This window comes from Micromonospora sp. NPDC049359, from assembly GCF_044466585.1.
GTDB lineage: Bacteria > Actinomycetota > Actinomycetes > Mycobacteriales > Micromonosporaceae > Micromonospora.
This window is the reverse complement of record NZ_JBITMW010000007.1, coordinates 1-55,884: the sequence shown is the minus strand read 5'-3', so window position 1 is coordinate 55,884 and position 55,884 is coordinate 1. Positions and strand designations below refer to the sequence as shown.

Annotated in this window: 54 protein-coding genes, 1 pseudogene and 1 riboswitch (1 of these 56 only partly in view); of the genes and pseudogenes, 23 read left to right on the top strand and 32 right to left on the bottom strand. The window is 73.6% G+C overall.

Features of this window, described 5'->3' with window-relative positions; translation table 11 throughout:
- On the bottom strand, positions 1-461 hold the start of the coding sequence (locus ACIBTX_RS17530; RefSeq protein WP_357121578.1) for a histidine kinase. It extends 688 nt beyond the left edge of the window; only the first 461 of its 1,149 coding nucleotides appear in the window; it begins with the start codon at positions 459-461; its stop codon lies beyond the left edge, outside the window.
- 109 nt (positions 462-570) lie between these two features.
- On the opposite strand from ACIBTX_RS17530, the gene ACIBTX_RS17525 reads away from it, so the two are divergent.
- Positions 571-2,007 (top strand): nitrilase-related carbon-nitrogen hydrolase, encoded by a 1,437-nt coding sequence (locus ACIBTX_RS17525; RefSeq protein WP_357172186.1) that lies wholly within the window; start codon positions 571-573, stop codon positions 2,005-2,007.
- Here the strand turns inward: ACIBTX_RS17525 and ACIBTX_RS17520 are convergent.
- Positions 1,985-4,801 (bottom strand): AfsR/SARP family transcriptional regulator, encoded by a 2,817-nt coding sequence (locus ACIBTX_RS17520; protein WP_396832727.1) that lies wholly within the window; start codon positions 4,799-4,801, stop codon positions 1,985-1,987. The two genes, ACIBTX_RS17525 and ACIBTX_RS17520, sit on opposite strands and share 23 nt — an antisense overlap.
- 185 nt (positions 4,802-4,986) lie before the next feature.
- Between ACIBTX_RS17520 and ACIBTX_RS17515 the strand changes: the two genes are divergently transcribed.
- Entirely contained in the window at positions 4,987-5,394 is a 408-nt protein-coding gene (locus ACIBTX_RS17515) for a peptidase inhibitor family I36 protein (protein ID WP_396832726.1), read from the top strand.
- Between the two features lie 102 nt (positions 5,395-5,496).
- On the opposite strand, the gene ACIBTX_RS17510 is transcribed toward ACIBTX_RS17515, so the two are convergent.
- Complete coding sequence (locus ACIBTX_RS17510; RefSeq protein WP_357121590.1) at positions 5,497-5,985, bottom strand: peptidoglycan-binding domain-containing protein; 489 nt, start codon at positions 5,983-5,985, stop codon at positions 5,497-5,499.
- A gap of 268 nt (positions 5,986-6,253) precedes the next feature.
- Positions 6,254-6,424, top strand: a riboswitch (cyclic di-AMP (ydaO/yuaA leader).
- Between ACIBTX_RS17510 and ACIBTX_RS17505 the strand changes: the two genes are divergently transcribed.
- The gene (locus ACIBTX_RS17505; protein ID WP_357172188.1) at positions 6,424-7,092 is read left to right on the top strand and encodes a transglycosylase family protein; all 669 of its coding nucleotides are present in this window, start codon (positions 6,424-6,426) and stop codon (positions 7,090-7,092) included. (Overlaps the previous riboswitch by 1 nt.)
- A gap of 75 nt (positions 7,093-7,167) precedes the next feature.
- Here the strand turns inward: ACIBTX_RS17505 and ACIBTX_RS17500 are convergent, their stop codons facing one another.
- The 6 genes from ACIBTX_RS17500 to ACIBTX_RS17475 all read right to left on the bottom strand — a co-directional run bounded on the left by ACIBTX_RS17500 (position 7,168) and on the right by ACIBTX_RS17475 (position 13,495).
- Positions 7,168-7,524, bottom strand: coding sequence for a hypothetical protein (locus tag ACIBTX_RS17500; RefSeq protein WP_357121596.1), 357 nt, complete (start codon positions 7,522-7,524; stop codon positions 7,168-7,170).
- A 103-nt stretch (positions 7,525-7,627) separates the two neighbouring features.
- On the bottom strand, positions 7,628-8,815 hold the full coding sequence (dinB, locus tag ACIBTX_RS17495) for a DNA polymerase IV (protein ID WP_357172189.1): 1,188 nt from the start codon (positions 8,813-8,815) through the stop codon (positions 7,628-7,630).
- A gap of 57 nt (positions 8,816-8,872) precedes the next feature.
- A complete protein-coding gene (locus ACIBTX_RS17490) occupies positions 8,873-9,310 on the bottom strand; it encodes a VOC family protein (protein ID WP_357172190.1) in 438 nt (145 codons plus the stop codon).
- A gap of 90 nt (positions 9,311-9,400) precedes the next feature.
- The gene (locus tag ACIBTX_RS17485) at positions 9,401-10,114 is read right to left on the bottom strand and encodes a GNAT family N-acetyltransferase (RefSeq protein WP_357172191.1); all 714 of its coding nucleotides are present in this window, start codon (positions 10,112-10,114) and stop codon (positions 9,401-9,403) included.
- Positions 10,115-10,541: 427 nt separating this feature from the next.
- Complete coding sequence (locus ACIBTX_RS17480) at positions 10,542-12,116, bottom strand: FMN-binding glutamate synthase family protein (protein WP_357172192.1); 1,575 nt, start codon at positions 12,114-12,116, stop codon at positions 10,542-10,544.
- A 248-nt stretch (positions 12,117-12,364) separates the two neighbouring features.
- Positions 12,365-13,495, bottom strand: a complete 1,131-nt coding sequence (locus tag ACIBTX_RS17475; protein ID WP_357172193.1) for an N-acetylmuramoyl-L-alanine amidase — start codon at positions 13,493-13,495, stop codon at positions 12,365-12,367.
- 173 nt (positions 13,496-13,668) lie between these two features.
- On the opposite strand from ACIBTX_RS17475, the pseudogene ACIBTX_RS17470 reads away from it, so the two are divergent.
- A pseudogene (locus tag ACIBTX_RS17470) lies at positions 13,669-14,314 on the top strand (hypothetical protein); the annotation flags it as partial.
- A 904-nt stretch (positions 14,315-15,218) separates the two neighbouring features.
- Positions 15,219-16,589 (top strand): MFS transporter, encoded by a 1,371-nt coding sequence (locus ACIBTX_RS17465; RefSeq protein ID WP_396832725.1) that lies wholly within the window; start codon positions 15,219-15,221, stop codon positions 16,587-16,589.
- 56 nt (positions 16,590-16,645) lie between these two features.
- Here ACIBTX_RS17465 and ACIBTX_RS17460 read toward each other — a convergent pair whose 3' ends face one another.
- Entirely contained in the window at positions 16,646-17,065 is a 420-nt protein-coding gene (locus tag ACIBTX_RS17460) for a YchJ family protein (protein WP_396832724.1), read from the bottom strand.
- Positions 17,066-17,162: 97 nt separating this feature from the next.
- On the opposite strand from ACIBTX_RS17460, the gene ACIBTX_RS17455 reads away from it, so the two are divergent.
- Positions 17,163-17,876 (top strand): MBL fold metallo-hydrolase, encoded by a 714-nt coding sequence (locus tag ACIBTX_RS17455; protein WP_357121618.1) that lies wholly within the window; start codon positions 17,163-17,165, stop codon positions 17,874-17,876.
- A gap of 89 nt (positions 17,877-17,965) precedes the next feature.
- Here ACIBTX_RS17455 and ACIBTX_RS17450 read toward each other — a convergent pair whose 3' ends face one another.
- The 4 genes from ACIBTX_RS17450 to ACIBTX_RS17435 all read right to left on the bottom strand — a co-directional run bounded on the left by ACIBTX_RS17450 (position 17,966) and on the right by ACIBTX_RS17435 (position 21,534).
- A complete protein-coding gene (locus tag ACIBTX_RS17450) occupies positions 17,966-19,072 on the bottom strand; it encodes a magnesium and cobalt transport protein CorA (protein WP_363660717.1) in 1,107 nt (368 codons plus the stop codon).
- 105 nt (positions 19,073-19,177) lie between these two features.
- Entirely contained in the window at positions 19,178-19,789 is a 612-nt protein-coding gene (locus ACIBTX_RS17445; RefSeq protein ID WP_396832723.1) for a class F sortase, read from the bottom strand.
- Positions 19,790-19,877: 88 nt separating this feature from the next.
- On the bottom strand, positions 19,878-20,372 hold the full coding sequence (locus ACIBTX_RS17440; RefSeq protein WP_357172197.1) for a hypothetical protein: 495 nt from the start codon (positions 20,370-20,372) through the stop codon (positions 19,878-19,880).
- Between the two features lie 334 nt (positions 20,373-20,706).
- A complete protein-coding gene (locus ACIBTX_RS17435) occupies positions 20,707-21,534 on the bottom strand; it encodes a metalloregulator ArsR/SmtB family transcription factor (protein ID WP_357121630.1) in 828 nt (275 codons plus the stop codon).
- A 72-nt stretch (positions 21,535-21,606) separates the two neighbouring features.
- Here ACIBTX_RS17435 and ACIBTX_RS17430 point away from each other — a divergent pair, with 72 nt between their 5' ends.
- Positions 21,607-22,905 (top strand): lycopene cyclase family protein, encoded by a 1,299-nt coding sequence (locus ACIBTX_RS17430; protein ID WP_357392710.1) that lies wholly within the window; start codon positions 21,607-21,609, stop codon positions 22,903-22,905.
- Positions 22,906-22,915: 10 nt separating this feature from the next.
- On the opposite strand, the gene ACIBTX_RS17425 is transcribed toward ACIBTX_RS17430, so the two are convergent.
- Together ACIBTX_RS17425 and ACIBTX_RS17420 are read right to left on the bottom strand one after the other, a co-directional pair.
- A complete protein-coding gene (locus ACIBTX_RS17425; protein WP_357392692.1) occupies positions 22,916-24,025 on the bottom strand; it encodes a serine hydrolase domain-containing protein in 1,110 nt (369 codons plus the stop codon).
- Between the two features lie 56 nt (positions 24,026-24,081).
- Entirely contained in the window at positions 24,082-24,810 is a 729-nt protein-coding gene (locus tag ACIBTX_RS17420; RefSeq protein ID WP_357392693.1) for a tyrosine-protein phosphatase, read from the bottom strand.
- A gap of 83 nt (positions 24,811-24,893) precedes the next feature.
- Between ACIBTX_RS17420 and rnhA the strand changes: the two genes are divergently transcribed.
- Positions 24,894-25,367, top strand: coding sequence for a ribonuclease HI (rnhA, locus tag ACIBTX_RS17415; RefSeq protein WP_357172202.1), 474 nt, complete (start codon positions 24,894-24,896; stop codon positions 25,365-25,367).
- On the opposite strand, the gene ACIBTX_RS17410 is transcribed toward rnhA, so the two are convergent.
- The 3 genes from ACIBTX_RS17410 to ACIBTX_RS17400 all read right to left on the bottom strand — a co-directional run bounded on the left by ACIBTX_RS17410 (position 25,364) and on the right by ACIBTX_RS17400 (position 27,802).
- Positions 25,364-25,606, bottom strand: a complete 243-nt coding sequence (locus ACIBTX_RS17410; RefSeq protein WP_357121644.1) for a preprotein translocase YidC — start codon at positions 25,604-25,606, stop codon at positions 25,364-25,366. The genes rnhA and ACIBTX_RS17410 overlap by 4 nt on opposite strands.
- Positions 25,607-25,770: 164 nt before the next feature.
- Positions 25,771-26,634, bottom strand: a complete 864-nt coding sequence (locus ACIBTX_RS17405; protein WP_396832722.1) for a pentapeptide repeat-containing protein — start codon at positions 26,632-26,634, stop codon at positions 25,771-25,773.
- A 76-nt stretch (positions 26,635-26,710) separates the two neighbouring features.
- A complete protein-coding gene (locus ACIBTX_RS17400; protein ID WP_357121650.1) occupies positions 26,711-27,802 on the bottom strand; it encodes a hypothetical protein in 1,092 nt (363 codons plus the stop codon).
- Positions 27,803-27,965: 163 nt separating this feature from the next.
- Between ACIBTX_RS17400 and ACIBTX_RS17395 the strand changes: the two genes are divergently transcribed.
- Both ACIBTX_RS17395 and ACIBTX_RS17390 read left to right on the top strand, forming a co-directional pair.
- On the top strand, positions 27,966-28,574 hold the full coding sequence (locus ACIBTX_RS17395; protein ID WP_396832721.1) for a hypothetical protein: 609 nt from the start codon (positions 27,966-27,968) through the stop codon (positions 28,572-28,574).
- Between the two features lie 54 nt (positions 28,575-28,628).
- The gene (locus ACIBTX_RS17390) at positions 28,629-29,231 is read left to right on the top strand and encodes an MBL fold metallo-hydrolase (protein ID WP_396832720.1); all 603 of its coding nucleotides are present in this window, start codon (positions 28,629-28,631) and stop codon (positions 29,229-29,231) included.
- A gap of 29 nt (positions 29,232-29,260) precedes the next feature.
- Here the strand turns inward: ACIBTX_RS17390 and ACIBTX_RS17385 are convergent, their stop codons facing one another.
- Positions 29,261-30,076, bottom strand: a complete 816-nt coding sequence (locus ACIBTX_RS17385; RefSeq protein WP_396832719.1) for a helix-turn-helix transcriptional regulator — start codon at positions 30,074-30,076, stop codon at positions 29,261-29,263.
- Positions 30,077-30,146: 70 nt separating this feature from the next.
- Here ACIBTX_RS17385 and ACIBTX_RS17380 point away from each other — a divergent pair, with 70 nt between their 5' ends.
- Positions 30,147-30,863, top strand: coding sequence for an SDR family oxidoreductase (locus ACIBTX_RS17380; RefSeq protein WP_363660724.1), 717 nt, complete (start codon positions 30,147-30,149; stop codon positions 30,861-30,863).
- A 245-nt stretch (positions 30,864-31,108) separates the two neighbouring features.
- Positions 31,109-32,140 (top strand): PHB depolymerase family esterase, encoded by a 1,032-nt coding sequence (locus ACIBTX_RS17375; protein ID WP_357121665.1) that lies wholly within the window; start codon positions 31,109-31,111, stop codon positions 32,138-32,140.
- Between the two features lie 11 nt (positions 32,141-32,151).
- Here ACIBTX_RS17375 and ACIBTX_RS17370 read toward each other — a convergent pair whose 3' ends face one another.
- The 7 genes from ACIBTX_RS17370 to ACIBTX_RS17340 all read right to left on the bottom strand — a co-directional run bounded on the left by ACIBTX_RS17370 (position 32,152) and on the right by ACIBTX_RS17340 (position 41,406).
- Positions 32,152-33,582, bottom strand: a complete 1,431-nt coding sequence (locus ACIBTX_RS17370) for a DUF6297 family protein (protein ID WP_357172207.1) — start codon at positions 33,580-33,582, stop codon at positions 32,152-32,154.
- Positions 33,579-34,202, bottom strand: a complete 624-nt coding sequence (locus ACIBTX_RS17365) for an ABC transporter ATP-binding protein (protein WP_355049939.1) — start codon at positions 34,200-34,202, stop codon at positions 33,579-33,581. Before ACIBTX_RS17365 ends, ACIBTX_RS17370 begins: the two co-directional genes overlap by 4 nt.
- A gap of 73 nt (positions 34,203-34,275) precedes the next feature.
- Positions 34,276-36,675, bottom strand: a complete 2,400-nt coding sequence (locus tag ACIBTX_RS17360; protein ID WP_396832718.1) for a hypothetical protein — start codon at positions 36,673-36,675, stop codon at positions 34,276-34,278.
- Positions 36,672-38,438: an ABC transporter permease subunit gene (locus tag ACIBTX_RS17355; RefSeq protein WP_357121674.1), complete on the bottom strand. Its 1,767-nt coding sequence runs from the start codon at positions 38,436-38,438 to the stop codon at positions 36,672-36,674. Before ACIBTX_RS17355 ends, ACIBTX_RS17360 begins: the two co-directional genes overlap by 4 nt.
- Complete coding sequence (locus ACIBTX_RS17350) at positions 38,435-39,709, bottom strand: extracellular solute-binding protein (RefSeq protein ID WP_357121677.1); 1,275 nt, start codon at positions 39,707-39,709, stop codon at positions 38,435-38,437. The genes ACIBTX_RS17355 and ACIBTX_RS17350 overlap by 4 nt, the downstream gene beginning before the upstream one ends.
- Complete coding sequence (locus ACIBTX_RS17345; protein WP_357121680.1) at positions 39,706-40,338, bottom strand: ATP-binding cassette domain-containing protein; 633 nt, start codon at positions 40,336-40,338, stop codon at positions 39,706-39,708. Before ACIBTX_RS17345 ends, ACIBTX_RS17350 begins: the two co-directional genes overlap by 4 nt.
- Before the next feature lie 90 nt (positions 40,339-40,428).
- Positions 40,429-41,406 (bottom strand): WYL domain-containing protein, encoded by a 978-nt coding sequence (locus ACIBTX_RS17340; protein WP_357121683.1) that lies wholly within the window; start codon positions 41,404-41,406, stop codon positions 40,429-40,431.
- A 44-nt stretch (positions 41,407-41,450) separates the two neighbouring features.
- On the opposite strand from ACIBTX_RS17340, the gene ACIBTX_RS17335 reads away from it, so the two are divergent.
- Genes ACIBTX_RS17335 through ACIBTX_RS17315 form a run of 5 tightly spaced genes read left to right on the top strand, consistent with a single transcriptional unit; the run spans position 41,451 to position 45,337 of the window.
- The gene (locus tag ACIBTX_RS17335) at positions 41,451-41,930 is read left to right on the top strand and encodes a hypothetical protein (protein ID WP_357121686.1); all 480 of its coding nucleotides are present in this window, start codon (positions 41,451-41,453) and stop codon (positions 41,928-41,930) included.
- Entirely contained in the window at positions 41,930-42,391 is a 462-nt protein-coding gene (locus ACIBTX_RS17330) for a hypothetical protein (RefSeq protein ID WP_357121689.1), read from the top strand. Before ACIBTX_RS17335 ends, ACIBTX_RS17330 begins: the two co-directional genes overlap by 1 nt.
- A 10-nt stretch (positions 42,392-42,401) precedes the next feature.
- Complete coding sequence (locus ACIBTX_RS17325; protein ID WP_357121692.1) at positions 42,402-42,929, top strand: PH domain-containing protein; 528 nt, start codon at positions 42,402-42,404, stop codon at positions 42,927-42,929.
- A gap of 58 nt (positions 42,930-42,987) precedes the next feature.
- A complete protein-coding gene (locus ACIBTX_RS17320) occupies positions 42,988-44,478 on the top strand; it encodes an NAD(P)/FAD-dependent oxidoreductase (protein ID WP_357121695.1) in 1,491 nt (496 codons plus the stop codon).
- A complete protein-coding gene (locus tag ACIBTX_RS17315; protein ID WP_396832717.1) occupies positions 44,465-45,337 on the top strand; it encodes an SDR family NAD(P)-dependent oxidoreductase in 873 nt (290 codons plus the stop codon). Before ACIBTX_RS17320 ends, ACIBTX_RS17315 begins: the two co-directional genes overlap by 14 nt.
- On the opposite strand, the gene ACIBTX_RS17310 is transcribed toward ACIBTX_RS17315, so the two are convergent.
- The 3 genes from ACIBTX_RS17310 to ACIBTX_RS17300 form a co-directional block, all read right to left on the bottom strand.
- Entirely contained in the window at positions 45,338-46,807 is a 1,470-nt protein-coding gene (locus tag ACIBTX_RS17310) for a cryptochrome/photolyase family protein (protein ID WP_363660727.1), read from the bottom strand.
- A 75-nt stretch (positions 46,808-46,882) separates the two neighbouring features.
- Positions 46,883-48,058 (bottom strand): low temperature requirement protein A, encoded by a 1,176-nt coding sequence (locus ACIBTX_RS17305; protein WP_357392705.1) that lies wholly within the window; start codon positions 48,056-48,058, stop codon positions 46,883-46,885.
- A 70-nt stretch (positions 48,059-48,128) separates the two neighbouring features.
- Positions 48,129-48,548 (bottom strand): hypothetical protein, encoded by a 420-nt coding sequence (locus ACIBTX_RS17300; RefSeq protein ID WP_363660728.1) that lies wholly within the window; start codon positions 48,546-48,548, stop codon positions 48,129-48,131.
- 182 nt (positions 48,549-48,730) lie between these two features.
- On the opposite strand from ACIBTX_RS17300, the gene ACIBTX_RS17295 reads away from it, so the two are divergent.
- The gene (locus ACIBTX_RS17295; RefSeq protein ID WP_357121710.1) at positions 48,731-49,816 is read left to right on the top strand and encodes an S-(hydroxymethyl)mycothiol dehydrogenase; all 1,086 of its coding nucleotides are present in this window, start codon (positions 48,731-48,733) and stop codon (positions 49,814-49,816) included.
- Positions 49,816-50,427 carry an MBL fold metallo-hydrolase gene (locus tag ACIBTX_RS17290; protein ID WP_357172219.1) on the top strand — a complete coding sequence of 204 codons (612 nt, stop codon included), beginning with the start codon at positions 49,816-49,818 and terminating at the stop codon, positions 50,425-50,427. The genes ACIBTX_RS17295 and ACIBTX_RS17290 overlap by 1 nt, the downstream gene beginning before the upstream one ends.
- Positions 50,428-50,466: 39 nt before the next feature.
- On the opposite strand, the gene tsaA is transcribed toward ACIBTX_RS17290, so the two are convergent.
- Positions 50,467-50,880, bottom strand: a complete 414-nt coding sequence (gene tsaA / locus ACIBTX_RS17285; protein ID WP_357121716.1) for a tRNA (N6-threonylcarbamoyladenosine(37)-N6)-methyltransferase TrmO — start codon at positions 50,878-50,880, stop codon at positions 50,467-50,469.
- Between the two features lie 54 nt (positions 50,881-50,934).
- Here tsaA and ACIBTX_RS17280 point away from each other — a divergent pair, with 54 nt between their 5' ends.
- The 3 genes from ACIBTX_RS17280 to ACIBTX_RS17270 all read left to right on the top strand — a co-directional run bounded on the left by ACIBTX_RS17280 (position 50,935) and on the right by ACIBTX_RS17270 (position 53,433).
- Positions 50,935-51,378, top strand: coding sequence for a VOC family protein (locus ACIBTX_RS17280; RefSeq protein ID WP_357392706.1), 444 nt, complete (start codon positions 50,935-50,937; stop codon positions 51,376-51,378).
- The gene (locus ACIBTX_RS17275) at positions 51,375-52,487 is read left to right on the top strand and encodes a DUF3626 domain-containing protein (RefSeq protein ID WP_363660729.1); all 1,113 of its coding nucleotides are present in this window, start codon (positions 51,375-51,377) and stop codon (positions 52,485-52,487) included. Before ACIBTX_RS17280 ends, ACIBTX_RS17275 begins: the two co-directional genes overlap by 4 nt.
- A 232-nt stretch (positions 52,488-52,719) precedes the next feature.
- Positions 52,720-53,433, top strand: coding sequence for a hypothetical protein (locus ACIBTX_RS17270; RefSeq protein ID WP_357121725.1), 714 nt, complete (start codon positions 52,720-52,722; stop codon positions 53,431-53,433).
- 59 nt (positions 53,434-53,492) lie between these two features.
- Here the strand turns inward: ACIBTX_RS17270 and ACIBTX_RS17265 are convergent, their stop codons facing one another.
- The gene (locus ACIBTX_RS17265) at positions 53,493-54,875 is read right to left on the bottom strand and encodes a hypothetical protein (protein ID WP_396832716.1); all 1,383 of its coding nucleotides are present in this window, start codon (positions 54,873-54,875) and stop codon (positions 53,493-53,495) included.
- A gap of 216 nt (positions 54,876-55,091) precedes the next feature.
- Here ACIBTX_RS17265 and ACIBTX_RS17260 point away from each other — a divergent pair, with 216 nt between their 5' ends.
- Complete coding sequence (locus tag ACIBTX_RS17260) at positions 55,092-55,403, top strand: MazG-like family protein (protein ID WP_357121731.1); 312 nt, start codon at positions 55,092-55,094, stop codon at positions 55,401-55,403.
- Positions 55,404-55,884 lie beyond the last annotated feature (481 nt).

Genomic DNA, 55,884 nt, shown 5'->3' with positions numbered 1-55,884 from the left:
TCACCGGCGACGCGACGATCGCGTTCGGCGTGGGCCATGGCCTGGGTACGGCGGGCGCGGGCGCTCGTGCCCAGGGCGTACGCGAAGCTGTAGGCGACCACCAGGTACCGCAGCACCTCCACGTCCGGGTGTGGATAGAGCAGCGAGACCAGCAGGCCGCCGGCGGTGACCAGGATGCCGAGCAGGCGGATCGGCAGGGCGGCCCGCGCCGCGAACGTGTAGAGGCAGACGAGCGGACCGACCGGCAGCAGCGGGGGTGCGCCGAGCGAGGCGGAGACGGTCGTGGCGAGGCCCACGACGACGGCGACCTGGACCAGCGCGCGGTCACGCCACAGCACCGGGACCGAGGACGCGACCGCGAGCGGCAGCACCCACCAGGCACGGGGACCGCCGGCCAGGGCGGGTAGCACGGTCGCGGCCACGGCGGCCACGGTGACGGCGAGATTGACGTACCGCTTCACGCCGGCAGTATGGTCTCGCCGGGCGCTGCCGCGCCTCCCTCCACAGGACCAGATCACCTCCAGTTCGTACGGCGATCCGCCCCGGCCGCTCCCGCCGCACGATCGACGCATGACGACGATCATCGCCGCGCTCCTCAGTGGACTGCTCTGGCTCGGTGGTTCCGGGCTGCACCCGGTTGCCGCGCTGACCTGGCTCGCCCCGATCCCGCTGATCCTCGCCTCGGTGCGGGTACGCCCGAGGACCGCGCTCGGTGCGACGGTTCTCGCCTGGTCGATCGGCCAACTCGGCATTGTCGGGTACTACCGCGGCACGCTGCGACTACCGGTCTTCGTGGTCGGCGGCGTGTTCGTGCTCGGCCTCGGCCTGGCAGCCGGCACGGTCCTGCTCGCCCGGACGCTCCTGCGGCACGGGCGAGTCGGGACCGCTGTTCTCACCGTGCCGTCACTGTGGGTGCTGGGCGAGTACGCCGCGTCCCGCCTGTTGCCGCACGGCGCGTGGTGGAGCCTCGCCTACACGCAGGCGGACGTCCGCCCGGTCATCCAGCTGACCGCGCTCACCGGCGTGTGGGGCGTCACCTACCTGCTGCTCGCCGTCCCGATCGCCCTCGCCGCCCTGCTCGCAGGCCTGCGACCCACCCGCACCGCTCGGCTCGACGGCCCACGCCCGGCCCTCACCTGCCTGCTCGCCCTCCTGCTCGGCGTCGGCGGATGGTCGGCCTGGTCACTGAGTCGCTCCCCGCAGCCGGCCGAGCCGCTGACCGTGGGCCTCGTCGCGCTGCGACAGTCCGAGGACGGGCTCCCGATCGACGAACCGTCCGGGCGGGACCTGCTCACCCGGTACGTTCCGCGGGTCTCGGACCTGGCCGCGCGCGGGGCGCGGATCGTCGTGCTGCCGGAGAAGGTGTTCGCCGTGACAGACGCCACCCTGCCCCTGCTCGTCGAGGCGCTCCAGCAGACCGCGGCCCGGGTCGTCGTCGGCGTGGTGCTGCGGCGGGCCGGGACCGCGAGCAACGTGGCGCTGGTGCTGGACCCGAGCGGAACGATCAGGACGTACGAGAAGCAACATCTGATCCCGGGCCTGGAGGACTGGCTGACGCCGGGCGGCGACGAGGTGATCGTGGACGGGCGGTTCGGCGTGGCGATCTGCAAGGACCTTGACTATCCCGGTCTGGTCCGGCGGTATCGGGCGCAGGGCGTCTCGGTGCTGCTCGTCCCCGGCCTGGATTTCACCTCCGACGGCTGGCTGCACAGCCGGATGGCCCTCGTCCGTGGGGTGGAGAACGGGATCACCGTGGTCCGCGCCGCCGCGTTCGGCCGGCTGACCGTCACCGACCCGGGCGGCAGGGTCGTGGGCGAGGCGACCGCCGGTGACGCGGAGCTGCTGGTCACGGCCGCTCCGACGCGAGGGTCAGGCACTGTCTATTCGCGTACGGGAGACTGGTTTCCGATCGTGTCCCTGGTCTTGTTCGTGATCTCCGTGGGAGCGGCGGTGGGCCGGCCGAGCGGCGGACCCCGCCGACGGGTCACGACCCCCCGGCGGCCGTGAGCCGTTGACGGATCCGCTGCGCGTCCGGGTGGCCCAGCTCGTCGAGGATGCCCAGCGCCGCCCGCCAGCTCCGCGCCGCTTCCGCCGGGTCGCCGGCGTCGACCAACGCCTCCGCCAGGTGCGTCAGCGTGTCCGCCTCGTAGTACCGGTCCCGGAACTCCCGGTACAGCGCCAGCGCGTGCCGGTAGGCGACCACCGCCTCCGCTGGTCGTCCGGCGCGGTGCTGCGCGTAGCCGAGGGTGTCCCACGTGGGCGCCTGGCCCTGCCGGTCGTCGAACTCGCGCAGCAGCTCCAGCGCCTGCTGGCACGCCTCAACGGCGGCGTCGTGCTCGCCGAGCTGGGCCCGGTACCAGCCGACCGCGTTGAGGGCCATCGCCTGCCCGTAGCGATGGCCCGCCTCGCGGTACAGCGCCAACGCCGCCTCGGCATGCCGGACCACCTCGGCTCGCCGGCCCTCCCGGTCGGCCACCTCGGCGAGATCGAGGTAGGTGTGCGCCTGGTTGGCGGGGTCGCCCAGCTCGCGGAACAGCTCCAGCGCCCGCCGGAGCTGACCGGGCGCCTCGTCGAGCCGGCCCAGCCGGGCCTGCGCCCGCGCCAGGCTGCGGTGCGCGTACGCCTGCCCGACCGCCGCGCCGCCGCGCCGCGCCGCCGCCAGCGCCGTCCGCTGCACCGCCAACTGGTCGTGCCAGCCGCCCTGGCGGTCCAGGAAACTGGTCAAGCTCCACGCCAGCTGCCAGGCGTGCCGGTCGGCGCCGCTGGCGGCGCACCGTTCCACGAGCGCGATCAGCACGTCGCGCTCGCGCGTGAACCACGCCATGGCCTCGTCGTGGTCGCCGAACTTCTCCGGCCGCACGCCGGCGACGGCCGGGGCGAGGGTGATCGGATCCCAGTGCGGATGCAGCAGCACGGCCGCGGCGTGCGCGCTGTGCAGGTAGTGGTCGAAGAGTCGGCCGCGCGCCTCGGCCCGGTCGCCGGCCGGGTCGTGCTCGGCGGACAGTTCGGCCGCGAACGCCCGCAGCAGGTCGTGCATGGCGTACCGGTCCGGGGCACGTTCCAGCATCAGGTGCGCATCCGCCAGCTCGGCGAACGCCGCCTGGACGGCCCGCCGGCCGGCACCGACGAGACTGACCCCGGCCGCCGTACTCACCGTCACGTCCGTGCTGCCGCCGACCAGCCGGAACAGCCGCGCGGTCGGCACCGACAGCAGCCGGTACGACCAGGACAGCGCCGCCCGCACGCTGCTGTCGTGGTCGCCCGTGTCGAGCCCGTCCAGCCGGCCGCCGGCCCGGAGCTGCGCGCCCAACTCGGCCAGCGGCAGGTGGGGCCGGACCACCGCCCGCGCCGCCACCACGACCAGGGCCAGCGGTAGCCGGTCACAGAGTCGGACCAGATCGTCGACCGCGGCCCGCTCCGCCTCCGCCCGCGCCCCGATCCGCGCGTACAGCAGGGCCTGCGCGTCGTCGGCGCTGAGCAGATCCAGCACGACCGCCTCGGCGCCCTCGGTGGCCACCAGACCGGTGAGCCGATCCCGGCTGGTCACCAGCACCAGGCAGCCGGCCGCGCCCGGCAGCAGCGGCCGTACCTGCGCGGCGTCCCGGGCGTTGTCGAGCAGCACCAGCACCCGCCGACCGGCGAGCAGGCTGCGGTACAACGCGGTCTGCGCCTGCTCGTCCGCCGGCACCTCGCGCGGCGGCACCCCGAGCGCGGCCAGGAAGCCCCGGACCACCTGCTCCGCGCTTCGGACGACGCCGCTGTGGCTGTAGCCCTCCAGATTGGCGTAGAGCTGCCCGTCCGGGAACTGCCCGGCGACCCGGTGCGCCCAGTGCACGGCGAGGGCCGTCTTGCCGACCCCGCCCGCTCCGGAGAGCACGGCCAGCGGGACGGCCCCGGGTCGCTCCTCGGCGGACGCCCGCAGCGCGTCCAGACGGTCCAGCTCCGAACGCCGCCCGGCGAAGCCCCGGACATCCGACGGCAACTGCGCGGGGACCGGGCGGTCCGGCCGCGACGGGGCGACGATGACCGCGGCGGCCGGCACGGGGGACACCTCCGGGGTCGGCGAGGTGACCTCGCCGCGCAGGATGGCCTGGTGTAGCTGGCGAAGCTCGATGCCCGGGTCCACACCGAGCGCGTCGGCGAGCCGGTCCCGCAGTCGGGCGTAGTACGTCAGTGCCTGCGCCCCGCGACCAGCCGCGGCCAACGCGTGCAGCAGCACGGCGGCGACCGGTTCGTCGAGCGGGTGCTCGTCGGCGAGCCGGGTCAGCGGATCGATCACCGCATCCGGCTCGCCCCGTCGCAACAGCCCACGGGCCCACTGCACGACGGTGTCGGTGTGCCGGCGGTGCCAGTCCTGCCGGACCCGGGCCGCCCACTCGCCCGGCAGCCCCGCCAGCGGCTCGCCACGCCACAGCTCAAGCGCCCTGCGCAGCAGTTCCACCCGTTCGGGGTCCCCGTCGGGCAGCCCGTCGGCACGCTGCCGCAGCGCGTCGAAGTGCGGGCCGTCCACTGTCTCCGGTGGCAGGTCCAGCAGGTAACCACCCGACCGTCGCGCCAACACGTCCGGCGCGCCCGCGTCGGCCAGCACCCGGCGGAGCCGGGCGAGGTAGACGTGCAGGTTGTGGCGAACCCGGGGCGGCGACGCGTCGCCCCAGACCCGGTCCACCAGAGCGTCCAGGTTCACCGGTCGGCCCACGTCGACCGCCAGTGCGGCCAGGACGGCGCGCTGGCGGGCCGCTCCGGCATCGACCGGACGGCCGTTCGCCCAGACCTCGACCGGCCCGAGGACCCGAATCTCCATGAACCGCCGCTCGCTGCACCGCCGGTCGCCCCACCGGCACCCCCGGGACAGCCGGATTGAGGTTCCGGCAGGAATTCGTCGACCTTCCGCGCAGATCATCGTTGCTACAAGGACATCGATCAACGTGATGTCGGCAACTCGACTCGCGGCCGGTTCCGGTCGTGACGACACCGGAGGTCACCATCGTGCGAAGTGCTCTGCGAAGGCTCACGTCCGCGCTGCTCGGTACGATCGCCGTGGGCGCCACGCTCGGCGTCGCCCCGAGTCCGGCCCAGGCCAACTACGCCTGCCCGTCGGGTCTGCTCTGCCTGTACGCCGGGGCCAACTTCAGCGGCGACATCTTCCTGCTCGACGGTCCGTACAACGGATGCAACGACGTCCCGCTGCCCTCGTACTTCCGCAACCGGGCCCAATCGATCATCAACAACCGGCCGTCCGGCACCGTCTCCACCTTCTGGGACAACGCCAACGCCACCGGCCTGCTCGGCTACCAGCACGCCTATGCTACCGGGCGAACCTGGCGTACGACTCGGCCGCGATCGGGGGGAACTGGAATCAGCGGATCGAGGCGGTCCGGGTCTGCTGATCCATGAGCGTCGCCGCGCAGGGGGGGAGCCGGCGACGCCGCACCGGGGGAGGGGCCGCCACGGCGCCGGCCGGAGTCCGCGAGGGCTCCGGCCGGCGCTGTACGGCGGTCAGCCCGGGTAGTAGCAGACGTTGGGAATGACCGGGCCGCCGTTGACCCCGAAGATCGCGAAGCCCATGTAGGCACGTGTCTGCGGGCCGTACTCGCCGTCCTCGGCGATGTTCGCGTACACGATGTCCTCATTGATCTTGTGCTGGGCGTACCGGACGGCGTCCCGGGTCTTCGGACCGTAGTTCCCGTCCAGGCTGAGCGACCGCGCGTAGCAGTTGTTCAGCGCCTCCTGGAGCACCAGCACCGCGGAGCCCGAGTGGCCGTAGGTGAGGTAGCAGCTTTTGTTTCCGGTCTGCCAGCCGACGGTGGGCACGTGCATGTCCGCGCCGCCCGGGTAGCCGCCGACCCGGTAGAAGGTCAGGCTGGTGCACGGGCTGGACGCCTGTGCGGCGGTCGGCGCGGACAGCGTCAGGCCAGCGCCGGCCAGTAGGGCTACGAGGACGGCTGCGGCGCGGCGACGGCCGTTGCGACTCTGCTGGAGCGGCATGATCTCCTCCTGGGGTGTCGTTTCCGGGATGGACCCGGTGTGCTCCAGAGCATCGCTACCGCCCGTCTACGGTTTCCTGTCCGAACGTCAATTCACCGGGACGGCAGGCCCTGATCGGAAACGGTCCATGATGGCCGCTGCACAGGTGGACGTCGTCCGCAACCGCTGGCCGCAGCGCCCCGCGTGAGCCGGTGAACAACTTCACAAGCGGTGGGCGACCGTCACCCACCGTGCCTACCGTCGGTCGGGTCCACCACCGTGGACGCCGCGACCGGCAACGCCAAATCCTGCCCCCGGTCGTCGGAAACAGAACCCGGGCAGGAGCGGGGGACCCAACGTTCCTCGGTGCATGTCACCTCGGGGTGAAGCCGCCAGCGCGCGGCCGGGCTCCTCGGCCCGAACCCGACAGCTCACCTCGCCGGCGTGGAGGAATGATCCATGACGTCTGCGTACACCCCCCGTCATCGACGGGTCACCACCCGCCGCGTCGCCGTCGGTACCCTGGCGGTCGGCGCGGTCACCGGCGCCGTCGCCCTCTTCGGCCCGGCGGCCCCGGCCCAGGCCGGTGTCAACTGGGACGCGATCGCCCAGTGCGAGTCCGGCGGCAACTGGAAGATCAATACCGGGAACGGCTACTACGGCGGGCTGCAGTTCTCCCAGGGCACCTGGGCCGGCTACGGCGGCACGAAGTACGCCGCCCGCGCCGATCTGGCCAGCCGTGGCGAGCAGATCGCGATCGCCGAGAAGGTGCTCGACGGGCAGGGCATCGGCGCGTGGCCGACCTGCGGCCGCAAGGGCGGCTCGTCGGGCGGTACCTCGACGAAGTCCACCGCGAAGTCCCCGACGAAGTCGACCTCCAAGTCGTCGACGTCCACCTCCGGCAAGGAGCGGCCGGCACGCGGCGACCAGCCGGCTACCCGTGGTCACGAGCGGACCGCCCCGGCGGCCGGCGGCGACACGTACGTGGTCGCGCCGGGGGACACCCTGTCGGAGATCGCCGAGCGGCACCCCCGCAGCGGCGGCTGGCAGGCCCTGTACGAGCGCAACCGTCAGCTGATCGGCGCGGACCCGGGCCTGATCTTCCCGGGGCAGCGGCTCGCTCTCTGACGTACGTACCGACGAACGCTCGGCCGGGTCACCGGCCGAGCGTTCGTTCGTCTGGCGCTGTCCTCGCGGGACGGGTCACGCCGCCGAGGCGGCCGACCTCGCCTCGCGGCGGGCCATCACGTCGCCGTTCCAGCCCCAGCGCTGCGCCGGCGCGGCGGCCTCGGCCGTCCAGCCGGTGCCGCCCCCGCCACCGTCGATGGCCGTCTCGACCGAGTCGGGGGTGCTGCGGGCCAGTCGCAACGACTGCTCGGCGGTCGTACGCGCCGCACACGGCCAGGACTGGCCGGCGCACTGGAGGTTGCGGCAGCGACCCTCGTCGTCGGCCTCGTGGGCCTCGAGCACGTCGACCGCGAGCTGCCAGAGCAGCGGGTCGGTCACGTCGCCCGGACGTTCGGCACGACGGCTCGGTCGGTTGCTGGTCTCGTCGGACATGGGCCCCCCTCGTCAGGCTTTCCCCTCAAGACTTCACCTGTGTGCGGCCGGCTAAACCGCCGACCTGCTGTGATGTGTCTCCGGTCGCAGCAACCGGGGCGCTCTAGTCCGGCAATAGCGGCATCTCGACACCGGGAGCGCGGCCGAGCAGCGCCGCCCGGGTGAGCGCCGTCGAGCCGAAGCGGTCGCGGACCGCGTCCACGGCGGCGTCCAGGTCGGCCCCGGTGTTGGCTTGGAACGGCAGCTCCGGCTGCACCGGGTTGTCGTCCAGGTTGCCGACCGAGACGCCGAGCAGGGTGACCCCGCGCCGGTCGATCTCCGGTAGGGCGGCCCGCAGCAGTGTCCGGGCGGCGGCGAGCAGTGCGGTGGTGTCGGCGGTCGCCTTGGCCACGGTGTGCGAGCGGGTGGCGCGGGTGTAGTCGCCGAAGCGGAGTCGCAACACCATGGTGCGTCCGGACCGTCCGGCCGCCCGCATCCGTCGGGTGACCCGGTCGACCAGACCGGCGAGGATGGCGTCCAGTTCCTCCGGCGCAGGTGGGGTACGCCCCAACGCGTGCTGCGCGCCCATCGAGCCCCGCCGCCGGCCCACCTGCACCGCCCGGGGGTCGCGGTTGTGGGCGAGAGCGTGCAGGTGCAGGCCGGCGCCGGCCCCGAGCAGGGACACCAGCGCGGCCTCGCCGAGCCGGGCCACGTCCGCGACGGTACGGATCCGGCGTTCCCGCAGCTTCGCGGCGGTGACCGGACCGACGCCCCAGAGCCGTTCCACCGGCAGTGGATGCAGGAACGCAGTCTCGGCGTCGGGGGCGACAACCAGCAGCCCGTCCGGCTTCGCCACTGCGCTGGCCACCTTCGCCAGGAACTTCGTCCGGGCCACACCCACCGTGATCGGCAGGCCGACCCGGTCGCGGACCTCCCGGCGCAGCCGCTGGGCGATGTCGGCCGGTGTGCCGACCAGCCGGCGCAGCCCGCCCACGTCGAGGAACGCCTCGTCGATGGAGAGCCCTTCGACCAGCGGCGTGGTCTGTCGGAAAATCTCGAACACCGTCCGGCTGGCCTGCGTGTACGCCGACATCCGGGGCGGCACCACGATCGCGTCCGGGCAGAGCCGTCGTGCCTGCTGACCCCCCATCGCGCTGCGCACACCCCGCGCCTTCGCCTCGTAGCTGGCGGCCAGCACCACGCCGCCGCCGACGATCACCGGCCGTCCGCGCAGGCGCGGGTCGTCACGCTGCTCGACCGACGCGTAGAAGGCGTCCAGGTCGGCGTGCAGGATGTGGGCGTCGTGCGACACGTACACATGTTCGCATGACGGCCGGTCGTCGCGGCAGTGAGCTGGGAGAACGCCCGCTCAGTCGAGGCAGAACTCGTTGCCCTCCGGGTCTGCCATGACGATGTGACCGGCGCCGAGCGGGGGAGCGGGCTCGTGTCGGGCGAGCCGTGTGGCACCCCGAGCGGTGAGCCGGTCGGCCTCCGCCTCCAGGGCCGCCATCCGGTCGTCACCCGTCAGCCCCGGCGCGGCCCGCACATCGAGGTGGACGCGATTCTTGGCCTGCTTGCCCTCCGGCACCCGCTGGAAGAACAGCCGTGGCCCCGCCCCCGTGGGGTCGACCACCGCCGACGCGTCGTTGCGTCGCTCCGGCGGCACGCCCATCGCGTCCAACGCGGCCTCCCACGAGTCGAAGCCCCCGGGCGGGCCCTGCAACTCGTAGCCGAGGGTGTCGGCCCAGAACGCCGACAGGGCGGCAGGATCGGCAGCGTCGAACGTTATCTGCACTTCACGGGCCATAGCAGCATCCTCGTTCCCGGTCCGGTCGGTCATGTCGCCATCCTCTCGCGACGGACCGACAGGATCGTTGCGACAGCGGGTGCGGTCCGGTCACAGGTCGTCGAAGGGGCGGGCGTAGCGGAATTCGCCCCGGATCGATCCGTGCCAGGCGGTCAGCGGTCGGGCCATGAAGTACTGCGGGCCCCACGGCTGCGGCGGGGTGACGCCCAGCTCGACGGCCGGCCGGAACCCGAAACGCGGGTAGTACTCGGGGTGCCCGAGGAGCACCACGAGCGCCTCGTCTCGGGCGTCGGCGGCGCCCAGGACCGCGTGCATCAGGGCGCTGCCGACCCCGCGTCGCTGCCAGCCGGGCAGCACGCCGAGCGGCCCGAGACCCAACGCCACCGGCGCACCGGCCACGCGGGCCCGCGTGGCCACCACGTGACCCACCACCAGGCCGTCCGTATCGACCGCCACCAGGGAGTACGCGGGCAGCCACCCGTCGTCGACGCGCAACGCGTCCACGAGCGTCGCCTCGACCGGCAGGCGACCGTCGCCACCGCCGTCGGTGCTCCTGGTGGCGGTGTCCGTGCTGGGCCCGTGCTCCGGATCGTGGTCCGGATCGTGGTCCGGCCCGTGGCCCGGATCGTGGTCCGGATCGTGGTCCGGCCCGTGGCCCGGATCGTGGTCCGGCCGGTGGCCCGGATCGTGCTGCGGCCCGTGCTCCGGATTGTCGGCAGGGCCGTGGTCGGCGGCGGCGAAGGCCGCGGCGTGCACGGCCCGGATGGCGTCGATATCGGCGGGGGTCTCACGTCGGATCAGCACCGCGCCACCATAGGTCGGCCGGGAACACGACTCCACGAGTTATTCGCGCGGCGCCGGATGACGCCGAAGGAGACTCTGGCGGACCCGCTTCTTGGGGGGTGTCGGATGGCACCGCAGAGGCCTCGGGGCGGAAGCACCACAAGAAGCGTGATGCCTGTGAGTCATCAAGATGACTCACAGGCATCACGCTCTTCGGGCGGCGGGCCGGTGGGGCGCGGGCCGGTGGGGCGGTAGGCCCGGCGGCGGTTGGCGGCGGCCCGGTGGCCCGGTGGCCCGGTGGGCCGGTTGGGGCGGTAGGCAGGTTGGCGGCGGGCCGGCGGGCCGGTAGGCGGCGGGCCGGTGGGGCGGTAGGCAGATTGGCGGTGGGCCGGTGGGGCGGTAGGCAGATTGGCGGTGGGCCCCGTGGGCGGCGGGGCGGTGGGCGGGATCAGCCGACGGCGGTGGGTGACGGCGGGGCGCTGCCGCCCTGGGGCGCCTCCGGGATCATCAGCCGGATGATCTCTTTCTGGTCGGCAGGGGAGGGCAGGCCCCAGTGCGGGCGGTACCCGTACACCTCGTGCAGTGGGGTGGAGCCGGTGCGGCCGTCCAGGATCTCCACGGCGTCCGTGCCGATCAGGCCGGGGTGTTCCACGCCGCAGGCCTCGGCGACCTTGGTCAGGTCCCGGCGCAACGTCGCCAGGTAGTTGGCCGCCCGGACGGACTTGAGCGTCGGGTCGAGGCCCCGGGCCAGCCACGCGTTCTGTGTCGCCACCCCGGTGGGGCAGGTGTCGGTGTGGCACTTCTGCGCCTGGATGCAGCCGATCGACAGCATCGCCTCGCGGCCCACGTTGACCATGTCGCAGCCGAGTGCGAACGCCACCACGGCGTTGTCCGGCAGGCCGAGCTTGCCGCTGCCGATGAACACCACCCGCTCGTGCAGGTCGTGTTCCGCGAAGACCTTGTAGACCCGGGAGAAGCCCTGTTGGAACGGGAGCGACACCGAATCGGTGAAGATCAGCGGCGCGGCGCCGGTGCCGCCCTCGCCGCCGTCGACCGTCACGAAGTCGACGCCCCGGCCCGTGTCGCGCATCAGGCCGGCCAGCTCCTGCCAGAAGCTCAGGTCGCCGACCGCCGACTTGATGCCCACCGGCAGGCCCGTCTCGGCGGCCAGCAGCTCCACCCAGTCCAGCAGGCTGTCGCAGTCGGAGAACTCGGCGTGCCGCGACGGGCTCACGCAGTCCCGCCCGGCCGGGATGCCCCGGGTCGCGGCGATCTCGGCGGACACCTTCGCTCCGGGGAGCAGGCCGCCGATGCTCGGCTTCGCCCCCTGGCTCAGCTTGATCTCCAAGGCGCGCACGGGAGCACCGGCGACGAGGTCCTTGAGCCGGTCCAGACTGAACCGGCCGTGTTCATCGCGGCAGCCGAAGTACGCCGTACCGAGCTGGAAGACCAGCTCACCGCCGTTGCGGTGGTACGGCGACAGGCCACCCTCGCCGGTGTTCTGCAGACATCCGGCGAGGGCGGCGCCCTTGTTCAACGCGGTGACGGCGTTGCCGGAGAGCGAGCCGAAGCTCATTCCGGAGATGTTGACCACCGACCCTGGCCGGAAGGCGCGCGCCCGATCCCGGGCCGCGCCGAGCACCTTCGCGCACGGCAGTCGGACGTCGTGCCCGGCCGTCGGCGACGACGGTGGCACGGCCCGGCCGAACGTGCGGTGCTTGATGATCGGGTACCCGGGCGTGAACTCGATGTTGTTGTCCGTACCGAAGCCGAAGTAGTTGTTCTCCTGCTTGGCGGACGCGTACACCCACCGGCGCTGGTCCCGGGTGAACGGCCGTTCCTCGTCGTTGCCCGCCACGATGTACTGCCGAAGCTCCGGCCCGATCGCCTCCAGCAGGTACCGGGCGCGGCCCAGCACCGGGAAGTTGCGCAGCAGCGCGTGGTCGCGCTGGATCAGATCCCTCGCGGCGAGCGCCGCGACGGCGGCGGCGACCGCGGGTACGGCTCGACGGGCCCAAGTCATGCCCAGCACTCTTTCCGCCCGCACCGCCGGCCAAACCGACCGGTCGCGCCGACGCGCTGGTCAGGACCCGGGCTGGGAGATGTTGACCAGCCAGCCAGCCAGCCAGCCAGCCAGCCAGCTAGCCAGCCAGCCAGCCAGCCGATGCCGCATCGTCGCAGGCCGACGGAGGGCCGACAACGAGGCGCGCGGCTTCGCGCTGGTGATGGGCCCGGTGCGGTGCGGGTTCGACCCGCACCGCACCCGGTGGCTCAGCGGTGCCGGAACGACTCGCGGACGGACCCGCCGACGATCGTGCACCACGTGCTGGTGCTGAGCTTGCCGTTGCGGGGCAGGCCGTGCAGCGCCTGAAGGTCCTGCACCGCCTTGCGGGTGGCATGGTCGTAGGCCCCGGTGACGGTGACCGCGTACCCCTTCTTGGCCAGGATCTCCTGCACCGCGGTGACCGGCGCTCCGCTCGCGTGCTGGTCCAACTCGGGCGCCAGCGTCTCCCAGGTCGCCGTGGTCAGCGTGGCGTCCACGTCCACCGGGATGCCGTTGCGGGCCTGCCAGTCCTGCACGGCGGCCACGGTCGCGGCGTCGAACGTGCCGCTGACCGTCACGGCGTAGCCCCGGAAGGCCAGCAGGTGCTGCACCACCCGGACCGACGGCGAGTTGACGAACCGCCACAGGTCGGGCCAGCGACGGGCCGGCACGTCACCGAGCGAGGTGCCGAGGGCGGCGTGCACGCGCCGCCGCAGCTCGGGGAACTGCCGGTAGAAGGCCGCGCCCGGGCAATCGGTCGTGCGGAAGTCCCAGTGGCCGAAGATGTCGTACGCGTGCAGCCCGTACTGCCGGCTGATCGCGACGCAGAGCTTGACCAGCGAGTCGGTGAGCGCCTCCGGTGGCGTCTCGGTGACGTAGGTGCCCTCGTTCTCGATGCCGATGGCCCGGCCGTTCTCACCCGGGCAGTGCGCCGCGATCATCTGGCGGTCGCCGGCTTCGAGGCGTTCCAGGCTGCCCCGGCGGCCCTCCAGTACGTAGCCGCCCCGGCTCACCGTGAAGTGCTGACCGGAGTCCGACCAGCCGTTGCCGTCCATGTGCAGGTCCTGGCAGTCGTGGGCCAGCTTGACCGCCTGCTCGCGGGAGTAGTCGGTGACGTTCGGGAACGCCATGTGATGCACGATGATCTTGTTGGTGGCGATGGCGCTGACCGACAGCGGGTCCGCCGGTGGGCGGGCGCCCCACTCGTCGCAGCCGATGATCCAGTCCAGGTCCGTGCCGGGGGCGGCCTGCGCCGCGCCCGAGAAGGCGAGTTCACTTCCGACGACGGCGACCGCGGCCGCGCCGAGACCGGCGCGCAGCAGTGTCCGGCGGTCCACTTCGGAATGCTCGACGTGCATGACAGCTCCTCCTGCGGCCGACGGCGGGGGGATGAAAAGTAGCTCCAGTGGCCGCACGCAACACGGAGAATATTGCCAGACCCGCCGGCGCGCCAGGGGTCGGCGGCGTTTCCCTGCGCGCTGGTGGGGGTAGGTGGGGCCGACTATCCCCGCTGCCCCTAAGGAATGACCAGATGAGTGACAACGTCAGCGACGCGGTGGGCGACGCCCTCCGCTCGGTGATGCTCTTCCTGCCCAAGGCCGTCGCCTTCGTGGCGATCCTGGTGGCCGGATGGCTGATCGCCAAGGCCGTGTTGAAGATCGTGGAGAAGATCCTCGAGCGGGTCGGCTTCGACCGCGCCGTCGAGCGCGGCGGGATCCGTCGGGCGCTCAACCGATCCCGGTACGACGCCAGCGACATCGTCGCGAAGCTCGTGTACTACGCGGTGCTGCTGCTCACCCTCCAGCTGGCCTTCGGCATCTGGGGCCCCAACCCGATCTCCGACCTCATCACCGCCGTGGTCGCGTGGTTGCCCCGCGCCTTCGTCGCGATCGTCATCGTCGTGGTCGCCGCCGCCATCGCCAACGCCGTCAAGGACATCATCGGCGGCGCGCTCGGCGGGCTGTCGTACGGCCGGGCTCTGGCGGGCATCGCCTCGGTGTTCATCCTCGGCCTGGGCGTCATCGCCGCGTTGAACCAGATCGGCGTGGCCACCGCGGTCACCACCCCGGTGCTGATCGCCGTGCTGGCCACCGTCGGCGGCATCCTCGTGGTCGGAGTCGGTGGTGGCCTCATCCGTCCGATGCAGAGCCGCTGGGAGTCGTGGCTGACCCGCGCCGAGCAGGAGTCGCAGCTGATCGCCACGCACACCCGCGCCTACCGTGCCTCCCGCGCCGAGGCCGAAGCCGAAGCCGCCCGCGCCGAAGCCGCTCGTGTCGAGGAGGCTCGCGCGGCAGAGGCCCGTGCCGAAGCCGCTCGTGTCGAGGCCGAAGCGGACCGCTCGACCGCCGCCCGCGCCGACGCGGACCGCACGCCGGCCGTCGGCCGCCCCTTCGAGGCGGACCGCACGTCGGGGACCACCCTCCCGTCGGATGTCGACGTCACGCAGGTGACGACCCGACCCGCCGACCCCGACGCCACGCAGATCGTGACCCGCCCGTCCGACGCCGACGCCACGCAGATCGTGACCCGCCCGCCGGACGCGGACAGCACGCAGATCGTGACCCGCCCGTCGGACGCGGACGCCACGCAGATCGTGACCCGGCCGTCCGACGCGGACGCCACGCAGGTGACCCCTCGTCAGTCCGATCCCGAGGTCACGCAGGTGGTCACCCGGCCGTCGGACGCGGACGCCACGCAGGTGCGGCCGTCGACCGATGACACGACGCAGGTGGTGGGCCCCGGCCGGGAGGCCGACACGACCCAGGTGATCAGCGGCGGTGCGGTCCCCGGGCAGCGCACCGGCGACGACAGCGAGACCACGACGGTCATCCCGCCCGTGGATCCCGACCGGCGCTGAGCCGGGTCGGGCCGAGCGGCGGGCCAGCGGGGCGGAATCCACCGGGATTCCGCCCCGCTCCCGTCTCGCTCGGCCCGTCGAGAAGCCTGGCCGGGGTCGGCGCGGCCGGTCTACCATCGCCGACATGACCTGGCGACATTGATCCCGCCCCGTAGGCCACACCCGTGGGCCACCGCGGACACCGCACGTCCGGTGTCCGCGTCCACTCCCACGGGAAGGCCCCCATGAACCATCTCGCCGCGCGCGTGCCCGACCCGGCGGTGCGCCGCCTCTCGGCGACCCTCTACGGGTACGCGTTCCTCAGCGACCTCGTCCTGCTCTACCCGCTGTACGTGGTGCTCTTCGCCGACACCGGCCTGTCGGTGGGGCAGATCTCGTCGCTGTTCGTCATCTGGTCGGGCGCCGGAATCCTCTTCGAGGTGCCGTCCGGCGCGTGGGCCGACTTGGTCTCCCGCCGGCTGCTGCTGTGCCTCGCCCCGTTGGTGACCGCCGCCGGCTACGCGCTCTGGGTGCTGCTCCCGTCGTACCCGGCCTTCGCGGTCGGTTTCCTGCTCTGGGGCGCCGGCGGCGCGTTGGTCTCCGGCGCGCTGGAGGCACTGGTCTGGACCGAGTTGGCCCGCCTCGACGCCAGCGACCGGTACGCCCGCGTGCTCGGCCGCGCGCGCACCGCGGGCGTCCTGGGCGTGGTGGTCACGGGGGTGCTTGCCGGCCCGGTGTTCGCCGCCGGTGGGTACCCGGCGGTCGGCGCGGGCAGCGTGCTCGCCTGCCTGCTCGCCGCGACCGTCGCCACCCGGTTCCCCGAGCACCGCCCGCCGCCGGACGCGCCACCGCCGGACGCGCCACCGCCGCCTGTCGCGTCCGCCTCCGTCGCCCTGCGACCGCCCGTCGCCCCGCCACCGCTCGTCACCCCGGACGACGACGCGCCGCCGGTCGTGGCGTCCGGTCCGGACGACCACGACGACGAGCTGACCTGGACCGGGACGCTGCGGGCCGGTGTGCGGCAGGTCCGTACGCGGCCACCCGTGCGGGCCGCCGTGCTGCTGGTCGCCGTGGTGGCCGCCGACTGGGGAGCGCTGGACGAGTACACGCCGCTGCTGGCCCTGGACACCGGCGCTGACGCGCGGGCGGTGCCGCTGCTGCTCCTGTTGCTGTGGGCCGGCGTGACCGTGGGCGGGCTGCTCGCCCCGGTGGGCGAACGGCTCGGCCGTCGGGGCTACGCCGCGCTGCTGGGGCTCGTCGCGCTGGCGCTGGCCGGGGGCGCACTCGTCCGGCACCCGGCCGGTTTCGTGCTGCTCGCGGTGGCGTTCGCGGCCGCGCAACTGGCGACTGTCCTGGCCGACGCGCGACTACAGGCCCGGATCACCGGCGGCAGCCGCGCCACCGTCACCTCACTGGCCGGGATGCTCACCGACGTGCTGATCATCGGGACGTACGCCGGGTACGGGCTGGTCGCCACGGCGGCCGGCAACGCGGTCGCGTTCGCGGTGGCCGCCGGGGCGTACCTCGTGGTGGCGCTGGTGGTGCGGGGTCGCCGACGCCGCCCCGCGGCCGTGCGTGACGACGTCGCCGCGACCGGTGCGCGCGGCCCGGGGTGAGGTCGTGGCCCGGCGGCGGTCCCGCCGTCGGCCGTCGTCGTAGGTCGGCGGGGCCGTCAGGACAGTTCGCCGTCGAGGTAGACCCAGCGACCGTCCGTGCGGACGAAGCGGCTGCGTTCGGTCAGCGTGCCCGGCCGACCGGCCTCGCGGTAGTGGGCGTGGAACGTGACCGTGCCGGTGGCGTCGAGCAGACCACCGCGCTCGGTCTCGACGATCTCCAGCCGGGTCCACCGCTGTGCCGGGTCCAGTTCCAGCCGTTCCGGCCGGGTGTCGGAGTGCCAACTGCGCAGCAGGTAGCCGGTGTCGTTCCGCGCGAACGCGCTGAACCGGGAGCGCATCAGCGCCTCGGCGGTCGACGCCTCGGCGGTGCCGCCGTGCACGGGGGCGCAGCAGTCGGCGTACGCCCCGCCGGACCCGCACGGGCAGCGCCCGCCGGTCGTCGCGTCCGCCCGCCGGCCTCGTCCCGCTCTGCCCACCGGCCCATCCTGCCGTACCCGCCGGCCGGCCGCGAGAACCGGTCGCCCACGCGTCGACGGACAGTGATGGTCGACGATCGCCCCTAGAATCCCCAACATGACGCGTTCCCCGGCGGTGTCGCTCGCTCCGAACGTCTGGCGCATCCCCACCGTGGGGCGCTCGGCCGTCAACTCGTACGCCTTCGTCGACGACGACGGCAGCGTGACGCTCGTCGACTGCGGGCTGGCCAAGGCCCCGGCCCGGATCGTGCGCGGGCTGGCCGCGATGGGCAAGACGCCGGCGGACGTCACCCGCATCGTGCTCACCCACGCGCACCCCGACCACGCGGGCGGGGCGGCCGAGATGTCCCGCCGTACCGGCGCGCCGATCGCCGCGCACGCCGCCGACGTCCCGTACGCCGAGGGCGGCCACAACCCACCGGTGGACCCGGCGGTGACCGGCGGCCGGTTCTTCACCCGGATGGCCGGCGGCCGGTTTCCGGCTGTCCAGGTGGCGCAGCCGCTCGCCGACGGCGACGTGCTCGACGTCGGCGGTGGCCTGCGGGTGGTGCACACCCCCGGGCACTCGCCCGGTCACGTGTCACTGCTGCACGAGCCGACCCGACTGCTGATCACCGGGGACGCGCTGTTCAACGTGCTCGGCGTCCGCTGGGCCCCGAAGCTGTTGTGCAGCGACTACCGGATGACGCGGCAGACCGCCCACGTCTTCGGGGAGTTGGAGTACGACATCGCGGCGTTCACCCACGGCCCGGAGCTGACCGACCGGCCCCGGGAACGGATCCGCGCCTTCCTCGCCCGCCGCCGATCCTGACCCCTCGCCGATCTTGCACTTGCTGTCCCCGCATTGCCGGCAAAGGGTGTATGTCGGCGACCGGAAGTGCAAGATCGCGGGGGAGGGGGTCAGAGCCAGCCCGAGCGGCGGAACAGGCGGTACAGGGCGAGCGCGGCCACCGCCATCAGGGCCAGCGCGCCCGCGTAACCGTAGCGCCAGGCCAGCTCGGGCATGTGATCGAAGTTCATGCCGTAGACGCCGGCGATGCCGGTCTGCGTGGCGGCGATCGCGGCCCACGCGGCGATCTTTCGCATGTCGTTGTTCTGCTCGACGGCGAGCTGCGCCAGGCGGGACTGCACGATCGAGGTGAGCAGATCGTCGTACGCGGCCACCCGGTCCACGGCCCGAGCCAGCCGGCCGTCGACGTCCACGAACCAGCGGTGCAGGGCGCGCGGCGGTCCGTCGCCGGTCGGGTCGAGCAGTGTCCGCAGGGGCGTCTGGAGCGGAAGCACCGCCCGCTTGAACTCCACGACCTCCCGCTTGAGCTGGTAGATGTGCTGAATGTCGGCCGACCGTTCGCGGGCGAAGACCGCCTCCTCGACGCGTTCCAGATCGCGCTCCACGTGCCCGGCCACCTCCAGGTACGTGTCGACCATGCGGGCGCAGACCGCGTACGCCACCGCCCAGGGACCGGCGGCCAGCAGCGCCGGCCGGCGTTCGATGTCGGCGCGGACGTCGCGCAGCGCCCCGGCCGCGCCGTGCCGCACGGTCACGGCGAAGCGGTCACCGAGCAGCACCATCACGTCACCGGTGTCGATCACCTCGGACGTGTCGGTCAGCTCGGCGTGCTCCACGTACCCGGCGGTCCGCAGCACCAGCAGGGTGACCGGCCCGTGCCGCTGCACCGTGGGCCGGTGCCCGTCGGCGAGCGCCTGCTCGACGGTCAGCTCGTCCAACCCGAAGGTGCGCCCCACCGCGGCGAGCACCGCCGGCCCCGGCTCGTGCAGTCCGAGCCACACGAAGGCGTCGCGGGTGCGCCGGGCGCTCGCGTACGCGTCGTCGTAGTGCGGTCGGCCCGGCTCGCGGCGACCCTTGACGTACACGGCGCAGTCGACCACGGCGTCCGGATTGGACCGCCGGGGGGCGGGAGTCTCGCCTCCGGGACGGCCGAGCAGTCGACGGGCCAGGGCGCGTACGCCCCGACCGGCCCGGTCCCGTACCGCTCGCTGATCCACGACGCGCCCCCTCCCCGCGCACCGTCGCGGCCACGGCGCTCGCAGGGCATGGTGCCACCGGATTCTGCCCAGCGGCGTCCGGCCCCCGACAGTGGGGCGCTCACCTCAGGCGGTACGGGTGGCGAAGACGACGATGTTGTCCACGTAGTTGCCGGTCGCGTCGTCGAACCGGCCGCCGCAGGTGATCAGGCGCAGTCCGGCGACGTCCCCCGGGCCGTAGACCAGGCCGCTGGGGAAGCGGTCCTTCGGGTACGCGTGGACGCCGTCCACGGTGAACGTGGCGACCCGCGCGTCGGCCCGGGTGACCTGGATCTCCTGGCCGGCGCGCAGGCGTCCGAGGTCGAAGAAGACCGCCGGGCCGGCGGGGGAGTCGACGTGTCCCACCAGGACGGCGTTGCCGGTCTCGCCGGGGCTCACTCCGTACCGGTACCAGCCGGCGAGGGTCGGCCGGTCCAGGGGCGGCACCTCCAGCACCCCGGCGGAGTCAGCACCGACGGCGACGATCTCGGCGCGTACGTCGATGGCGGGGATCCGCACCCGGACGGGCGCTGCATGGGGGAGGGGGGCCAGGTCCGGTCCGGGACGGGTGCGGGTCGGCGCGTCAGCCGACGGCCCGGGTGGCCGCTCCGGGTCGGCGGTGAGGCCAACCGTGATCAGCCCCAGCCCGCTGACGCCGAGGAGGGCGACCACGGCCGGCAGGCTTCGCCGCCACCACACGTGCGCACCTCCGTAAGGGCTCGTCGGGGTGCCCGCGCCGGTCGTACCGGCACGGGCACCCGACCTCTTGGGATGGAGCGGTCGCCGGTCAGGCGACGGTCGACACCGGGCGGCGTCGGCGTACCAGCAGCACCGCGCCCGCGGCGGCCGTGCCGAGCAGGGTGCCTCCGGCGGCGAGCGCGCCCGCGTCGCGTCCGTCCCGGTTGTCGCCGCCCGAGCCGGCCGGGGCGCCGCCGATCGGGGTGACGGCGAAGGTGGCGCTGCCCGCCGAGCTGCCGTCGCCGCAGGTCGCGGCCACCGTGTACGTGCCGAGGGTGAACCCGGCGGTGAACAGTTCGGCGCTGAGCCCGCCGCCCGCGGCGGCCGTGGTGGATCGGACGTTCTCGTCGCGGTTGGGTCCGGTGACCCGGAAGATGACGTCACCCGACTTCGGGTTGCAGGTCGTCGCGGTGAGCACGACGGTTCCTCCGACCGGGGTGGTGGCCGGTGACACGACGGTGTCGGCCAGTGCGGCGCCCGGCAGCAGGAGCGTGCCGAGACCCACGCCGAGCGCCGCCGAGCAGAGTGCTGTTGAGACCTTCATACGCGTCTTCCCTCACTTTTCGTCCGCTGACTGCGTGGGACGTCGTTCGGGTGGCCAACTCCGTGACTAGCACCGGTGTGCCCAACACTAGGTGGGTTGGGACCCCGATCAGGTGAAAATGAGAAACCTTCGTTGCCGTCACGTGTCCACCCGAAGGCGGGGGAGAGCAGCCCTTGGGCCTGCACGGACCGACCGGCGTCGGTGCTCCGGTCGATGTCCGCTGCGGTCGGGCTGTCACCCCTGGGCCGATGGCGAGGTATCGGCTCCGGCGGCGCCAATGCTCCTCATCGCGCGCGCGTGGATCGGCGAGGGCGGGGCCTGGATCAGCGAGGCGTCAGCCGGCCTGGGTCGGCGCGGCGATCGGCTCGCCGGTCTCAACGAGGGTCTTCAGGCTGGCCAGCAACTCCGGCCAGCCGCCGCTGCCGTCAAGTTGGCCGCTGATGGCCCGGTGCATCTCGCTGTCCGGGGAGAAGCCGTCGTGGCGGACGATCAACCGGACGGCCGACTCCCCGTGCGGCTCGATCTCGAAGGTGACCGTCGATCGGCGCTCGCCCAGTCGGACGGCCAACTCCTCGGGGGACCAGCCGAAGTGCTCGGCGTGTTCCGGCTGGAAGCCGTGCCAACTGTAGGAGAGGCGTCGGTAGGGCTCGGCGACCAACACGCGCTGGCCGAGATCCCGGGGTTCGACGTCGGGCGCGTCCTGCCAGAGCACGGGCGCGCCGACCGTCCAGTCGGACACCAGCGCGACTCCGCCCCAGTAACGGCGGGTGAACGCCGGTTCGGTGAGCGCGGCCCAGAGACGTTGCGGCGTGGTGGCGACATACGTGGTGTAGACGAACGTAGGGCTCTCCATGGGCTGTTGCTCCAATGCTGTGGTCAGGTCGGCGAGCGCGGCGGCACGCTCCCGGTCGTAGCGGCTGAGCCAGCGGTCCGCGATCGCGTTTATCGGAGCGGCGTTGAGGTAATGGACCTTCTCGCGGCCGCGTCGTTCGGTCGCTACGAGGTCGGCCGCCTCCAGCACCGACAGGTGTTTGCTGACGGCCTGACGGGTCATGGACAGCCCTTCGCAGAGCTCCCGCAGGGTCTGGCCGTTGCGGTCGTTGAGCCGGTCCAGCAGTCGACGCCGGCTGGGGTCGGCCAAGGCCCGGAACGCGTCGTCCACGACTCTCCCTCGACAGGGAACCGAACAGTTACCTGTGCACCATAGGCAACCAAATGGTTGCGTGTCAACGCGATGGCGGCGCGTGGTCGAATCGCACCGTGTGGCAGCGTGGGGCGGGTGACCGATCCCGCACGGCTCGACGTCGACCTCGCGCTGCTCGGCGGCGGGGGCGCCGCCTCGCTGCTGCTCGCCGCGCTGGACCGGCACGGCGTCCGGGGCCCGCGGATCGCCGTCGTCGACCCGGTCCGTCGGCGCGGTCAGGACCGCACCTGGGCGTTCTGGGGCCACCCCGACATCGACCTCGACCCGCTGCTCAGCGCGAGCTGGCACCAGGTCGAGGTGGTCACGCCCGCGCGGCGTCGCGTCCTGGACCTGACCCCCCTGCGGTACGCCATGCTGCGCTCCGGCCCGGTCTACGACCGGGCTGCCGAGGCCGAGCGCCGGCTGGACGTGACGCGGATCGCGGCACCCGCCGACGTGGTCCGCGACGACGGGACCGGGGTGGTCGTGCGCACCGGCGACGGGCGGGAGATCCGGGCCGGCTGGGCACTCGACTCCCGCCCCCGGCCACCGGCCCGCGCCGGGCGGACGACCTGGTTGCAGCACTTCCGTGGCTGGTGGCTGGAGGCCGACCGGCCGGTGTTCGACCCGCGGCGGGCGGTGCTCATGGACTTCCGCACCCCGCAGCCCGCCCGGGGTGTCTCCTTCGGCTACGTGCTCCCGGTGAGCGACCGGTACGCCCTCGTCGAGTACACCGAGTTCTCGCCCGACCTGCTCACCGACGCCGGCTATGACACGGCGCTGGCCGGCTACCGCGACCTGCTCGGGCTCGACCCGGACGGGCTGCGGGTCCGCGAGGTCGAGAACGGGGTGATCCCGATGACCGACGCGCCGTTCCCGGCCCGGCCCTCCCCGCGCGTCGTACGTCTCGGCACGGCCGGTGGCGCGACCCGGCCCTCCACCGGCTTCACCTTCTCCGCCATGTACCGCCAGGCCGACCAGGTGGCCCGCGCGCTCGCCGCCGGCCGGCCGCCGGTGCCGGCCCCCGCCTATCCGGCCCGGCACCGCTGGATGGACGCGGTGGCGCTGCGCGCGCTGGATTCCGGTGGCGTGGGCGGGCCCGACTTCTTCGACCGGCTCTTCGACCGCAACCCGGCCGAGCGGGTCCTGCGCTTCCTCGACGGCGTCACCACCCCGGCCGAGGAGATCGCGATCATGAACTCGACCCGGCTCCTGCCGATGATCGCCGCCACGGCCGGCGACGCCGCGCTACGCCTCCGCGACCGCCTGCGGCCCGCCCGTCCGGCTCCGGCCATCCCGGCGGCCGTGGTGGGCGGTCCGCAGCGACCCGTCCCCGACCCGGAGAACTGACCCGACCCGGTCAGCGTCGGGCCGACACCGCGTCGCGAATCAGCACCCGCAGGTCCTCCATCGGGTCACCGTCGCCGGCCCCCAGCAGGGTCTTCGTCGCCGCGACCGTCAACCCCAGCTCCGGGTACGCGTACGCGAGGCTGCCGCCGCTGCCGGCCGCGCCGAACGAGCCGTCGTCGTCCACCGCGTACCCGAGGCCCCAGGTCGTCTCCTGCCCGAACACCCACTCCGGGCCGGGCGGCCCGTCCGGCGTCGTCACGGCCCGGAGCCGGGTCGGCGAGATCAGCCGGACGCCGTCCACCTCACCGATCAGGGCGGCGAGCATCCGCGCCGCGGCGCGGGCGGTCATGGTGCCGGTCGCCGGCACCTCGGCGGTGAGGACGTCGGCCCGGCCGCCGACCTGCGCGCCTGGACGGACGCCGGGCGGGGCGACCCGGTCGAAGTTCGGCAGGTTGGCGCTCGCGAAGTCGAACAGCGCCGACAGGTTGCGGTCCTCGACCCGGGCCAGCCGGTCCAGGTCGGCGGCCGGTACCGCGAGGTACAGCTCGTCCGCGACGCCGAGCGGCCCGGCCACGTCCTCGGCGAGCACCGCCGAGACGCGCCGGCCCGTCACCCGGCGCACCACCTCACCGACCAGCCAGCCGAACGTCCACGCGTGGTACGCCTTCACCGCGCCCGGCGCGGCGATCGGTTCGGCGTCGGCCACGATCGCGCACATCCGGTCCCAGTCGGTGAAGTCCTCCGGCGTCACGTCCACCGGCAGGGCGGGCACACCCGCGGTGTGGGTGAGCGCGTGCCGCAGGGTGACCCCGTCCTTGCCGTGCCGGCCGAACTCCGGCCACACGTCGACGATCCGCAGGTCGTAGTCCAGCTCGCCACGCTCGACCAGCACGTGCACCACGGTGGCGGTGAGGGCCTTGCCGGTCGACACGCTCCAGATCGGGGTGTCGGCGGCGAGTGCCCGGCCGGTGGCCCGGTCGGCGGGCCCGGCGTGCACCTCGAGGATCGGCTCGCCGTCGAGGTAAGCGGCGACCTGCACCCCGGACTCCCGCCCGGCGGCAATCAGCTCGTCGATCGTGCTTAATACGTCGGCTCGCAGGCCGTCCCAGTTTCCGTCCACGACGGTCGACTCTGACAGACCGGGCCACGGTCGGCGCGCGATTTTCGGCGACCGTCCTACCCGGTGAGGAGGCGGTCACGCAGCCGGGCGGTCAACGCCTCGTCCACGCCGAGCCGGTCGGTGGCGTAACCGACAACCGATCCGTACGCGTCAGTCAGATCGGCCAGGAAGTGCCGGATGATGGCCTCGGGCGCGCGACCGTACCCGGGCCAGAGCAGCTCACGGTCGGGGTTCAGCGCCTTCCAGTCGGCGATGAGGCGCGCGGTGGCCAGCTCGGTGAGCGCGAAGTCGGCGGCGGTCTGCTCCTCGTCGACGCCGAGCAGGGCGAGCAGCAGCGCGGCCAGCAGGCCGGTGCGGTCCTTGCCGGACGCGCAGTGGAAGACCAGCGGTGCCTCGGCGGCGGCGATCACCTCCAACGCCTGGCGCAGCTCGGCGGCCCCGTCCTCGGCGACCTCGGCGTACCGGTCGGCGAGGTGGCGCCACGGATCCACCGTCGGGTCGATCGTGGCCTGGTTGTAGGGGCGGTGCTCCACGCTGAGGTTGTGCCAGGCCAACCCGTCAACCTGCGGCGCGCGACCCCGTGCGGCGATTTCCCACGGATATCGCAGGTCGATCACCGTGCCGACGCCGAGGGCGTGGAAACGGTCCAGGTCGGCGCCCGCCAGCTTGCCCAGCGAGTCCGAGCGGTAGAGCAGCCGCCAGCGGACCGTACGCCCGTCGTCGGTGCGGTAACCGCCGAGATCGCGGAAGTTGTGCAGACGGTCGAACGCCACGTGCCGCTCCATCCGGCCGACCCTAGTGCCTTCGATGTCGCCGCGCCGGCCCCCGAACGGCCGGCGCACGGTCGCCGCCCGGTAGGTTGCCTGCCATGGTGGACGTGGCGGCCGGCAGGGGCGTGCAGATCTGGACCGACGGGGCGTGCAGTGGCAACCCCGGGCCGGGCGGCTGGGGGGCGCTGCTGCGCTACGGCGACCACGAGCGCGAGCTGTGCGGCGGCGAGGCCACGCCGACGACCAACAACCGGATGGAGCTGATGGCGGCCATCCAGGCGTTGGAGAGCCTGAACCGGCCGGTCACCGTCGAGTTGCACACCGACAGCACGTACGTGCGCAACGGCATCACGAGCTGGCTGGCGTCGTGGAAGCGCAACGGCTGGCGGACCGCCGCGAAGCAGCCGGTGAAGAACGCCGACCTGTGGCAGCGGTTGGAGGCGGCCTGCGAGCGCCATGAGGTCACCTGGCTGTGGGTCAAGGGGCACAACGGCCACCCGGAGAACGAGCGCGCGGACGGTCTGGCCAACAAGGGCATGACCGAGGCGCGCGCCGCGCTGGCGAGCCGCTAGCCCCGGCGGGTCGCGTCGGGGTGTCCCGGCATGCTCGAGCCGCCGCCGCTGCTGCCGGACGAGCCCCCGGCGACACCCGAATTGTCGCCCTCGGTCACGATGTCCGGCCGCTCGTCGGTGTCGGCCGGCGCGGGGACCTCGGTGTCCGTCTCGACCTGCACCAACGGCACCTGGCCGGCCTCGTCCTCGCTGTGCTGCGGGTCGCCCGGCAGCTCACCGTCGCGCTTTCGGTAGCCCACGCCGTGCCTCCCGTCGATGCCGGTCCGCGTCGGCGGTGGCTACCCGGCGCGTCACCCACGAAACCTCGTCCGCCGGCCGCTGCCGGCTCGGCGGCCGGGGTTGTCGGCGACGGGGTGCTCGGCCGGCGCGGGATCGGCCGGCGGACGCGGACCTCGTACCGTCGTCAGCGCCGCCGCCCACGGCGGCTCGCAGCCGGGGCGCGCACCGGGGTGAGCGCGAGCGCCGTCCAGTGCGGCGGCCGGGTCAGCGTCGCCGGCAGGGCCGTGCGCGCGTCACCGCGCGCGGCGTCGAGCTGCGCCTGGTGCAGGAACAGCGTCGTCCGCAGGTCCGCGCCGCGCAGGTCGGCCCCGCGCAGGTCCGCACCCGTGACATCGGCCAGCGCGAGGTCCACGCCGCGCAGGTCGGCGCCGATCAGCAGCGCGCCGCGCAGATTGGCCCGGCGCAGGTCCGTCCGACGCAGGTCCACGCCGAAGAGGTGGGCGCCCCGCCGGTCGATGCCCCCGGGAGCGCGCGCCGCGTCGCTGGCGCGCGACAGCAGCGGGTTGACCCGGGCCCGGTGCGCGTCGACGTCCACCGCGCGCAGGCGAGTCGGATCGCCCTCGGTGAGCCCGGTGATCTCGACGCGGGCGCGGTCCAGCTCGGCGCGCAACCCGGCCGAGGGGCCCAGCGACAGCGCCTCGGTGAGATACCAGAGCAGTTCGTGCAGCGGACGCAGCACCCGGAACGCCTCGGCCATCGCCGGCAGGGTCTCCGGAGCGTCCCGCCAGTCCCGCCCACCGAAGGTGACCTGCGCGACCTGCTGCCCCGCGCCGAAGCAGTCGAAGACGGTGCAGCCCGCGAATCCGCGCTCCCGCAGCTCCGGGTGGATGCCGCAGCGGTGGTCCGGGCGCAGGTTCGGGCAGGCCCGCCCGGCCGGCTTGTCGATGGCGAAGTCGGCCGACGCGGCGAAGGCCGGCACCACGCAGCACAACCCGAAGCAGCGCGCGCAGTCGGCCCGCAGCGGCGTCGGCCCGGGGCTGGGCGGCACGGGCACACTCCTCCTGGTCGGTGGCACGCGGGCGGTCACCAGTGTCCCGCCCGGCACCCGACGAGTCGAAGCCGGGTCACCCTCCGTGCGTGTCGCCGGCCGCCGCGGCACGAGGAACGGGGGTACGCGGACCCTCCGGCGGCGGCACCAGTCGGCGAACTGCCCGCTGCCCGTCGCCGTGCCCGTACTTCTGGTCGAAGTGCCGGGCCACGACGGCGGCCGGCGTCCGGTCGCCGTCGGCCGGCTCAGCCAGCGCGAACACCGCTGGCATCGCTCCCGGGCGGGGCGGCAGGACGGCGCGCACGGTCAGCGGGCCGGTCACCCGGAACGCCCGGCAGTCGACGTAGTGCTGCCCCTCCACCGTCACGTAGGGCACGCGCACTTCGACGACGTCGGAGTCCTCGTGGCGCAGAGTCACGGTCACCGACCAGTACTGGTCCAGGTTCGAGGTCTCCCGCTGGTGCTCCCACAGCTCCTCGAAGCGGGAGTGCACGAATCCGCCCCACGGGCTGTCCATGTCGACCTCGAGCTGGGGCACGTTGAACGACAGCTTCCCGATCGGGAAGAACGAGATCAGCGCCCGACTGTCCCACTGGTAGAGCTGGATCGACGGGGACGCGTCGTAGAGCCGTACCTGTAACCGGTGCCGCACCGCCGGATCGAGGCCGTCGGAGAACGCGGCGAGGTGCCGCAGGTTGGTACGGATCTGGCGCGGCACATCCACCCGCTGCCGCTCCAACTCCTCGGAGCGTTGCTGCGCGGCCGTGCAGTCGGGATCGAGCAGGAGCAGTTGGACGTGGGCGCCGTTGCTGAGCGCCGCGCGTACGGCGTCGAAGGTCTCCTCGCGGTGCCGCTGCTCCAGCAGGATCGTCCAGGTGTCGAGGATGCGGACCCGGCGCGCCGAGCGGCGCAGGCGCGTCACGAACGCCGCCTGGTCGAAGCTCAGGTGCTCCTGCACCCGGGCTTTGCGGGCCTCTTCGAACAGCGGATCGAAGATGACGTACGAGATGGCCGCGAGCACGACGCTGGACCCGAGGTTGAGCAGCAGGTCGCTGAGGAAGCCGGCACTGCGCCAGGCGGCCACCAGCATCACCAGCGCGACACCGAGCAACGGCCCACCGACCACGAAGGCGCGTCGCTGGCGGCCCCGCCCCGCCCACTTGGGCATCCGGTCCCCTTCCGTCGTGGCCCATGCCCGCCGAGATGCGGAGGATACGTGCCGGCTTTGCCGCTCGCTGTCCCGTTCGCGACCGGCGGTTTCGTCGGTCGGGCCCGCTGTGCCACTCGTAGGGTGACGGTATCGGAGTCGGGCGAGCGCGGAAGGTGACGGTGTGGACGACGCGGAACGCGAGAAGGCGCTGTTGAGCGTCCTCAACACCGAGCACTACGCCCTGCAGACGTCCCGCGCCGGCACGATCGACGAGGCCACCGGGCGTGCCACCATCTTCCTGTCCGTGCTGTCGGCGGCCCTGATCGGCCTCGGCTTCGCCGCCGGCAACGACCAGGTGGTGCGGCCCTATCTGGGCGCGGTGCTGCCGACCCTGGTGATCATCGGCGGGCTGACGTTCCTGCGGTTGGTGGAGACCACCGTGGAGAACTCGCTGGACATGAAGCGCATCCAGCGCATCCGCGCCTACTACCACCACCGTCTCGCCAGTGAGCACGACTTCTTCGCCGACGCCGTGGCGTCCGACGACAGCGCGGATACGGCGCGGATGCTGGTGGGCACCCGGCCCGGACGCTGGGAGTTCCTGCTCACCACGGCCGCGCTCGTGGGCGCGGTCAACGCGGCACTGGTCGGGTCGGGCGTGGCCCTGGCGCTCGGCATGGTCGAGGGCTGGCACTGGCTGATGGTCGTCGCCGGGGTGGCGGTCGCGCTCGCGGCGTTCGGAGCGCAGTTCCTCTACATCGTCCGCATGTCACCGGGGCGACGGCGGTGACGGTGCTGCCGTCGACGGTCAACTCCGGGGCGAGGGCGCGGGTACCGTCGTCGGATGCGGATCACCCGATTCACGCACTCCTGCGTCCGCGTCGAGCAGGACGGCGCGGTGCTGGTGATCGACCCGGGCACCTGGAGCGAGCCGCGCGCGCTGGTCGGCGCGGACGCCGTCCTGGTCACTCACGAGCACACCGACCACGTGGACGTGCTGCGGCTGGCCGGGCTCGGCGTGCCGGTGTACGCCCCCGAGGGGGCCCGGCTGCCCGACCTCGCCCCGCTGCCGGTCACCCGGGTACGTCCGGGGCAACGCTTCACCGCCGCCGGCATCCCGGTGAGCGCCCACGGCGGCCGGCACGCCGTGATCCACGAGGGTCAGCCCGACTGTCCCAACCTCGGCTATCTGGTCGGTGACGGGCTCTACCACCCGGGCGACTCGGTGCACGTGCCGGACGAGCCGGTGCACACCCTGCTCGTGCCCGCCCAGGGGTCGTGGCTCCGCCTCGACGAGGCGATCCGCTTCGCCCGCGCGGTGGGCGCCGAGGCCGCGTACCCCATCCACGACGCGCAGCTCAACGATCGTGGCCTGGCAAGTGTGGCCGGCTGGTTCGCCGAGACCATCCCCGGCTACCGCCACCTCGCCCCGGGCGACACCGCCTGAGCGACGCGGCCGTCCGCGCGTCCGTCGTTTCAGATCGCCTGCGTGGCCAGCCCGCGCAGGGCCCGCGCAGCAGGTGATCCGGGGTCGGCCGTCATCAGGACGACTTCCTGGTCATCCTCGGGCACGAGCAGGACGTCGCAGTTCAACCGCAGCGCACCGGCCGCTGGATGGTCCAGGGTCTTGGTGCGATGCCCGGGAGCGTGGACCGGACGCGCCGCCCAGATCTGCCGGAACTCCGCACTGCCGGCGTGCAGTTCGGCCAGCAGCGCGGCCAGCTGCGCGTCAAGCGGGTAGCGGTCCGCGGCGCGGCGCAGCCGTGCCACCACGATGTGCCCGAACTCCTCGGCGCTGGAGCTCTCGTACATCCGCCCCTGGCCCAGGAAACGGCGTCGGGCCAGGTTCGTCGTCCCGCCTCCAGGGTCGGCGCCGAGCAGTGCTCGGGCCAGCGGATTCCAGGTGACAACGTCGTACGCCGCGTCCGTGACGATGGCAGCGGTCTCCGGCAGCCGCTCCAGCATCCGGGCCACGTGCGGGCGCACCCGCCGCACGGCGCTGACGCCAGGTGGCGCGCTCGAACCGGCCAGGCGGAACAGATGGCTGCGCTCGGCCGGCGTGAGCCGCAGCGCGCGGGCCAGCGCGTCCAGGATCCGGGCCGACGGCCGCGGCCCCCGCGCCTGCTCCAGCCGCGTGTAGTAGTCGACCGACATGTGGGCGAGCTCCGCCACCTCTTCGCGGCGCAGACCCGGCGTGCGGCGGTCGGTGCCCGTCACCGCCAGGCCGATATCGCCCGGACGCAGGGCCGCCCGGCGGTCCCGCAGGTAGTGCGCCAGCTCCTGCCTCGCCATGTCGCCTCCTGAACTGCCTGGTACCGGCTGTCCCTGACAGAGCACCCCCCGACCAGGGAAGACTCGCGTCATGGATGAACGCACAGCTCTGGTCACCGGTGCCAACAAGGGCATCGGCAAGGATATCGCCCGACTGCTCGCGGCCGAGGGTCTCACCGTGTACGTGGGCTCCCGTGACCCCGGGCGCGGGCAGCGGGCCGTCGAGGAGATCGGAGCCGGAGCCCGTCTGCTGATCCTGGACGTGACCGATCCCGACGCCGTCGCCGAGGCCGCGGCTCAGATCGACAGCTTGGACGTGCTGGTCAACAACGCCGGCATCTCGCCGTCCCTCGATCCGCCGACCGGCGCCGGCATCGAGGAGTACCGGCACACCTACGAGACCAACGTGTTCGGGGTGGTGACAGTGACCAATGCCTTCCTGCCCGCCCTGCGCCGGTCCCCGAGTCCGCGCATCGTCAACATCTCCAGCGGCACCGCGTCGCTGACCTGGAGCACCACCCCCAACCCCCAGTTCACCCCGGGAAGCGGGGCCGCCGCCGCCTACCGGTCGTCCAAGGCCGCTCTCAATGCCCTCACCGTCCTGTACGCCCAGACGCTGGCGGAGGACGGCTTCAAGGTCAACGCGCTCGCCCCCGGCCTGCGGGCCACCGATCTCAACCCCCGGGCCGCCGCTGCCGGCGGTGACCCGGCCGAGGCCGCGCAGGGCGCCCTCCGCCTGGCCCTGCTGCCGGACGACGGCCCCACCGGTGGCTTCTTCTCCTGGGACGGAACGCCCGTGCCCTGGTGAGTCATTGGCGCCGCCGCCCGCTCGCCGACGCCGTCCGCGCGGGGGTCCTGATGCCCCATTTCCGGGGCAGCTCGACAGGGCCCGGATGGAACCTCGGCAGGCGCGTCGCCACGACCCTCGTGGGTGGGCCGCGCACACACCGGCATCGACAAGCGTGTCGGTCGGGCTCATGTCGGGTGTGGTCCACGTCACGGTAGCTTCGGCGCGCGTCGACGCCCCCGCCGGCGCTGCCGAGGAGAGCGTCCATGACCACACCGCGCAGAGCCGTCACCGCCCTGACCGCCGTCCTGCTGCTGATCCTGACCGTCGCGGCCCCCGCCCAGGCCGCCACCCCCGCCACCACGACCCCGGTGTCCGGGTCGCTGGGCACCTACAACATCTCCGGGGTGTACGTGGCCGGGGTGTCCTCCGGTGGCTACCTGGCCACCCAGCTGCACGTCGCCTACTCGTCCCGGATCCGGGGCGCGGCCGTCTTCGCCGCCGGGCCCTACTACTGCTCCCAGAACACCGTCGCCCAGGCGCTCTACGGCTGCGGTGACAACATCTACCCGACGAACGTGTCGGCGCTGGAGACGTACACCCGCACCTGGGCGTCGTACGGCTGGGTCGACCCGGTCGGCAACCTCTCCGGTGACCCGGTGTACGTGTTCCACGGCAACAACGACACCGCCGTCAAGAAGTCCGTCACCGACGACCTGGTCCGCTACTACCAGCGCTTCGGCGCCAGCGTGCAGTACGACAGCGGCTCGGCCGCCGGTCACGCGTGGGTAACCCCGTACGGCACGCTGGGATGTACGGCGACCGCGTCGCCCTACCTGAACGACTGCGGCACCGATCCGCAGAACGCCCTGCTGCGCAAACTGCTCGGCGGAGTCAACGCGCGCAACACGGGAGCGCTGGGCGGCACGCTTGTGCGCTTCGACCAGAACACGTTCGCCGTCAACGGCTGGGCCAACGGGTTGAGCATGGACGCCAACGGCTACGCGTACGTCCCGTCGGCGTGCGCGGTCGGCCAGTCGTGCCGGCTGCTGGTCGCGCTGCACGGCTGTGTGCAGGGGGCCGGGTCGGTGGGTACGGCGTTCGTCGACCGGGCCAACCTCAACCAGTACGCGGACACCAACAACCTGGTCGTGCTCTATCCGCAGGCCGGCACGGCGCTGAGCAACCCCAACGGCTGCTGGGACTGGTGGGGCTACCTGGGCGCGACCAACTTCCCGATCAAGGGCGGCGCCCAGCTCGAAACGATCATGAACATGGTCCGCCGTCTGGACGGCTGACGGCGACGGCCTCAGCCCAGGAACAGCTGGAGCAGGACGACCACGGCGAGCAGCGCCGGCCCCCGGGAACCCTGCCGCAGCAGGTCGACCGGGACCATTCCGAACGGCGTGTTGACCGTCGCGCCGCCGTAGTCGATCGGCGGGCGGGTGCCGGCCCGGAAGGCGGCGGCCACCACCCCGAGCACCAGCGTCGGCGCGAGCCAGGTCGGGCCGGCGTCGACGCTGGGCAGGCTCGGCAGGGTCAGCAGCCACCACAGGCCCGCGCCGATCGCCGGCACCACCACGTGGACGCCGCGCAGGAGAGCGTCGCTGCCGCCGAGCGCCCGGCGCAGTCCGGCCGACCGGCTGACCGCGCGCAGCCCGCCGGTGAGCCGGTTGACGGCGAGATAGGCGAACACCACCTGCGCGGCCCCGGCCAGGCCGGGCAGGGCGAGCGCGGCGGCGTACTGGACACCGACGAGACCCGCCCAGATCAGCAGCGCGCTGGGGTGCCGGCGCAGTCGTCGGACGTCCGCCTGGAGCAACGCCCACCAGCCCGGACCGGGCAGGAACCGGCTGCTGCGGACCCGGCCGACCCGCCGCCAACGACGGCTCTCCACCAGGCCGGTCAGCAGGCTCGGGTCGAGCAGGATCGTGGCCGTGGCGGCGGCGTTGGCGAACTGCGCGCCGGTGGTCAGGGTGGCCCGGTCGACGACGGGCAGCGCGCGTACCGCCAACACCGTGGCGACGACCGCGAGCGGCACGGCGACGGCGACCAGCGCGATGGTCGGCGTCGACGACGGCCGGGGCAGTCCCTCGCCGAGGCGGCCGATGAGCACCACGACGGCGGTGATGACCGCCGCGGCCACCATCGGGACCGCGCCGGCCAGGGCCGGCCACCGCCGTCCCGTCCGGCTGCTCTGGGCGACGACGCTGAACGCCAGCGTGGCGGCGCCCCATCCCGCGCCGGCGGCGGCCGCCCAGCCCAGGGTCGCCGGGTCGCTGACACCGCCGAGCGCCGCTACGGCCACCCCGAGCGCGGCCGTGCCCACCGCCGCGCCCGCCACCAGGACCGCGAGGCGCGGCGCCAGCCAGGCCCGCCGATCGATCGGCGCGCTGGTCACCCAGCTCTGGGTGGCCGGGGTGACCAGCAGCGGGCCGAACGCGCGCAGGCCGCGCCAGACGAGCCCGGCGCCGGCGAGCAGCGCGGCGAGGGCCAGCCACCACCGCACCCCCGGCTCGGCCTGGCCCACCGTGGGGGAGTCCAGCATGTTGCGACTGGCGCTGATCGCGAACCAGCCGTACATGCCCACGAACAGCACCATGACGTAGGCGTCGCCCAGCACATCGCCGAGCGAGTGCTCGTGGTGGCGGCGGCGGGCGCGGCGCAGGTGCGTACGGACCTGTCGGGCCGTGGGCAGCCCGGCGGGCGCTTCGGCGATCGTGGTCGGCGCGGCCGTCACCGGCCGATCTCGATCCGCTCGTCCACGACCGCGTCGATCAACTCCGGGTCGTGCGAGGCCATCAGCACGGTGGTGCCGGCGTCGCGTTCGCGCCGCAGCCGGTCGGCGAGCCACTGCCGTCCGGCGACGTCGAGGCGCTGTTCCGGCTCGTCGAGGATGAGCACCCGACGCGGCCGGACGAAGCAGGACGCCAGCGCGAGCCGGCGGCGCTGCCCGCTGGACAGGGTGACCGGGAGTTGATCACGGGCCGGTTCCAGGCCCAGCTCGGTGAGCACCTCCTCGACCGGCTCGGCGTTGCCCCCGTGGGCGTACGCGACCAGCTCCAAGTGCTCGACCACGGACAGGTCGGGGAAGAAGTCGATGTCGTCCAGGGCGGCGGCCACCAGCGAGCGCACCTGCGGGTCGGTCTCGTCGGCCCGGTACCCGTGCACCCGCACCTCGCCCGCGTCCGGCCGGTCGGCGCCCACCACGCAGCGCAGCAGAGTGGTCTTGCCGCTGCCGTTGGGGCCCAGCACCACCGCGATCCGGCCCGGCGGCAGCGTGAAGGTCACATCGTCGAGCACGACCAGGTTGCCGAAGTTGCGGCTGAGTCCCCGCACCGAGAGAGCGTCCACGGTCACACACTCTCCCAGACCGACGCCACCGACCACGACGAGCGATCGACATCACGCCGACCCGGGGGGGACACACCGCTCAGGGGGTGGCCGGTGGCGCTTCGACGTCGGGTACCAGGCGTTCGTCGGCGGCGGCCAGCGCCCGGTCGTCGCCGACCTCCTCGGCCACCGTCGCCGCGTCCGCCCACCGCCGCCGCGCGTCGGCCCGGTCGCCCAGCGCCGCGGCGGCGTCGCCCAGGTAGAGCAGGGTACGCGCCAGCCCCGCCGTGGGCCGGACGTCCTCGCGCAGCCGTCGGCTCTCGGCCAGCAGCTCGTACGCCGCCCGCGCCTGCCCCGGCGCGCTGGTCAGCAGCGTCGCGCCCGCGTTGAGCAGCGCCGCGGCGCGGCTGGTCGGGTCGTTGACCGACTCGTACTCGCGCAGCGCGGCCCGCCAGGCCTGCGCCGCGTCCAGGTGCTCGCCGAGGCTGGCGTGCACCAGCACCAGGTTGGTCAGCGCGGCGGCGTAACCGCGCGCGTCACCCACCGACCGGAACGTGTTCGCCGCCCGCACCAGATGGTGGTGTGCGGCGTCCAGCTCACCCCGGGCCAGCTGCGCCGCGCCGAGGCCCAGCTGGGTGAGGGCGTGCCCGGCCCGGTCCGCGGACGAGCGGTGCCGGCGGGACAGCTCCAGGTGCTCCACCGCGTCGTCGAGTTGCCCCAGGTCGAGCAGGGCCAGGCCGAGGTTCATCCGCGCCTGGGCGGTGCCCCGCCGGCCGCGTTCGGCCACCGCGAGCGTGAGCGCCGCCGCCGCCCCCTGCGGGTCGTGCCGACGTCGGCGCAGCACGCCCAGCTCGTTGTGCGCCCAGCCGGCGATCTCCGGTCGGTCGTCGGCCGTCGGGGTGGCCAGGACCGTGCGGCACACCTGCTCCCACTCGTCGAGCCGTTCGACGTGGGCGAGCCACCCGCACAGCGCCACGGCCAACCGGAACCACCACCGGCGTACCCGTCGGGGCAGCGTCTCGGCCGCCCCGGCGGGCACCCGGACGACCGCGAGCAGCAACTCCTGGTGCAGGTCGAACCAGCCGTACGGGTCGTCGTCCAGCGGCAGCGACCACTCCCGGTCCGGCGGGGAGCCCAGCACGGTCAGGTTGGCGGCGTGCCGTTCCGCCCGCCGGGCCAGATGCCGGGTGAGCCGGGCCTGCGCGGCGACCCGGGAACGGGCCGGGTCGGCGTCGCGCAGGTGCAGGCGGGCGTTCGCGGCGAGCAGCGGACGGACCTCGTACCGGTCGCCGGGGGCGCCGACCACGAACGCGGCGGCGGCCAACTGGTCCAGCAGCCCGGTGATCCGCTCGGGGTGCCGGCGGGCCAGCGCGGCGATGGTCGGCCGGTCCACCGGGGCCGGCGCCAGCGACATCAGGCGGTAGAGCCGGCGGGCCTCGCGGGTCAATGCCCGGTAGGCGGTGTCCCGTTCGGTGACGAGCTGGGCCGCCGGCGAGACGGCGACCCGCTGGTGCGGCGGGGTGCGCACCGCCCGGCGCAGCGCGTCCAGGACGTCGACGTGCCGCCAGCCGTGCTGGGCCGTGCGGTAGCCGAGCGCGCGGACGGTGCGCGGCTGCCGGCCGCACAGGTCGACGATCTCGCGTACGGCCGGATCGGTACGCGGGTCGGCGCGGCGGACCCGGGCGGCCGGGGCGGCGCCGCCAGCGGCGGCGAACAGTTCGACCGCCTCGTCCGGGCCGGGCTCGGCGATCCAGTGCTCCACCACCCCGTTCAACCCGCTGAGCGCGGGACCGCCGGCCAGCAGCAGCCGGCAGGTGCGCGCGGTCGGCGGTAGCAGCGCGCGGACCTGCTCGGGCCGGTCGACGTTGTCCAGGACCAGCAGGATTTTGCGACCGTCGATCTTGCGGCGGATCGCGGCGGCCGCGGCCGCGAGGGCGTCCGGCCGACCGGACACCGGCGGCGCGCTGCCCAGGACCCCCGCCAACGCGGTGAGCACCTGCCGGGGAGACCGGCGTCGACCGCCCCGGCGCAGGTCGAAGTGGTACTGCCCGTCCGGGAAGTCCGCCCGGCACAGGTTCGCCGCCTCGATGGCGCAGGCCGACGTGCCCACCGCCCGCCGGCCCAGCACCGCCACGGCGTGCTCGCGCGCGAGCAGGTCCAGCACCGCCCGCACGTGCTCGTCGCGGCCGGTGAACCCCGCCGTGTACGGCAGGGTCGGCACATCCTCGACCGGCGTGCTGACCACCTCGGTGGGCTCCGGACCGGTCTTCCGCCCGGCCCGGCGCTGATGCGCGTACACCGCGAAGCCGATCGCGCCGACGAGGCCGATCACGATGCTCGCCGGGCCGAGCAGCTCGGCGGCCGGGCCGAGCGCGCTGCTCACCAGCTCGGAGAGCAGGTTGATGCCCACGTTGCCGAGCACGCCGCCGAGGAGCGAGACGACGGCGGCGAGCAGCGGCCACCTCGGCCCTCGACCGGGCGCGCCGGTGGGGCGGGTCACCGTACGCCCCCGGAGACCAGGCCGGCGACGAGTTGCCGCCGGGCGAGCACCATGAGCGCCACCGGCAGCACCGAGGCGAGCACCGAACCGGCTGCCAGGACCCCGCTGTTGGACACGAAGCCGCGGCTCTGCCCGGCCAGGAACAACCCGAGCGGAGTGGCCTCCGGGCTGCTGAACAGCAGGCCCACCGCCAGGTCGTTCCAGACCTGGACGAACTCCAGCACGGACACGGCGACCACGGCGGGCAGGTTGTGCCGGGCCAGTCGACGAAGCGTGCCCCACCACCGCCGGCCGCCGAGGCGAGCGCCGCGCACCTGGTCGGCCGGCAGGTCGGCGAACGCGTTGCGCAGCACCAGCACCGCGAACGGCACCCCCAGCGCCACGTGCACCAGCGCCAACCCGCGTGCGGTGCCGGAGGAGAGCACCAGGCCGAGCACCTCGTTGACCGGCCCGGCGATCACCTGCACCGGGACGACGGTGGCGGCCATCAGCAGCAGGCCGGTCGCCTGCGCGGCCGGCCCGGTCAGCCACGCCAGCGGGTACGCGGCCAGCAGCCCGACGACGAGAACCGTCGCGGTGACGACGGTGGCCAGCAGCAGGGTGAAGCCGAGCGCCCGCCACAGCTCGTCGCCGCCGAGCAGGGCCTCGTAGGAGCCCGCGCCGGGCGGGGCCGACCACCAGCCCTGCGCGGCGGCGTCGACCTGCCCGTGCGCGGAGGTCGCCAGCAGCACCACCAGTGGAAAGAGCCAGGCCACCGCGGCGGCGGCGGCGAGCACCCGGAACAGCCGGCGCGGCGGCCGCGTCGGCGCCGCGTCGGGCGTCGCCTCGACCCGCGGCGGCGGCCACGCCTGGCGGACGAAGAACGCCGCCACCAGCATTCCGGCGGCCACCGCCGCCAGCCAGACGACGCCGAGCGCGGCGCCCTGCCCGGTGGTGGTGCCGCCCGAGGTCTGCCAGACCCGCAGGGCGAGCACCGCCGCGTCGTCGCGGACGGACCCGGGCGTCATCACCAGGATCAGGTCGAAGGTGCGGCTCGTGCCGAGCGCCACCAGGGCGAAAACCACCGCGACGGTACGCAACAACAGCGGCCGCCACTGCGCGTCCCACAGGACGTGTCGCCGGCCGCCACCGTAGGCGCGTACCGCGTCGGCCAGGCTCGGCGGTACGCGGTCCAGCGCGGCCCGGAAGACCAGCACGGCCAGCCCCACCCACGCCCAGACGAACGCCGACATCAACGCCACCGTCACCAGGCCCGGCCCGAGCAGTTGCGGGGCGTCCTCGGTGGAGCGGCCGGTCACCCGCGCGGCGAGCAGGGTCACCAGGCCACGGGTCGGGTCGGGGTCGTACATGAGCCGGAAGGTCACGCCGGTGACGACCAGCGGCAACGCCACCGGCACCAGCAGGATCAGCCGGACCAGGCCACCCTCCTGTGAGCGGCGCGACACGACGGCGAACAGGTAGCCCAACGCCGTCACCACGGCCGGCACCAGCACCGCCCACAGCACCGTACGGCCGACCACCGCGCCGGTGTGCGGCGCGGCGAGGGCGGCCCGGAAGTGCTCCGCGCCGACCCAGCGACCGTCGGTGGTAACGCTGGCGTGCAGCGTGCGCAGCACCGGCCACAGCACCAGCGCCCCGAGCAGCAGCGCGGCCGGCAGCAGCAGGGCGGAGGTCGCACCGGCCGCCGGGTAGGCCCGGCCCCGGCGCGGCGGGCCGACGTCGTCGAGCACCGCCAGCTCGCCGAGCACCCGGGTCTCGCTCACCGGTCACCGCCCGCCTCGCGGGCCGCCGCGGCGAGCTGCCCGGTGGCGTCGTCGATCGCGCGGCGGGCCGGCACGCCGCCGGTGACGTCGGCGAAGAAGTCCTGCATGATGCGCCAGATGCCGACGCCGTCGGAGCCGGTGAACGCCCCCGGCAACTGGTCGGAGAGGTCGAAGTGCAGGGTGTCCGGGCCGCGCATCTCGCGGGCCAGTTGCCGGCGGACCGGGTCGGCGTACTCGGTCAGCGCGATGGTGGTGTTCGGCGACAGGTAGCCGCCGGCCCGCAGCCAGGGACCGAACGAGTCGGCCCGGGTCAACCACTCGACCAGCTCCAGTCCGCCCCGGTCGTGGTCGAAGGCCACCGCGACGTCGCCGCCGACGATCAGCGCGCCGCTGCCCGCCCCGGCGCTCGGGAAGCGGAAGGTGACCGGCTCCTCGGCGCCGCTGCGGAACCGGCCCACCACCTCGGCGGTGAAGTCGGCCTCGAAGACCATCACCGCCCGCCGTGAGCGGACCACCTGGATCACCGACTCCTCGTACTGGGTGAGCAGGGCACGTTTGCCGCCGCCGGGGAACGCGCCGTCGATGCTCCACAGCTCGGCGAGCCGGTCCAGGGTGTCGCGCACCGCCCGGCCCTGCCAGTCACCCTCGGACGCGGCGAGGGCGTCGTAGGCGGTGGGCGCGAGGTCGGCCAGCACGTTCTCGAACCAGTCGGTGAGGACCCAGCCGTCCGCCGCGCCGATGGCCAGGGGCGCCGGACCGCCGTCGCGGGCGAGCGCGCCGAGGCGGCGGGTCAGCGAGACCAGTGCGTCCCAGCTCGTCGGCGGCTCGGGCAGCATCGAGGGCAGATGCCACACCAGGGACTTGTGCGCGGCCTTGACCCACAGGCCGTAGCGCTGCCCCTTGGCTATCAGCAGGTCGCCGAGGCCGATCGGCACCGCGTACTCGGTCGACGGTCGCACCGGGCGCAGCCAGCCCCGCGCGGCGTACTCGGTGACCAGGCCGGGACGCGACAGGATCGCCACGTCCGGCGAGGTGCCCGCGAGGTGCCGGGCGCGCAGGAACGCGTCGATGTCGTTGCCGGCGCTGACCACCCGCACCGGAGCGGGGTACGCGGCCACGACCTCGCGGAAGCGGTCCAGCTCGCCGCCGCTCCAGACCACCGCCACCTGTATCGAGCGGGTGCCGCCGCCGCACCCGGCCGCCGTGGCCGCCGCGCCGACGGCGGCGGCGCGCAGCAGGGTACGGCGGCTGAGGCCACCGGCCGACGTCACCGGGGGGCCTCGTCGGGCTCGGTGACCAGGTGGTGCCGCGTCGGGATGTCGGCCAGGGTGGACGGATCGGCGGTGCAGACGAGCGTGGCGACCCCCGGCGTCTCCGACGGGGCGAGGCGGGGCAGCAGGTCGCCGAGGCGGCTGCCGCCGGCGGGGTCGACGGGCAGGTCGACGACGAGCACCTCGGGTAGGCAGACGGCGGCGCGGGCCAGCGCGACCCGGAACCGCTGCGCGTCGGAGAGCACGTGCGGGAGCAGGTCGAGCGTCGGCGCCAACTCCAGCCGCTCCACCACCGTCGCCGTCCAGTCGTCCGCCATCTCGTGCACCCGTTCGCGTTTGCGTTGGCCGTACTCGATGTTGCGCCGCACGGTGAGCTGCGGCAGCAGCGCGCCGCCCGCCGGCACGTAGCCGATCTGCCGGCGTGGTGGCGGCAGGGACGTGACGTCCCGCGCGCCCACCATGATCCGACCGGTGACCGGGGCGGCCAGGCCGGCCAGCACCCGGGCCACGGCCGTGCCGACCCGGGGCGGCGCGACCAGCGCGGCCGTCTCGCCGGCCGCGACGTCGAGGGTGACCGGCCCGGTGCCGGGGACGGCGACCAGCGCGCGTAGTCGTAGCGTTGCCCTCACCTCCGGTGACCGCTGGCGACCGTCCCAGGGTGGCACACGTGGCCGACAGTCGATGTCCCGCCGATCTTCCATTGTGGAAGGCGACGGCACCTACCGGGGGCCGTAGAGGGCTGCCAGGCCGGCGGCCGTGGCGGCCAGGAGTTCGCGCAGCGCGACCGGGGTCAGCACCTCCACGTCGGCGCCGAGGCGCAGCAGGTCGCCGTGGGCGTGGGTCAACGACTCGATCGGCAGCACGGCGGTCACCCAGCCCTGGGCGTCGGCGGGACCGGCACTGGCGTCCACGGCGGCCACCACCGGATCACTGCCGATCTCCCGCAGCCGCTGCCGGCCGGCGGGGGACAGGCGTACGGTGGCCTCGTCCTGGTGCAGTCGGGCGCGGAACCGCACCACGTGCTCGCGCCACCAGGCCGGCAGGTCGAAGTCGGCCGGCCGGTCGAACTCCTCGTCGAGCGAGGTCAGCGCGAGGATCTGGTTGACCCGGTAGGTCGCCGGCTCGGACCGGCCCGGTTGCGTGGCCACCACGTACCATCGGCCGCCCTTGAGCACCAGGCCGTACGGCTCCAGCACCCGGGTCACCTCCCCCCGCCAACTGCGGTACCGCACCCGCACGCGCTGCTGCCGCCAGACGGCCTCGGCGGTGCGGGCCAGCTCGGGGGAGGCGTCGCCGTCCGCGTACCAACCGGGTGTATCCAGGTGGAAGCGTTGCTGGAGCTGGGTGGCCCGGTCGCGCAACGGCGTGGGCAGCGCCTCGTTCAGCTTGAGTCGCAGCGCCGCCACCACGTCGCCGTAGCCCAACTCGTCGGCGGGGCCGGGCAGCCCGGCCAGAAAGAGCCGCTCGGCCTCCTCGGCGGTCAGGCCGGTCAGCCGGGTCCGCCAGCCGTCGACGAGCTGGTAACCGCCGGCGTGCCCGGCCTCGGCGTAGAGCGGGATGCCGGCGGCGTGCAGCGACTCCACGTCGCGGTAGATGGTGCGTGGGGAGACGGACAGCCGCTCGGCGAGCTGCGCGGCGGTCAGCCGGCCGTGCGACTGGAGCAGCAGCAGGACGGAAATGAGTCGACTGGCCCGCACTTCACTGACACTAGCTGTCAGCGAAGTGGTCCTACCGTCCCGGCATGGCATTCGACGACAAGGATCTACGAACGCTGGAGCCGATCGTGGTGGACGGTTGGCAGCTCAAGCGTTACCACATCGACCAGCCGGGGCAGCCGATCGAACCGGCGGTGGAGAAGGCCGCCTACGACGTCCTGCCAGCGCTGCTGGCCCGCGCGGTGCGCGACGGCACGCCGGCCGCCGGGTGGGTGGTGCTGCACCGGGGCGCGGACACCGGCGCCTACCTGTTGGCGTACACCTGGGTGTGGGACAACGCGTTGCAGGCGCACATCGCGGTGGCCGGTCAGCCGGTGCTGGACTGCCCGGACGACGACCCGACCCACTTCGTCGAGCTGGGTCGGCGCGAGGTCGGCTGCGTCTGGGAGTTGGCGGTGCTGGAGCACGAGCGGGCCGCCTGGGTCCGGCACCTGCTGGCCCCGGAGAGCCCCGACCTGGCCGGCTATCTGGGCGACTCGCGGGCGGAAGGGCCGGTGGGCCACTGATGGGCGACTTCGACTTCTACGTGGGCACCTGGAACGTGGTCAACCGGCGGCTCCGCGAACGGCTCACCGGCTGCGACGAGTGGGACGAGTTCCCCGGCGTGTCGGTGGCGCGCAGCTTCTTCGGCGGGGGCGGCAACTTCGACGAGATAACCTTCCCGACCAGGGGTTTCTCCGGTGCCACGATCAGGATCTTCGACCCGGCGAGCGAGCAGTGGTCGATCTACTGGATGAACAGCGGTCGCGGCGAGTTGGAGCAGCCGCCGATGGTCGGTCGTTTCGTCGACGGGGTGGGCCGCTTCTACGCCGACGACCAGCACGAGGGGCGTCCGGTCCGGTGCCGGTTCATCTGGTCCGGGATCACCGCGACGAGGGCCCGCTGGGAGCAGGCGTTCTCGGTCGACGGCGAACGCACCTGGGAGACGAACTGGATCATGGAATCGACGCGAGCGTCCATGGACTAGCCTGCGGGCCGTGCGCAGATGGCGGCGGATGGATCCGTGGGGCCTCACCCAGGCGGTCACCGGGCTCATGGTGGTGGTCGGATCGGTGGTGGGCCTGGCGATGCTGGCCGGCGTCGGGTCGGCGCTGCTGCGCGGAGACCTCGACCCGCGCGACGATGTCGGCGTGTTCACCGTGTTCCCCTTCCTCGGCTTGTGGTTGACGGGGGTCACCCGCATGTACCTGACCGGGATCTACGTCAACGACGAGGGCGTACGGCTGCGGCACATCTCGCGCACCCGGACGTTCCCATGGTCGGAGGTGACCGGGTTCGAGGCGCGTCCCGCGCTGTTCCTCGGCGGGCCCACCGTGCGCCTCGCGTGCTGGGTGCGGACGACCGGCGGCGCGTTCGAGTCGTCGGTGCAGCGGCGGTCCCGCAAGGGCGGGTGGCGCAAGAACAGCGGACCGGTCCTCGCTCCGGACGACTTCGAGGGGATGCTCGCTCGGCTCGACGCCGAGCGGGCGTCCCGCCGCTCCGGCCCGCAGGCGGTCCGGCGCTAGTTAACGGTCGTTCGGTCGCGGTGTTAGGGTCCGACCACCGCCCCGGATGGAGGAAACGATGCCCTCCGACCACGTTGACGTGCTCATCGTCGGCGCCGGCCTGTCCGGCGTCGGCGCGGCCTGCCACCTGCGCCGCGACTGCCCCGACAAGACGTACGCGGTGCTGGAGGCGCGCGACGCGGTCGGCGGCACCTGGGACCTGTTCCGCTACCCGGGCGTCCGGTCCGACTCGGACATGTTCACCCTCGGCTACGCGTTCCGGCCATGGACCGACGCGCGGTCGATCGCCGACGGCGCGAGCATCCTCGAGTACGTGCGCGAAACGGCCCGGGAGTACGACGTGCAGCGGCACATCCGCTTCTCCCACCGGGTGACGCGCGCCGAGTGGGACAGCGACGCCGCCCGCTGGACGGTGTACGCCGAGCGCACCGACACCACCGAGACCGTGGTGCTGACCTGCTCGTTCCTGTTCGCCTGCACCGGCTACTACCGGTACGACGAGGGCTACACGCCCGCCCTGCCGGGCGTCGACGCGTACGCCGGGCGGTTGGTGCACCCGCAGCACTGGCCGGACGACCTCGACCACGCCGGCAAGCGGGTGGTGGTGATCGGCAGCGGCGCGACCGCCGTGACGTTGGTGCCGGCCCTGGCGCGGCGGGCCGCCCACGTGACGATGCTGCAACGCTCACCGTCGTACCTCATCGCCCTGGCCGCACGCGACCGGCTGGCCGACGCCCTGCGGCGTCGGCTGCCGGCGGGCGTGGCGTATCCGGTGGTGCGGTGGAAGAACGTGCTGCTGTCCACGGCCACGTTCCAGCTCAGCCGGCGCGCGCCGGGGCTGGTGAGACGGCTGCTGCGGCGGGCCGCGACGCGCCTGCTGCCGGTCGGGTACGACGTCGACCGGCACTTCTCGCCCCGGTACGATCCGTGGGACCAGCGCCTCTGCGTGGTGCCCGACGGCGACCTCTTCACCGCCGTGGCGGAGGGTCGGGCGTCGGTGGTGACCGACACCATCGACACGTTCACCGCCGACGGCCTCCGATTGGCCTCGGGCGACGAGGTGAGCGCCGACATCGTGGTCACCGCGACCGGGCTCAACCTGCTCGCCCTCGGTGGCCTGACGCTGCGCGTCGACGGTGTCGACGTCGACCTGGCCGACACCGTCGCCTACAAGGGCATGATGCTCTCCGGGGTGCCGAACTTCGCGCTGACCATCGGTTACACCAACGCGTCGTGGACCCTCAAGGCCGACCTGGTCGCCGGCTACGTCTGCCGGCTGCTGCGCCACCTGGACCGGACCGGCCAACACGTCGTGACCCCGCTGCCGCCGCCCGGCGATGAGCGGGCGCCGCTGATCGACCTGCGCTCCTCGTACGTGCTGCGCGGTGTCGCGGCCCTGCCCCGGCAGGGCGCGCGGACGCCGTGGCGGCTGCACCAGAACTACGTCCGCGACGTGCTGCTGATGCGGCACGGCCGGCTCGCCGACGAGGGTGTGCGGTTCTCCCGCCGCGCCCGCCAGGGAAGGAGCACCGATCGTGCGGAGGTTTGAGTTCGCCGGCGCGACGGCAGTGGTGACCGGCGCGGCCAGCGGCATCGGCGCGGCGCTGGCGCACGGCCTGGCCCGTCGCGGCTGTGACCTGGTGCTCCTGGACCGGGACGCCGAGCGGCTGGACGGCGTCGTCGCCGCCATCGGCGTCGCGCACCCGGACCGGCGGGTGCACACCTACCGGGTGGACCTCGCCGACCCGGCGGCCACCGCGCGGGTGGCGGCCGAGATCGGCCAGCGTCATCCGCGGATCCGGCTGCTGGTCAACAACGCCGGCGTCGGCCTCGGCGGTCGGTTCGACCAGGTCACGTTCGACGAGTTCAGCTGGGTCATCGAGATCAACTTCCGGGCGGTGGCGCAGGTGACGCACGCGCTGCTGCCCGCGCTCAAGGCCGAACCGGGGGCGCACCTGGTCAACATCTCCAGCCTGTTCGGGCTGATCGCGCCGGCCGGGCAGGTCGCGTACGCGGCGAGCAAGTTCGCCGTCCGGGGCCTGACCGAGGCGCTGCGGCACGAGCTGGTCGACGACGGCATCGGCGTGACGTCGGTGCACCCGGGCGGGATCCGGACCCGGATCACCGAGAACGCCCGCGTCGGCAGCGGCGTGCCGGCCCAGGAGTACGCCGCCGGTCGGGCGCAGTTCGAGAAGCTGCTCACCATCGCCCCTGAGCGGGCCGCCGAGGTGATCCTGCGGGGCGTCGAGCGACGGCGGGGCCGGGTGCTCATCGGCTGGTCGGCGAAGGTGCCCGACCTGTTGGCCCGGATCATGCCGGCGTCGTACCACCGGGTGCTGATGGTCGGCCTGAACCGGGGCGTGGCGCGGCCCGCGCCGGTCCCGCCGCCAGTCGCCGACCCCACCTGATCAGGGCGGGCTGCCGCCGCGCTTCTCCTCCTGGGCCAGCACCGCCTCCCGGTGCTCGGGCTCGTCGCGGCGGGCCAGCTCGGCGGCGAGTCGCGGGTCGGCCACCAACCGCTCCCGGTTGCGGTGCAGGAAGCTCTCGAAACCCCCGGTGTACGGGCAGGCCAACTCGCCGAGCGCCCGCTCCGGCGCGTACCGGCAGCCGGCGCAGTAGTCGCTGATCTCGTCGATGTCGGTGCCGTCCACCGCGTACGGGCGAGTGTCCACCCTGGCCAGGTCGGCGTACTGGCTCATGCCGATCACGGTCGCGTTCATCACCCAGTCGGTGCCGTCGACGAAGCAGCGCTGGAACCAGTCCGCCACCTCGGCGGGACGCCAGCCGCGCTGCAACGCGTAGTTGCCCAGCACCAGCAGCCGGGGGCTCTGGTGCGTCCAGGCCCGGTCCCGGACGGCGGCGAGCACGTCGGCCAGACAGCGCGCCTCCACCGCGTCCGCGTCCAGGTCGGCGAACCACTGCGGCATCGGCTCGGTCGCGGCCAGCCAGTTCGCGCCCCGGAACCGCGGCTCGTGGTACCAGTACAACTGCCAGAGGAACTCCCGCCAACCGAGCAGCCCGCGGATGAACGGCTCCACCGCCGTACGGGGGGCGGCGCCGGACCGCCACGCCTGCTCGGCGGCGCGCACGGCCGGCTCGGGGTGCAGCAGCCCCAGGTTGAACGACGAGGAGAGCATCGAGTGCGCGAACAGCGGGTCGTCGGCGCTCATCACGTCGGCGTAGCGGCCGAACCCGGGCAGCCGGTACGCGAGGAAGTGCGCCAACCGGGCCTGCGCCTCGTCGTGCGTGGCCGGGTACCGCCGGGGGCCGTCCCGACCGACGAACCGGACCCCGTCGGCCGCCCACCCGTCGAGGTCGCGGCGGACCTGCGCGTCGATGTCGTCCTCGACGATGGGCGGTGGTGGCGGCGGGGTGGCGGGCACGGCGGCGGCCTCACCGCGCGGGCGGCGCGGCGTCGGGGCCGAGGCGGCGATCCGGGACGGCCCGCTGAGCACCTCGTGCCGGCGACGGGCCTGCCGGTAGTAGTCGGCCATCCGCAGCGGGCCGCGCCGGGTGCGGTCCGCCCAGGCCGCGAAGTCGGACTGGCTGGTGATGAAACCGCGCGGCGGCAGCACGGTCAGGCCGGGCACCGAACGGGCGAACGCCAGCGCGGCCCGGGAGTGCGGGTGGCACACCTCCACCGGCTCGGTGACCTGCGTCAGTGCCTCGCGGAACGTGTCGGTGCGCAGCAGCAGCGCCCGGTCGCCCAGCTCGGCGGCGCGGTGGCGCAGGGCGGAGAGGATCAGGTGCGCCTTCTGCCGGTGCATCGGGCGGCGGCGGAACAGCTCCCGGATCTCCACCAGGAGGACCGGTTGATCGGGGTCGTCGAGGAAATGTGGCCCGAGTTGGTCGGCCAGCAACCATCGGCGGCGTAACATCCCGCAATTCTGCCCATTTTCGGGCCGTCCCGCGCGCCGGCAGGCCGGATGATCGATGTCTGATCCAGATCGATGTCAGGCCGTACGGCTCGTGACGGCCCCGGCGTCACGTTCGCGCAGCACCACCGTCAGGGCCACGAGGGCGACCAGCAGCAGCGCGAGCACCGGCACCGGGGCCGGTCCGAGCGGCACGAGCAGCGCCACCGCGGCGACGATCGGATAGGCGACCACCACCGCGCCGTGCTGTTGGCGGCGGACGTGCAGCACCCAGACGGTGAGCAGGAAGACGGCCAGCGGTACGGCCACCGCGTACGCGGCGGTCGTTCCGGACACGTGCGCGAGGTGCCGCTCGTGGTCCACCACCACGGGCAGGCCGGCGCCGACGGCGGCGATCGCGGCGAAGACGAGGTAGTGGCCGTAGCCCCAGACCAGGGAGTACGGCAGCCGGTCCGGCGTCTCGACCGGGCGGTCGAAGTAGAGCCACCAGAGCGCGTACACGATGACCGCGCCGGCCGCCGCGAGCGCCCAGAGACCATGGTCGCCCGCGTCCAGCCCGGTCTGGATCGCCAGGGAGATCGCCAGCACCGCCTCGCCGAGCACGATCAGCGTGAACAGTCCATACCGCTCGCCGATGTGCCCGGGGTGCCACGGGGTCATGCCCGGCCGCTCGGCCACCGCCGGAACGAGCAGGTCGGCGAGCGCCAGCAGCAGGAACGTGCCGATGCCCCAGTCGTCCGGCAGCGCCAGCCGCAGCAGCCAGCCGAGCTGCACGATGGTCACGCCGATCGCGTACCTGCGCGCCGCGGCCCGGTGCGTCGGATCGCCGGCGGCGGCCCGGCTCCACTGCACGACGGCGGCCAGCCGCATGACCACGTACCCGTAGGTGATGACGGTGAAGTCGCCCTCGGCGAACGCGCGCGGCACCCCGGCCGCCAGGATCAACGCCCCGGTGATCTGCACCAGCGTGGTGATCCGGTAGACGTCGTCGTCGGTGTCGTACGCCGAGGCGAACCAGGTGAAGTTCATCCACGACCACCAGATCGCGAAGAACACCATCAGGTAGCTGCGCAGCGCGTGGTCGAGGTGCCCTTCGGCGACGTCGTGGTGCAGGGCGGACGCCGCCTGCGCCACGGCCACCACGAAACACAGGTCGAAGAAGAGTTCCAGTGGAGTGGCCGCGCGGTGCGGCTCGTCCCGGCGGCGGGGCCGCATGGGCCGGTAGAACGGCCGCACCGAACGACTGTGGGTCACCGCAGCTCCTCAGGCCGACCGTCGGGGTCGGGCACACGATAACGGGTGCCGGCGGCGCGGTTACGCCTGATCAGCCGCGCCGACGGCGGTGGGTCAGCCCCTCCAGCACGAGCGTCAGGCCGGCGCCGAGCAGCCACACGTCCTTGGCCAGCCCGGCGCCCTGCTGCGTCGGTCGGATGCTGCCCTGCCGGCGCATCCCCGGCGTCTTCAGGTAGAGCTGCACGAGACCCGCGCCGAACGCGGTCAGGCCGAGCCCCACCAGGGGCGTCGGCACGAACGGCGCGAGCAGCGCCGCCCCGAGAGCGATCTCCGAGTACGACAGCAGCTTGGCGAACCGGGGTGGGTCCAGTTGGCCGAGCTGCGGCATTGCCGCCTCCGCCATCCCGTGCATGGCCTGCGCGGCCTCGCCCTCCAGATTGCGCTTGCCGAGACCCGAGTCGAGGAAGTACGCGCCGATGCTGGCCCGCAGCGGCAGGTGCGCGATTTTCATGATCACTCCCGGTGGCCGTGGTCCGAATCGTGGCCCGCGTACCCCGCGTGACCCGCGATAACCCGCCCCCTGGCCGACTGGGCCGGCCGTGGTGATCGCGGTAGGTTCGCCCGGGGCCCACCGCCGAGCCCGCTTCACCGCCCGGCCCCGGGTCCCGCCACCGACCACCACCAGGAGGCGCAGTGAGCCAGGAAGTCCGGGGAGTCATCTCCCGCAGCAAGGGCGCACCGGTCGAGGTCACCACCATCGTGGTGCCCGACCCCGGCCCCGGTGAGGCGATCGTCCGGGTCCAGTCCTGCGGCGTCTGCCACACCGACCTGCACTACCGCGAGGGCGGCATCAACGACGACTACCCGTTCCTGCTCGGCCACGAGGCGGCCGGCATCGTCGAACAGGTGGGGGAGGGCGTCACCGACGTGGCCCCGGGCGACTTCGTGGTGCTCAACTGGCGGGCGGTCTGCGGCGACTGCCGGGCCTGCCGTCGCGGCCGACCCTGGTACTGCTTCAACACGCACAACGCGAAGCAGCGGATGACCCTCACCGACGGCACGGAACTCACCCCGGCGCTGGGCATCGGCGCGTTCGCCGAGAAGACGCTGGTGCACGCCGGGCAGTGCACGAAGGTGGATCCGGCGGCGCGGCCGGCCGCGGTGGGCCTGCTCGGCTGCGGTGTGATGGCCGGCCTCGGCGCGGCCCTGAACACCGGCAACGTGACCCGCGGCGACTCGGTCGCGGTGATCGGCTGCGGTGGCGTCGGGGACGCGGCGGTGGCCGGCGCGGCCCTCGCCGGCGCCACGACGATCGTGGCCGTGGACACCGACAGTCGCAAGCTGGACTGGGCGAGGAAGTTCGGCGCCACGCACACCGTGAACGCCTCCGACACCGATCCGGTCGAGGCGATCCGCGCCGCCACCGGCGGTTTCGGCGCGGACGTGGTCATCGACGCGGTGGGCCGACCGGAGACCTGGAAGCAGGCGTTCTACGCCCGGGACCTCGCCGGCACCGTCGTGCTGGTCGGCGTACCGACCCCGCAGATGCGGATCGAGCTGCCACTGCTGGACGTCTTCGGGCGCGGCGGCGCGCTCAAGTCCAGCTGGTACGGCGACTGCCTGCCCAGCCGGGACTTCCCGATGCTCACCGAGCTGTACCGGCAGGGCCGCCTCGACCTGGACGCCTTCGTCACCGAGGAGATCGCCCTCGACCAGGTCGAGAACGCGTTCGAGCGGATGCACCACGGCGACGTGCTGCGTTCGGTGGTGGTGTTCTGATGACCGTCCGGGTCGACCACGCGGTCACCGCCGGCACGTTCTCGCTCGACGGGCAGACCTTCGAGGTGGACAACAACGTGTGGGTGATCGGCGACGACGACGAGTGCGTCGTCCTCGACGCGCCGCACGACGTGGCCGCGATCCTCGCGCTGGTGGGCGAGCGCCGGGTGCGGGCCATCCTCGCCACCCACGCGCACGACGACCACGTACGGGTCGCCCCCGAACTGGCCGAGGCCACCGGCGCGCCGATCCTGCTGCACGCCGACGACCGGGTGCTCTGGGACCTGGTCCACCCCCACCTGCCGCCGCACGGCGAACTGCACGACGGGCAGATCGTCAAGGTGGCCGGCACCGCCCTGGAGGTGCTGCACACCCCGGGGCACAGTCCCGGCGCGTGCAGCTTCCACGCCCCGGGCCTGGGCGCGGTGTTCACCGGCGACACCCTGTTCCAGGGCGGACCGGGCGCGACCGGGCGGTCGTACAGCGACTTCGACACCATCGTCGAGTCGATCCGTACCCGGCTGTTGACCCTGCCACCGGACACGGTCGTGCACACCGGCCACGGCGACGACACCACCATCGGCGCGGAGGCCCCGCACCTGCCGGAGTGACTGGCCCGGGGGCACTGACCCGAGCGGCCGGCGGACGCCTCAGCGTTCGTCGGCCGCGCCCAGCACCGGTTTCACGTCCAGCACCGGGGTGCCGTCGAGGGCTTCCAGGTCGGCGACCTCGACGCGCAGCCCGTCCACCGCCAGCACCCGGACCCGGTGCAGCCCGATCGGGTTGGGCCGGTGTGGGGAGCGGGTGCTGAACACGCCGGTCACCGGGCGGGTCTCGTCACCACGCGGACGCACCGCCAGGACGTCGCGCCGGGCCCGGTCCAACCAGGTCAGCACCAGCAGCTCCGCGCCGACGTCCAGGTCGCGCAGGGCGGGCTCGACCTGCGGCTCGAACACCAGCCAGGCCGGTGGCGAGCCCTCGTCGCCCTGCCGCGGCGCGGTCGCCGCGTCGGTCAGCGGCGAGGCGACCCGGCCGACCGGACGCAGCAGGTACGCGTCGACCATCGTTGCTCCCTTCGGGACAGTGCCCCGCCAGCCTAGGGCGTTACGATCCGCCGCATGGTCGCCGAGCAGCCCGTACCCGTCGTCCGTCAGCTGCGCCTCGTCGTGGAGGCGGCCGACCACGAGGCCGCCGTGGCGTTCTTCCGGGACGCGCTCGGCCTGCCCATGGAGGCCGAGTTCACCAGCGACGGGGACGCGCGGGTGGTGATCCTGGACGCCGGCCGGGCCACGTTGGAGATCGCCAACCCAGCGCAGAAGCGCCTGATCGACGAGGTCGAGGTGGGCCGTCAGGTCGCCCCGCGCCTCCGGGTGGCCTTCGAGGTGGACGACGCCGCCGCGACCACGGCCCGGCTGGTCGCCGCCGGTGCGAGGGAGGTCGCGCCGCCGACGCTGACGCCGTGGCGCTCGCTCAACGCGCGCCTCGACGCCCCCGCCGACCTGCACATCACCGTCTTCCAGGAGCTGGACACGGAGCCGGACACGGAGCCGGACACGCCGTGACGGCGACGTCCGAGCGGGACGCGCCGCACGCCGGGGCCCTGACGCCGGCGCAGGCGTCCGCCCTCGCGTACGTGCGGTCGTCGGCGGTGACCGAGCGTCCTGCGGCGCTCGCCACGATCGCCCGCCACCTCGCCGCCGCCGCTGTCGACGAGCCGGCTCAGCGGTTGCTCGCCGCCGTCGAGCGCGGCCGGATCACCGTCAACTTCCACCCGGATCGGTTGTGCGCCGACGGGCGTGCCGTCGCGACCGCGCTGGCCGAGGACGGGGTGTACCGCAGTCAGTTCGTCACGGGGATCTCCGCCGGTGGCCTCACCGCGTACCCCGGTGGCGACCGGGACCGTTGGGAGCGGCGGATGTTCGGCGGCGCGTACCAACAGACCGGGGTGACCCCGGCGGACCGCCCGATCTACGGTGGGTTGAACCTGCTCGACCACGCCGACGGCGCCTGCCCCCGCTTCGGCTCCTGCCATCTGCGGCTGCGTCCGGCGGTGCTGGCGCGGGCGACCTTCTGCCTCGGCGACAGCTACCTCGGCCCCGGTGTGGTGGGGACGGCGGACGCCTTCGAGGCGGTCCTCGCCGGGCTCCTGGCCGAGGTGGCCCGTACCGGCGTGTGCCTCGGCCGCGCCGAGACGGACGTCGCCGCCCTGGCGCGGACGCTGCTCGACGGCCCGCGCACGCCGGGAACCGTCGGTCGGGCGCTCGACGACTACGTGGAGGCCCAGGTCCACGGCGCTCTCGACCTCGCGTCCGACGTCGAGGAGCTGGTTGCGGACCCGTCCTTCGTCGGCACCGCCACCGGCGAGCAGTTGGAATCTCTCGCGCGTCGGTACGGTTTCCCGCTGCGCTGGCACCCCGGCTTCGTGCTGCCCGTCGGCGAGGTCGACGCCGAGTTCCGGGGTCCCGCCATCCCGGTGCTCGCGGCCCGCCTGCACCGGGAGTTCGGCCAACCGGACGCGCCGGTGGACGCGGCGCTGATCGGCCGGGGCGCCGTGTCGCTGGTGACCGAGCCCCAGCGGTGGGCCGACCGGGGTCCGGTGGCCGACACCCTTGCGCACCTCAAACAGCTCTGGCACGTGCTCGTCCGGTTCGGCGTGGCCCATCCGGGCTGACCCGTCTGCGTCGATAGTCCGAATCCGCCCACCCGTCACCCGGGTCCGGCCGGCCATCCGAATTCCCCGGTGTGACCGGGTCCCAGCTCGGGGGTGACTCCGGCATTTCCGGAATGACCGACTCGTCAACCCGGTTGTGTCCCCCGTACCGCCGGAGCCCAAACCCCTTTCCCGCGGTCCCTCCCGAGGGGCGTTCACCCCGGAGCGCTCCGCACGATCGAAAGGAACCATCGTGAAGCCCGACTTCACTCGATGGCTCCCCGCCATCGCCAAGGACTCGTACCGCAAGACCGCGCTCGGCGTGGTGGGTGTGGCCGCCCTCGGTGGTCTGGCGCTCGCGCCGACCGCGACCGCCGCCCCGGTCACCTCCGGGCCGCACCAGGGCGCCGTCGCCGCCATCGACCTCGCCACCGGCAAGGCCGCCACCGGCGCTGCGCACCAGGAGCAGCCCGTCGAATCCGGCCTGACCACCGGCTCCGCCACCGGCAAGCCGCCGACCGGCAAGCCGAGCCGCGACGAGCTGATCCCGCACGGCATCGAAGGCGCGCAGTCGCGCATCCCGCTCGACAAGGCGCAGCTCGACAACGCCCGGTCGATCGTCGACGCGGCCAAGAAGACCGGCGTCGGCGACCGTGGCGCGGTGATCGGCGTCGCCACCTCGTTGCAGGAGTCGAAGCTCTACAACCTCGGCCACCTCGGCGCGTCCAACGACCACGACTCGCAGGGCCTGTTCCAGCAGCGTCCGTCGTCCGGTTGGGGTTCGCCCGAGCAGATCACCGACCCGGAGTACGCCGCCACGGCGTTCTTCGACGCGCTCAAGAACGTGGGCGGTTGGCAGGACCTGCCGCTAACCACCGCCGCGCAGACCGTGCAGGTCTCCGCGTTCCCGTACGCGTACGCGCAGTGGGAGGAGCAGGCGGCGGACCTCGTCCAGCAGCTCTGGTGACCGCATCCTGAACACACCGGCCGGCTCCCGTCACGGGGGCCGGCCGGTCTCGTCTTTCGTCAGCAGGGGGCGTAGAGGCGGCGGGTGCCATCCCCGGCGGCGTACACCGCCCGGTCGCTGAACCGGCAGCCGTAGTCGGGTCGGGCCACCACCGCCGGATCGGTCACGGTGTCGCCGGCCGGGCGCTTGCCGGTGCGTACCCAGGACACCAGGTCGTCCCAGGCGGCCCCGGCCTCGGCCGGGCTGAACTCGCAGTGCTGCGCGGCCCGGATGGCCCGCTGCACCACCAGCCGGCTACGACCGTGCCGTGCCACGTCGGTGGCGTACGCCTGCTCCATGCTGAACGGTACGAACAGGTCACCGAGGTCGTGCAGGCTGACCACCGGCGCGCTGGGACGGCCGGCGATGCGCGGCACCTCCGTCAGCGTCGGCAGCAGCCGCTGCCGGACGTTCTCCGGCGCGACCCGCCGCACGGTCGAGTTCAGGTCGACCGGACTGTTCGGGCGGTAGCGGGTGAGCAGGTTCGTGGCGAGTTGTCCGGGCCGCTGGGCGGGGGAGTCGCCGCCCTCGGTCACCATGATCGAGAAGAGGAAGTCCTTCCACACCGCGAACGCGGCGTCAGCGCCGGGACGCGGCCCGCCCGAACGGTCCACCGTCACGGCCCGCAACTGCTTGCCCCGCTCGGTGGTCGTGTCCGGGCCGGTCGGCGTGAGCCCCGCGAGGCCCAGCGTCGCCTGGATGCGCGGCACCGCGTTGTTCAGGTAGTCGGTCGGCGTGGGGTAGGCCGGCACTCCGGCGAGCGCCTGCGCGACCAGGTTGTAGTCCAGGTAGAAGTCGAGCAGCCTCTGGTCGCCGAGCACCCCGCACATGGGCAGGGCGCCGTCGTAGTAGCCGGGATACTGCTCCAGCGAGCGACCGATGACGTACCCGCCCATGGACACCCCGGCGAGATACGTGCGGTGCGGCCGACGCACCGTCCGGGCGAAGTGGTCCGCGAGATCCTTCGTGCCCAGCACCCCGGAGCGGATGTCGAAGCCGTTGCGGTCGTACGACGACGACGCCCACGCGTACCCCTGGGACAGCAACCGTTGGCGCAGCTCGAAGCCCGGCGGCTCCGGCGAGAGAACCGTGCCCTGACCCCGGTAGCCGTGCGCCCACAGCACCAGGTCGCCGTTCCACCGGGAGGGAACCTCGATGATGTACGCGGCGTGCCGGTGCACGCCCTGACGTACCGTCGTCGGTTTACCCGCCACCGTCAGCGGCGTCAGCGGCGGGTTCTGGAAGGTGTAGCCGGGCAGCGGCTGGTCGCCGTCGGAGCCGCGGTCCGCTGCGACGCCTGCTGCGGCGGCGGTGGGTGCGGGGCCGATCAGCCCGACGGCCAGGGTCAGTGTCGCGGTGGCGGCGACCAGGCGGCGCAGGGTGCGAACGGGTACGGACAGCATCGATGCTCCCCATCGGACGGATGTCGCCTGCGGGGGCGACCAGGCGGGACGGTTGCCTACCGGCCGGTAGCGTCCTGAACCTAGGACCGCCTTCGACCGGAGTCAATGGCTACGCTGACCGACCGGTCAGGCCCCGAGGGAGCCCGGTGGCGCTGGGCCTCGACGGCGTGGGTGCCGATCGTCGGCCGGTCCGGTCCGATGCGGTTGACTGTCGTCGTGGACGACTCGATCTGGGCGGCGGCCCGGGCTGCGCGGGGCTGGCTGGACACCGCGAACGGCACCGGGGAGACGGAACTGACCTGCCGAATCCTCAAGCTGACCGAGGAGGCGGGCGAGGCGTCCGCCGCCTGGATCGGCCTGCTCGGGCAGAATCCGCGCAAGGGTGTCACCCACACGCGCGAGGACGTGGCAGCCGAACTGGCCGACGTGGTGTTCACCGCGTTGGTGGCGATCGAGAGCCTGGGACTCGACGCGCGAACCGTTCTGGACTCGTGTGCGAACAAGGTCCGATCTCGCCTGGGCGAGTGAGGCAGCCCGCCGCCGGCCCCCCGGCGGTCGTGCGGTGTCGTGATCGACACGAGTTCGCCGATATGGGGGCATCGACCGGTCCGGGATGCCCCGAGTTCGGCGATCCGGAGTCGATCACCCAGGCCGACCACCGCGCGGGCGGTATGTCCGGTTGTGGGGCCGCTGTGGTGACCGGCTGCACCCGTGGGCCGGAATCGTGGCGGGCCGGGGGTCGTTACACCCTCCGACGATCGCAGGACCACGGCCGAGCCCCCCGCCCCAGGGGAGCCAAGCCCCCGGGAATGGCCCCGGACCGCAGGTCGTTACACACCCTCCCGGCACGACGAGCCCCGCTCACGCGGATCGTCAGCCCTCCGGGAATGGCCCCGCCCCCCGGGTCGTTACACCCGGACCGGCCGCCACGAGCCCCCCGCTCGCAGGCCGCCCCCCAGACTTTGAGCGCCCGGACGAGGTGCTGACACCCCCGTCACCGATCCCCCGC

Excerpts from the sequence above, each read along its gene's own strand:
- ACIBTX_RS17525 (WP_357172186.1), top strand. The coding sequence starts at position 571 with ATGACGACGATCATCGCCGCGCTCCTCAGTGGACTGCTCTGGCTCGGT.
- ACIBTX_RS17520 (WP_396832727.1), bottom strand. The coding sequence starts at position 4,801 with ATGGAGATTCGGGTCCTCGGGCCGGTCGAGGTCTGGGCGAACGGCCGT.
- ACIBTX_RS17510 (WP_357121590.1), bottom strand. The coding sequence starts at position 5,985 with ATGCCGCTCCAGCAGAGTCGCAACGGCCGTCGCCGCGCCGCAGCCGTC.
- ACIBTX_RS17505 (WP_357172188.1), top strand. The coding sequence starts at position 6,424 with ATGACGTCTGCGTACACCCCCCGTCATCGACGGGTCACCACCCGCCGC.
- ACIBTX_RS17500 (WP_357121596.1), bottom strand. The coding sequence starts at position 7,524 with ATGTCCGACGAGACCAGCAACCGACCGAGCCGTCGTGCCGAACGTCCG.
- ACIBTX_RS17490 (WP_357172190.1), bottom strand. The coding sequence starts at position 9,310 with ATGGCCCGTGAAGTGCAGATAACGTTCGACGCTGCCGATCCTGCCGCC.
- ACIBTX_RS17480 (WP_357172192.1), bottom strand. The coding sequence starts at position 12,116 with ATGACTTGGGCCCGTCGAGCCGTACCCGCGGTCGCCGCCGCCGTCGCG.
- ACIBTX_RS17475 (WP_357172193.1), bottom strand. The coding sequence starts at position 13,495 with ATGCACGTCGAGCATTCCGAAGTGGACCGCCGGACACTGCTGCGCGCC.
- ACIBTX_RS17465 (WP_396832725.1), top strand. The coding sequence starts at position 15,219 with ATGAACCATCTCGCCGCGCGCGTGCCCGACCCGGCGGTGCGCCGCCTC.
- ACIBTX_RS17455 (WP_357121618.1), top strand. The coding sequence starts at position 17,163 with ATGACGCGTTCCCCGGCGGTGTCGCTCGCTCCGAACGTCTGGCGCATC.
- ACIBTX_RS17440 (WP_357172197.1), bottom strand. The coding sequence starts at position 20,372 with ATGAAGGTCTCAACAGCACTCTGCTCGGCGGCGCTCGGCGTGGGTCTC.
- ACIBTX_RS17430 (WP_357392710.1), top strand. The coding sequence starts at position 21,607 with ATGGCGGCGCGTGGTCGAATCGCACCGTGTGGCAGCGTGGGGCGGGTG.
- ACIBTX_RS17420 (WP_357392693.1), bottom strand. The coding sequence starts at position 24,810 with ATGGAGCGGCACGTGGCGTTCGACCGTCTGCACAACTTCCGCGATCTC.
- rnhA (WP_357172202.1), top strand. The coding sequence starts at position 24,894 with ATGGTGGACGTGGCGGCCGGCAGGGGCGTGCAGATCTGGACCGACGGG.
- ACIBTX_RS17400 (WP_357121650.1), bottom strand. The coding sequence starts at position 27,802 with ATGCCCAAGTGGGCGGGGCGGGGCCGCCAGCGACGCGCCTTCGTGGTC.
- ACIBTX_RS17390 (WP_396832720.1), top strand. The coding sequence starts at position 28,629 with ATGCGGATCACCCGATTCACGCACTCCTGCGTCCGCGTCGAGCAGGAC.
- ACIBTX_RS17385 (WP_396832719.1), bottom strand. The coding sequence starts at position 30,076 with ATGGCGAGGCAGGAGCTGGCGCACTACCTGCGGGACCGCCGGGCGGCC.
- ACIBTX_RS17380 (WP_363660724.1), top strand. The coding sequence starts at position 30,147 with ATGGATGAACGCACAGCTCTGGTCACCGGTGCCAACAAGGGCATCGGC.
- ACIBTX_RS17375 (WP_357121665.1), top strand. The coding sequence starts at position 31,109 with ATGACCACACCGCGCAGAGCCGTCACCGCCCTGACCGCCGTCCTGCTG.
- ACIBTX_RS17335 (WP_357121686.1), top strand. The coding sequence starts at position 41,451 with ATGGCATTCGACGACAAGGATCTACGAACGCTGGAGCCGATCGTGGTG.
- ACIBTX_RS17330 (WP_357121689.1), top strand. The coding sequence starts at position 41,930 with ATGGGCGACTTCGACTTCTACGTGGGCACCTGGAACGTGGTCAACCGG.
- ACIBTX_RS17320 (WP_357121695.1), top strand. The coding sequence starts at position 42,988 with ATGCCCTCCGACCACGTTGACGTGCTCATCGTCGGCGCCGGCCTGTCC.
- ACIBTX_RS17310 (WP_363660727.1), bottom strand. The coding sequence starts at position 46,807 with ATGTTACGCCGCCGATGGTTGCTGGCCGACCAACTCGGGCCACATTTC.
- ACIBTX_RS17300 (WP_363660728.1), bottom strand. The coding sequence starts at position 48,548 with ATGAAAATCGCGCACCTGCCGCTGCGGGCCAGCATCGGCGCGTACTTC.
- ACIBTX_RS17290 (WP_357172219.1), top strand. The coding sequence starts at position 49,816 with ATGACCGTCCGGGTCGACCACGCGGTCACCGCCGGCACGTTCTCGCTC.
- tsaA (WP_357121716.1), bottom strand. The coding sequence starts at position 50,880 with ATGGTCGACGCGTACCTGCTGCGTCCGGTCGGCCGGGTCGCCTCGCCG.
- ACIBTX_RS17280 (WP_357392706.1), top strand. The coding sequence starts at position 50,935 with ATGGTCGCCGAGCAGCCCGTACCCGTCGTCCGTCAGCTGCGCCTCGTC.
- ACIBTX_RS17265 (WP_396832716.1), bottom strand. The coding sequence starts at position 54,875 with ATGCTGTCCGTACCCGTTCGCACCCTGCGCCGCCTGGTCGCCGCCACC.